This window comes from Rufibacter psychrotolerans (genome assembly GCF_016924645.1).
In the GTDB taxonomy this organism is placed as follows: domain Bacteria; phylum Bacteroidota; class Bacteroidia; order Cytophagales; family Hymenobacteraceae; genus Nibribacter; species Nibribacter psychrotolerans.
Map to the genome: position 1 here is coordinate 288,357 of NZ_JAFFJV010000003.1, position 57,671 is coordinate 346,027.

General features: G+C 53.9%; 48 protein-coding genes (2 of these 48 cut by a window edge). 18 read left to right on the forward strand and 30 right to left on the reverse strand.

Annotated elements, in window-relative coordinates; genetic code table 11:
• Positions 1-694: the end of an HTTM domain-containing protein gene (locus tag JT718_RS04050; protein ID WP_205500587.1), read on the forward strand. It extends 806 nt beyond the left edge of the window; only the last 694 of its 1,500 coding nucleotides appear in the window; the start codon falls outside the window, past its left edge; it ends in the stop codon at positions 692-694.
• Between the two features lie 98 nt (positions 695-792).
• On the opposite strand, the gene JT718_RS04055 is transcribed toward JT718_RS04050, so the two are convergent.
• Positions 793-1,296, reverse strand: a complete 504-nt coding sequence (locus JT718_RS04055) for a hypothetical protein (RefSeq protein ID WP_240336904.1) — start codon at positions 1,294-1,296, stop codon at positions 793-795.
• A 259-nt stretch (positions 1,297-1,555) separates the two neighbouring features.
• Between JT718_RS04055 and JT718_RS04060 the strand changes: the two genes are divergently transcribed.
• Positions 1,556-2,914, forward strand: coding sequence for a DEAD/DEAH box helicase (locus JT718_RS04060; RefSeq protein ID WP_205500588.1), 1,359 nt, complete (start codon positions 1,556-1,558; stop codon positions 2,912-2,914).
• A gap of 203 nt (positions 2,915-3,117) precedes the next feature.
• Here the strand turns inward: JT718_RS04060 and JT718_RS04065 are convergent, their stop codons facing one another.
• Positions 3,118-3,438, reverse strand: a complete 321-nt coding sequence (locus tag JT718_RS04065) for a hypothetical protein (RefSeq protein ID WP_205500589.1) — start codon at positions 3,436-3,438, stop codon at positions 3,118-3,120.
• A gap of 727 nt (positions 3,439-4,165) precedes the next feature.
• Between JT718_RS04065 and JT718_RS04070 the strand changes: the two genes are divergently transcribed.
• Entirely contained in the window at positions 4,166-5,458 is a 1,293-nt protein-coding gene (locus JT718_RS04070; protein WP_205500590.1) for a M20/M25/M40 family metallo-hydrolase, read from the forward strand.
• A gap of 808 nt (positions 5,459-6,266) precedes the next feature.
• Here JT718_RS04070 and JT718_RS04075 read toward each other — a convergent pair.
• Together JT718_RS04075 and JT718_RS04080 are read right to left on the reverse strand one after the other, a co-directional pair.
• Entirely contained in the window at positions 6,267-8,672 is a 2,406-nt protein-coding gene (locus JT718_RS04075; RefSeq protein ID WP_205500591.1) for a TonB-dependent receptor, read from the reverse strand.
• A 31-nt stretch (positions 8,673-8,703) separates the two neighbouring features.
• On the reverse strand, positions 8,704-9,183 hold the full coding sequence (locus JT718_RS04080; RefSeq protein ID WP_205500592.1) for a GNAT family N-acetyltransferase: 480 nt from the start codon (positions 9,181-9,183) through the stop codon (positions 8,704-8,706).
• 264 nt (positions 9,184-9,447) lie between these two features.
• Between JT718_RS04080 and JT718_RS04085 the strand changes: the two genes are divergently transcribed.
• Positions 9,448-10,653: a C40 family peptidase gene (locus JT718_RS04085; RefSeq protein WP_205500593.1), complete on the forward strand. Its 1,206-nt coding sequence runs from the start codon at positions 9,448-9,450 to the stop codon at positions 10,651-10,653.
• 429 nt (positions 10,654-11,082) lie between these two features.
• Here the strand turns inward: JT718_RS04085 and JT718_RS04090 are convergent, their stop codons facing one another.
• Positions 11,083-12,459, reverse strand: coding sequence for a D-alanyl-D-alanine carboxypeptidase/D-alanyl-D-alanine-endopeptidase (locus tag JT718_RS04090; RefSeq protein WP_205500594.1), 1,377 nt, complete (start codon positions 12,457-12,459; stop codon positions 11,083-11,085).
• A gap of 216 nt (positions 12,460-12,675) precedes the next feature.
• On the opposite strand from JT718_RS04090, the gene JT718_RS04095 reads away from it, so the two are divergent.
• Positions 12,676-13,728: a S66 peptidase family protein gene (locus tag JT718_RS04095; RefSeq protein ID WP_205500595.1), complete on the forward strand. Its 1,053-nt coding sequence runs from the start codon at positions 12,676-12,678 to the stop codon at positions 13,726-13,728.
• Between the two features lie 96 nt (positions 13,729-13,824).
• Positions 13,825-16,911: a serine hydrolase domain-containing protein gene (locus JT718_RS04100; protein ID WP_317195473.1), complete on the forward strand. Its 3,087-nt coding sequence runs from the start codon at positions 13,825-13,827 to the stop codon at positions 16,909-16,911.
• 461 nt (positions 16,912-17,372) lie between these two features.
• Here the strand turns inward: JT718_RS04100 and JT718_RS04105 are convergent, their stop codons facing one another.
• The 8 genes from JT718_RS04105 to JT718_RS04140 all read right to left on the reverse strand — a co-directional run bounded on the left by JT718_RS04105 (position 17,373) and on the right by JT718_RS04140 (position 26,322).
• Complete coding sequence (locus JT718_RS04105; protein ID WP_205500596.1) at positions 17,373-18,263, reverse strand: carboxypeptidase-like regulatory domain-containing protein; 891 nt, start codon at positions 18,261-18,263, stop codon at positions 17,373-17,375.
• Between the two features lie 141 nt (positions 18,264-18,404).
• Positions 18,405-19,505, reverse strand: a complete 1,101-nt coding sequence (locus JT718_RS04110; RefSeq protein ID WP_205500597.1) for a DUF3616 domain-containing protein — start codon at positions 19,503-19,505, stop codon at positions 18,405-18,407.
• A 135-nt stretch (positions 19,506-19,640) separates the two neighbouring features.
• Positions 19,641-20,120 carry a hypothetical protein gene (locus tag JT718_RS04115; protein WP_205500598.1) on the reverse strand — a complete coding sequence of 160 codons (480 nt, stop codon included), beginning with the start codon at positions 20,118-20,120 and terminating at the stop codon, positions 19,641-19,643.
• Between the two features lie 93 nt (positions 20,121-20,213).
• Positions 20,214-21,329, reverse strand: a complete 1,116-nt coding sequence (locus JT718_RS04120) for an efflux RND transporter periplasmic adaptor subunit (protein ID WP_205500599.1) — start codon at positions 21,327-21,329, stop codon at positions 20,214-20,216.
• Between the two features lie 360 nt (positions 21,330-21,689).
• Complete coding sequence (locus tag JT718_RS04125; RefSeq protein WP_205500600.1) at positions 21,690-22,940, reverse strand: ABC transporter permease; 1,251 nt, start codon at positions 22,938-22,940, stop codon at positions 21,690-21,692.
• Positions 22,941-23,100: 160 nt separating this feature from the next.
• Positions 23,101-24,345 (reverse strand): ABC transporter permease, encoded by a 1,245-nt coding sequence (locus tag JT718_RS04130; RefSeq protein ID WP_205500601.1) that lies wholly within the window; start codon positions 24,343-24,345, stop codon positions 23,101-23,103.
• Between the two features lie 12 nt (positions 24,346-24,357).
• Positions 24,358-25,077, reverse strand: coding sequence for an ABC transporter ATP-binding protein (locus JT718_RS04135; protein WP_205500602.1), 720 nt, complete (start codon positions 25,075-25,077; stop codon positions 24,358-24,360).
• Positions 25,078-25,452: 375 nt separating this feature from the next.
• Positions 25,453-26,322, reverse strand: coding sequence for a hypothetical protein (locus JT718_RS04140; RefSeq protein ID WP_205500603.1), 870 nt, complete (start codon positions 26,320-26,322; stop codon positions 25,453-25,455).
• Positions 26,323-26,427: 105 nt separating this feature from the next.
• On the opposite strand from JT718_RS04140, the gene JT718_RS04145 reads away from it, so the two are divergent.
• Complete coding sequence (locus JT718_RS04145; RefSeq protein ID WP_205500604.1) at positions 26,428-27,399, forward strand: isopenicillin N synthase family dioxygenase; 972 nt, start codon at positions 26,428-26,430, stop codon at positions 27,397-27,399.
• A gap of 97 nt (positions 27,400-27,496) precedes the next feature.
• Positions 27,497-28,672, forward strand: coding sequence for a chromate efflux transporter (gene chrA / locus JT718_RS04150; RefSeq protein WP_205500605.1), 1,176 nt, complete (start codon positions 27,497-27,499; stop codon positions 28,670-28,672).
• 107 nt (positions 28,673-28,779) lie between these two features.
• Here the strand turns inward: chrA and rfbA are convergent, their stop codons facing one another.
• From rfbA to prmC, 7 genes are all read right to left on the reverse strand, one after another.
• Entirely contained in the window at positions 28,780-29,664 is an 885-nt protein-coding gene (rfbA, locus tag JT718_RS04155) for a glucose-1-phosphate thymidylyltransferase RfbA (protein ID WP_205500606.1), read from the reverse strand.
• Positions 29,665-29,668: 4 nt separating this feature from the next.
• A complete protein-coding gene (locus JT718_RS04160; RefSeq protein ID WP_205500607.1) occupies positions 29,669-30,676 on the reverse strand; it encodes an SDR family oxidoreductase in 1,008 nt (335 codons plus the stop codon).
• Positions 30,677-30,865: 189 nt separating this feature from the next.
• Positions 30,866-31,912, reverse strand: coding sequence for a dTDP-glucose 4,6-dehydratase (gene rfbB, locus JT718_RS04165; RefSeq protein ID WP_205500608.1), 1,047 nt, complete (start codon positions 31,910-31,912; stop codon positions 30,866-30,868).
• Between the two features lies 1 nt (position 31,913).
• Positions 31,914-32,945 carry a UDP-glucose 4-epimerase GalE gene (galE, locus tag JT718_RS04170; RefSeq protein ID WP_205500609.1) on the reverse strand — a complete coding sequence of 344 codons (1,032 nt, stop codon included), beginning with the start codon at positions 32,943-32,945 and terminating at the stop codon, positions 31,914-31,916.
• A gap of 9 nt (positions 32,946-32,954) precedes the next feature.
• Positions 32,955-34,244, reverse strand: coding sequence for a nucleotide sugar dehydrogenase (locus tag JT718_RS04175; RefSeq protein ID WP_205500610.1), 1,290 nt, complete (start codon positions 34,242-34,244; stop codon positions 32,955-32,957).
• A gap of 2 nt (positions 34,245-34,246) precedes the next feature.
• The gene (locus JT718_RS04180; RefSeq protein ID WP_205500611.1) at positions 34,247-34,846 is read right to left on the reverse strand and encodes an acyltransferase; all 600 of its coding nucleotides are present in this window, start codon (positions 34,844-34,846) and stop codon (positions 34,247-34,249) included.
• A 139-nt stretch (positions 34,847-34,985) separates the two neighbouring features.
• Entirely contained in the window at positions 34,986-35,843 is an 858-nt protein-coding gene (prmC, locus tag JT718_RS04185) for a peptide chain release factor N(5)-glutamine methyltransferase (protein WP_205500612.1), read from the reverse strand.
• A 77-nt stretch (positions 35,844-35,920) separates the two neighbouring features.
• Between prmC and ribD the strand changes: the two genes are divergently transcribed.
• Positions 35,921-36,958: a bifunctional diaminohydroxyphosphoribosylaminopyrimidine deaminase/5-amino-6-(5-phosphoribosylamino)uracil reductase RibD gene (gene ribD, locus JT718_RS04190; protein ID WP_205500613.1), complete on the forward strand. Its 1,038-nt coding sequence runs from the start codon at positions 35,921-35,923 to the stop codon at positions 36,956-36,958.
• Positions 36,959-37,146: 188 nt separating this feature from the next.
• Positions 37,147-37,629, forward strand: a complete 483-nt coding sequence (gene msrC / locus JT718_RS04195; RefSeq protein ID WP_205500614.1) for a free L-methionine (R)-S-oxide reductase MsrC — start codon at positions 37,147-37,149, stop codon at positions 37,627-37,629.
• 176 nt (positions 37,630-37,805) lie between these two features.
• Here msrC and JT718_RS04200 read toward each other — a convergent pair whose 3' ends face one another.
• The 4 genes from JT718_RS04200 to JT718_RS04215 form a co-directional block, all read right to left on the reverse strand.
• On the reverse strand, positions 37,806-38,492 hold the full coding sequence (locus tag JT718_RS04200; protein ID WP_205500615.1) for a phosphatidylserine decarboxylase family protein: 687 nt from the start codon (positions 38,490-38,492) through the stop codon (positions 37,806-37,808).
• Between the two features lie 113 nt (positions 38,493-38,605).
• Positions 38,606-39,880: a Glu/Leu/Phe/Val family dehydrogenase gene (locus tag JT718_RS04205; protein WP_205500674.1), complete on the reverse strand. Its 1,275-nt coding sequence runs from the start codon at positions 39,878-39,880 to the stop codon at positions 38,606-38,608.
• A gap of 128 nt (positions 39,881-40,008) precedes the next feature.
• Positions 40,009-40,839 carry a phosphatidate cytidylyltransferase gene (locus JT718_RS04210; protein WP_205500616.1) on the reverse strand — a complete coding sequence of 277 codons (831 nt, stop codon included), beginning with the start codon at positions 40,837-40,839 and terminating at the stop codon, positions 40,009-40,011.
• Positions 40,840-40,913: 74 nt separating this feature from the next.
• Positions 40,914-41,855, reverse strand: coding sequence for a CPBP family intramembrane glutamic endopeptidase (locus JT718_RS04215; RefSeq protein WP_205500617.1), 942 nt, complete (start codon positions 41,853-41,855; stop codon positions 40,914-40,916).
• A gap of 56 nt (positions 41,856-41,911) precedes the next feature.
• Here JT718_RS04215 and dusB point away from each other — a divergent pair, with 56 nt between their 5' ends.
• Together dusB and JT718_RS04225 are read left to right on the forward strand one after the other, a co-directional pair.
• The gene (gene dusB / locus JT718_RS04220; protein WP_205500618.1) at positions 41,912-42,913 is read left to right on the forward strand and encodes a tRNA dihydrouridine synthase DusB; all 1,002 of its coding nucleotides are present in this window, start codon (positions 41,912-41,914) and stop codon (positions 42,911-42,913) included.
• Positions 42,914-43,912: 999 nt separating this feature from the next.
• Positions 43,913-44,824: a DMT family transporter gene (locus JT718_RS04225; protein ID WP_317195474.1), complete on the forward strand. Its 912-nt coding sequence runs from the start codon at positions 43,913-43,915 to the stop codon at positions 44,822-44,824.
• 9 nt (positions 44,825-44,833) lie between these two features.
• Here the strand turns inward: JT718_RS04225 and JT718_RS04230 are convergent, their stop codons facing one another.
• Together JT718_RS04230 and JT718_RS04235 are read right to left on the reverse strand one after the other, a co-directional pair.
• Positions 44,834-45,226, reverse strand: coding sequence for a hypothetical protein (locus tag JT718_RS04230; protein ID WP_205500619.1), 393 nt, complete (start codon positions 45,224-45,226; stop codon positions 44,834-44,836).
• Positions 45,227-45,412: 186 nt separating this feature from the next.
• Positions 45,413-47,158, reverse strand: a complete 1,746-nt coding sequence (locus JT718_RS04235) for an amino acid permease (RefSeq protein ID WP_205500620.1) — start codon at positions 47,156-47,158, stop codon at positions 45,413-45,415.
• Positions 47,159-47,251: 93 nt separating this feature from the next.
• Here JT718_RS04235 and JT718_RS04240 point away from each other — a divergent pair, with 93 nt between their 5' ends.
• Positions 47,252-48,007, forward strand: coding sequence for a carboxypeptidase-like regulatory domain-containing protein (locus tag JT718_RS04240; RefSeq protein WP_205500621.1), 756 nt, complete (start codon positions 47,252-47,254; stop codon positions 48,005-48,007).
• 42 nt (positions 48,008-48,049) lie between these two features.
• Here JT718_RS04240 and JT718_RS04245 read toward each other — a convergent pair whose 3' ends face one another.
• Positions 48,050-49,237: a sensor histidine kinase gene (locus JT718_RS04245; protein WP_205500622.1), complete on the reverse strand. Its 1,188-nt coding sequence runs from the start codon at positions 49,235-49,237 to the stop codon at positions 48,050-48,052.
• Between the two features lie 181 nt (positions 49,238-49,418).
• Between JT718_RS04245 and hemA the strand changes: the two genes are divergently transcribed.
• Positions 49,419-50,693 carry a glutamyl-tRNA reductase gene (gene hemA, locus JT718_RS04250; protein ID WP_205500623.1) on the forward strand — a complete coding sequence of 425 codons (1,275 nt, stop codon included), beginning with the start codon at positions 49,419-49,421 and terminating at the stop codon, positions 50,691-50,693.
• Between the two features lie 76 nt (positions 50,694-50,769).
• A complete protein-coding gene (locus tag JT718_RS04255) occupies positions 50,770-51,723 on the forward strand; it encodes a phosphodiester glycosidase family protein (RefSeq protein ID WP_205500624.1) in 954 nt (317 codons plus the stop codon).
• Between the two features lie 124 nt (positions 51,724-51,847).
• Here the strand turns inward: JT718_RS04255 and JT718_RS04260 are convergent, their stop codons facing one another.
• Positions 51,848-52,156 carry an ArsR/SmtB family transcription factor gene (locus tag JT718_RS04260; protein WP_066830613.1) on the reverse strand — a complete coding sequence of 103 codons (309 nt, stop codon included), beginning with the start codon at positions 52,154-52,156 and terminating at the stop codon, positions 51,848-51,850.
• A 134-nt stretch (positions 52,157-52,290) separates the two neighbouring features.
• On the opposite strand from JT718_RS04260, the gene JT718_RS04265 reads away from it, so the two are divergent.
• Both JT718_RS04265 and JT718_RS04270 read left to right on the forward strand, forming a co-directional pair.
• Positions 52,291-53,337, forward strand: coding sequence for an anhydro-N-acetylmuramic acid kinase (locus JT718_RS04265; protein ID WP_240336926.1), 1,047 nt, complete (start codon positions 52,291-52,293; stop codon positions 53,335-53,337).
• Between the two features lie 682 nt (positions 53,338-54,019).
• A complete protein-coding gene (locus JT718_RS04270) occupies positions 54,020-55,246 on the forward strand; it encodes a Glu/Leu/Phe/Val dehydrogenase dimerization domain-containing protein (RefSeq protein WP_205500626.1) in 1,227 nt (408 codons plus the stop codon).
• 115 nt (positions 55,247-55,361) lie between these two features.
• Here the strand turns inward: JT718_RS04270 and JT718_RS04275 are convergent, their stop codons facing one another.
• On the reverse strand, positions 55,362-55,730 hold the full coding sequence (locus JT718_RS04275; RefSeq protein WP_205500627.1) for a hypothetical protein: 369 nt from the start codon (positions 55,728-55,730) through the stop codon (positions 55,362-55,364).
• A 72-nt stretch (positions 55,731-55,802) separates the two neighbouring features.
• Between JT718_RS04275 and JT718_RS04280 the strand changes: the two genes are divergently transcribed.
• A complete protein-coding gene (locus JT718_RS04280; protein ID WP_205500628.1) occupies positions 55,803-56,942 on the forward strand; it encodes a mechanosensitive ion channel family protein in 1,140 nt (379 codons plus the stop codon).
• A gap of 76 nt (positions 56,943-57,018) precedes the next feature.
• Here the strand turns inward: JT718_RS04280 and JT718_RS04285 are convergent, their stop codons facing one another.
• A protein-coding gene (locus tag JT718_RS04285; protein WP_205500629.1) for a TerB family tellurite resistance protein crosses the window boundary here: on the reverse strand, positions 57,019-57,671 show its 3' portion. Its footprint extends 172 nt past the window's final position; the window shows 653 of its 825 coding nt (coding positions 173-825); its start codon lies beyond the right edge, outside the window; it ends in the stop codon at positions 57,019-57,021.

A 57,671-nucleotide genomic window follows, 5' to 3' on the forward strand; every position in this document is an offset into this window, starting at 1 on the left:
CTACCTCATCAGCATCTCGGCGGTGATGGGGTTGTTGCCTACTCCGGTCATGGATGTAATAGACCGCTACCTGCGCCACGGCTACATAAAAGTACAGCGGCGGTGGGCGCAGTGGGGCCAGGGATGGCGCTCGCCGGTGAACCTGCGGGTACAATTCAGCTGGAGCTCGCCGCAATGGGCCGAGTCGTTCCGGTACCTGCGGGAAGGGGTGGTCTTGGCCTCCTTTGCGCTGGCGCTGTGGTGGAACCTGAGCACCCTGAACAAACCTTACTTCCAGATGCCTTCGGAGTTCCACTGGGCCACGCTGGTTCCCCGTCTGGACCAGAACTGGAGCATGTTCGCGCCTAACGTGTTCAAGGAAGACGGCTGGTACATTCTGGAAGGCACCACCAACAGCAACCGCAAGGTAGACCTGAACCAGCAAGGCAAAGAGCCCGACACCGCCAAACCCGCCTCGGTGATGAGCCTCTTCAAGAACGACCGCTGGCGCAAATACTCAGAGAATTACCTGTTTGTGCCCAACGAGTACATGCGGCCTTACTACTGTTTCTACCTCTTGCGCCGCTGGAACGAGGAGCATCCGCAGCCTGAGCAGATCAAGGAACTCAACGTGATCTACATGAAGGAAGTGTCCCTGCCCGACTACAAAACCGAACCCATTAAGCGGGAGGTGCTGTGCCATTGCAGGCCATAGGGCATCGTATAAGCGTTAAACAAGTAAAGCCGTTTCGGGCCTGATTTTGGTAAATCAGGCCCGAAACGGCTTTGGCCATGTGAAGCATTTCCGCGGGTTTACACTTTCACCTTCCGCAGCCACCTGGCTACTCCGCCGGCTACCACGCCGGCCAGAAAGTAATATCCAATGGTGAGGGCCTGGGTCTGCCTGGTCCGGTTGCTGGGCGCTGCTCCCAACCCCATGGGGCCGGGCAAGACTACCCCGCCCACGCCGGCGGCCGCGCCCAGAATGGCTCCCCGCCACAGGGCTTTCTTGCTTGCCCCCGTTAAGCTGTAGTAGATGCTGTTAGAGACAAGATCTCCCACCAAGGACCAGGTGTGCAGTGTATCGCGCTCGGGCGGAGTTTGCCCGGCAGACCGCAGTCCTTTGGCGATGGCCCGCATGCCCAGGATGTCCATGCGGGGGGCTTGGGGGTAAAAGCGGCGCACGGTCTCGTGCACCAGGGTCACGGCCACGGCGCCGGCCAGCCCGCTCAGGCCCGACCTGAGCCACTTGTTCAATCGCTTCTTAGATGCCTTTTTGGTGGTTTTATCCCGTTTTGCTTTTTTGGTTGGTTCCATAGTCTGGTGGTTTAAAGCCTAAGCTGCCTTTATGGGCTTGGGTAGTCACTAAGGGTTTTAACCGTTTTTAAGGCCGAAGGTTGCCTTTCCCGCGCGCCCCTGGGGTTTGGCCCGCCCATTCTGGCCTGGTTTTGCCAGAAACGGGCCAAAAACACAGACTGAATCTTTTTACCTATCTTTGTGTCTTCTAGGGGGGCGGATACCACTGCCCCTATTTTTTTGTGCTTGGCCAACCACGGTATGGCCTTTATACTTTCTAATGACTTTCTCAGAACTAAACTTAATAGAACCTCTTTTACAGGCACTGCAGGAAGAGGGCTACACCTCCCCCACTCCCATCCAGGAACAAGCCATTCCGCCGGTTTTGAACGGCGATGATTTACTGGGTTGCGCCCAGACGGGTACCGGTAAAACGGCGGCCTTCAGCTTGCCGCTGCTGCACCGCCTGCACGAGGCAGGTCCGGCCCATCCGGCCAAAGCCATCAGGGCCCTTATCCTCACCCCTACCCGTGAGCTGGCCCTGCAGATTGGCGACAGCATCCAGGCCTACGGTCGCCATACCAAGATCAGGCACACCGTGATCTTCGGGGGGGTGGGCCAGGTGCCGCAGGTAGAGCAGATCAAGCGCGGGGTAGACATTCTGGTGGCCACGCCCGGCCGCCTGCTGGACCTGATGAACCAAGGCCTGGTGTCGCTCAAGCACATTGAGACCTTCATCCTGGACGAGGCCGACCGCATGCTGGACATGGGCTTTATCCATGATGTGCGCAAGGTCATCGCGCAGATTCCGGCGCACCGCCAGACGCTCCTGTTCTCGGCCACCATGCCGCAGGAAATCCAGAAGCTGGCCAACAGCATTCTCAGAGACCCGGTGTACGTAGAAGTGACGCCGGTTTCCAGCACCGCCGAGAAGATTGGCCAGAAGGTGTTCTTTGTGGAGAAAACGTACAAGCGGGCCCTGTTGAAGCACCTTTTGAAGGAAACGGGCATTAAACGCGCGCTGGTTTTCTCCCGCACCAAACACGGCGCCGACCGCATTGCCAAAGAGCTTTCCAAAGCGGGCATCGCGGCGCAGTCTATCCACGGCGACAAGGCCCAGAGTACCCGCGTGAAGGCCCTGAGCCAGTTCAAGAACTATGAACTGCAGGCCCTGGTAGCCACCGATATTGCGGCCCGCGGCATTGACGTAGACGACCTTACCCACGTGATCAACGTGGATCTGCCCAACGAGCCCGAAACCTACGTGCACCGCATTGGCCGCACCGGCCGGGCCGGGGCCGATGGTCTGGCGCTCTCTTTCTGCGATGACACCGAGTTGCCCTACCTGCGCGACATTGAGAAGCTCACCAAGCAAACCATTCCGGTAGAGGAAGAACAGCCTTTCCATGCCGAGTACCAGAAGCTTCCGCTGGGCGGCGGCAAAGCCACCGATAAACTGGCCCGCTCAGGCGGCGGTAACCAGCCCCGCGGCCCCAGAGGCGGCGGACAAGGCGGCAGACCCGAACAACGGGGTGCCGGCCAGGGCCACAACCGCCGCCCCGACCAACGCCAGGGCAGTAGCCAGGGCGGCGGCGGAAACAGACGCTCTTCGGGCGGGAACCGCGGCCCTAAACGGTAATCTCCCTGCTCCGCAATAAAACAAAAGGCCGAACACGTATGCGTGTTCGGCCTTTTGTTTTGTCCGGGACTTGTTTACTGGCCAGTGCCGGCTTTTATCTCCTGAACAGACGCAACCCACATTTTAGATGGGGCAAGCGCCAATAAACAGAAGAAAGCCCAAGCCGCCCGCCAATAAGCAGTCGCTGCGTAGCCCGTTCTCGGTTAAGAGTTCTTGGAGCCAGTAGCTTTATTCTTTTTCATGGCAGATTTTGCCTGCCCTAACCAGCCCTGGTTGTTGGCTACCCAGTAAGAAGCGCCCAGCAACGCCGCACCGCCCAACACTTTTTGGGTGGTGCTCATGCTGTTGTAAGAACGGCCAATGGTAGAACCCAGGTCTTTCACGGCTTGTGGCATCTGCACGTTGCCCAGGCCCATGATTCCGCCTTTTCCCTGGCGTGAAGCAGATCCGGTGTTCAGGTCTTGTGAGTATGAGGTGGCGTCTTGTGATGCGGCAGATGGCTGCTGATTGTTTTGATTTTCCATAGTAGTAAGATGTTTATGGTGTTCCGTCGTTTTTTTTGGTGCCGGGCAAAGGTTCCTGCGTGCAAAATACCTGTCCCGGCGAATCCATTTTATCGCAAAAGCGCCTGAATGGTTGCACTCCGTTCTGAAATTTCTACAATTAATTTACAAATAGACTGCCACCCAATCAACAGAACCTGCTCCTGAATATATTATTGTTAGTATATAGGAACTTCCCTTTGAAACTTACAAAAGACCTCATACCCAGCGCCCTCCGGCTTTTCTGCGCATTTGGCTCTTTGCAGGCCTGTTCCTCTAAACACTCCCGAAGCCTCCGCACCCGTTTCCCCGTAAAGTATTACTTGCAGCGAGGGTTACCCACGGTGTTGCTGCAGAAAATGTGGCCCATTAGAGACGCACCAGAGGACTACGGCGTAGAGGTAAACAGCGAGTTCTAAGCCATTGCCCGGGAAGCAAGCCGTCTCCGCCTGGCAGGCGGGCTCCTCCTGCAGTAAACCCCAGTTCAGGGCACGCTTTTCTATTTTGGGGCTGTTTACGTAAAATAGCTCCAAAACTCATCTTACCTGCCGCCACCGGGTGCCTTCCCTCCAGAGGCACGGTCCCTTTCCGAAGGGTTTTACGCCCCAGGTGTAAGAATCTGCAGAAAAACGGAACTAATAGGTTGCTTTCTACAGAAGCCGTTATCTTTACCTTCATCCGTTATCGCCAACCCACCTATGTTATACCTATGATCCGTAAAAAGTCCCTTACCCTTTGCCTCGCGCTGCTTCCGTTTACCGCGGTCTTCGCGCAGAAAGACATTCAGCAGAAAGACGTGGAGCGCATCATCCGCACCCTGGCCGCCGATGACATGATGGGCCGCAAGACCTTCACGCCGGGCGTGGAGAAAGCCGCCGATTTCATCGCCAACGAGTTCAAAAGCATCGGCCTCCAGCCCCTGACCGGCGATACCGACTTCAAGCAGGAGTTTAAGATGTTCTCCCTGAAGCCCAGCAAAGCCGATATTGAGATCAACGGCAACCGCCTGAAGCCCGAGGAGTTCTTCTTCAGCACGGCGCACCGCAAAGTGGAATGGGAGGAGAAAGCGCCTCAGCCCATCTTCATTGGCGAGAACGATGATTTCAGACAGGGCCTGACCAAAGCCCGCCGCCTGGAGAAAGACGCCCTGGTAATGGTGCACCCCAAGCACCAGGAAATGTTCAACCGTTACGCCCAGTACTTTAAACAGGCAAGCCCGGTGACGGAGTTGGGCAAGGGCACCACCAAAATCTTTGTGCTGTCGCCGCTGAATGAGGTGGCTGCTTTTGACATAGAAATCAAGAACGAGGTGGAGGAACTTTCGCTGGCCAACGTGGCGGGCATGATTCCCGGCAAGCGCGCCAACGAGTACGTGGTGTTCTCGGGCCATTATGACCACATTGGCATCATGCCAGCCGTAGCCGGTGACTCTATTGCCAACGGCGCCGATGACGATGCCTCTGGTATCACCGCAGTAATCACCCTAGCCAAGCACTTTAAGAAACAAGCCAAGCCCGAGCGCACGCTCCTCTTTGTAGCCTTCACGGCCGAGGAAATTGGTGGCTACGGCTCCCAGCACTTCTCTCAGCAACTGAACCCCGATGAGATTGTGGCCATGTTCAACATTGAGATGATTGGCAAAGGCTCCAAGTTCGGGCCTAACAGCGCCTACATCACCGGTTTTGAGAAATCTGATTTTGGCACGCTGCTGCAACAGGCCGTGAAAGGCACACCGTACAGCTTCCACCCAGACCCATACCCGTCGCAGAACCTATTCTACCGCTCAGACAACGCCACCCTGGCCCGTTTAGGCGTTCCGGCCCATACCATTTCCTCGGTGCAGATTGACAAAGACAAACTCTACCACTCCGTGGATGATGAGGTAGAAAGCCTTGACATGGCCCACATGACCAACATGATCAAAGCCATTGCCCTAGGTGCCAAAGACTTCGTGCAAGGCAAGAAAACCCCTAAGCGCGTGGATAAGACGCAGGTGCAGTAATCTATACCACGTTGGACCTTTTCACCTTTATCCCTCTAGTAGTCAGCCTTAGTTTTTTAGGAGTAGGCTTATTTTTCATCTATCTTGACCATAGATGTGCCAAGTACGGGTTTCACACTGTAGGCACTATCATTAAGTTGGAAGGCGGGTGGAGGTTTAACACAGGTAGTATCAGTTACATGTATTCCCCAATTGTTCAATTCCACTCAGATAACCACCAGTTAATAGAGCAAGAGCTGGAAGTAAGGGCCAGTATTCCTCTTTACCGAAAAGGGCAATCTATACAAGTGGCCTACTACCAAGGGAAAGTGTACCCAACAGGAACGGGATGGAAGTTGTTTTACTGGAGTGTCTTCCTGCTGGGCTTAGCAGCAACGCTTTACCAGATTTATAAGTGGTAAATTTTCCACTAAATAGCCTCCCCTTATAGATAAGCGAATCCCCTGTTTTTGATCTGTTTCTCAGAAAGCAGACAAAAAACAGGGGATTCGCTTTTACCATATTTATAGGGCCCCTCTCTTTTTTTGTCATCCTGAAAGGATCTTGTGGGCTAACTAGAGAAGCATTGCTCAAGCGCTATTACCGTCCGTCCACAAGATCTTTCCAAGATGACAATGGGTAGGTATTGACCTCGTAGTGTGCGAAGCTCCTACGAGTGTCTCCTCCAAAAACAAAAGACCTCACAGGTTTTCAAAACCTGTGAGGTCTAAATCACCGCCTCACATTTAGGGCCTGCTTTTCTGAAAAGGAGCTTAAAACGGGAGCTAGTTCCATTTCAAAATCAACACTTTATCTAGGCACAAATTCCCTAGAAATTCCCCCTTAACGTCAGCATAAAATTGCGGCCGGAAGCGCTTACGCCCGAGGCATAGACGCGGTAAAACTTGTCCAGAATGTTCTCCAAGGCAGCCTGCACCTGCACTCTGGGGTGCAATTGATAAGCCGTTCTCAGGTTGAGGGTGTACCAGGCGGGCACGCCCTGCGGCGTGGCATACTGCAGGTTGTCCTCGCCCACGGGGTTGTAGTCTTCCAGGTGTTTCCAGCCGTTGTACTGCACAAAGAACTCTGAGCGGAACTTAGGCAAAGTCAAAAACAGGCTGGTTTTCCCGAAAACCGGCGGAATGTGGTCTAGCGGCGTCTCGCCGGTTTCTGCTTTGATGCGGCCGTAGGTGTAGGTGAGCGTAGAGGCCAATCGGAAGGCCTGGGTCACATCGGCGGAAAGCGTGCCGCTGAAGCCGTAGACGTAGGCTTTGTTCGCGTTCACGTTCGCCACCACGCGGCTTAGTTGGCCGTTGTACTCTACTTCGCTCTGGCCAAGGTACGTGAACGGCTGCGTGGTGATGGCATCGCGGTACCAGGTGTAGAACCCAACGCCTTCCACCCGCACGGCTTGCGCAATGGTCTTCCCGATTGATAGCTCCGCGTTGTAGGTGTATTCCGGCTTCAGATTTGGATTGGGCACCACCAACTGCCCGGCCACCGATTCAAACACCTTGGCCAGGTCATCTACGTTAGGCGCCCGGAACCCCGAGGAGGCCACAGCGGCAAAACGCCAGTCACGGCCGGGTTGGTACACCAGACCCAGGTTGCCGTTCAGAGCGGTATTCTTCTGCGTTACGTCATCAAACGGGAACGGGAAAAAGGTTTTGTCCTGGGAGAAATCGGCGTTCAGTTCTACCCGGCTCAGGCGGAACCCATCAGAGAAAATCCATTGCGGCGTAATCTCCCAGGTGTGCGTGAAATAAGCGGCGGCGGTGCGCATGTCTGAGCCGCCACCCGGGTAGCGGGTATCCAGGGGCGTGCGCTCGCCGGTAGTCAGGTTAGTGCCATAGGCGCGGGAAGAGACCTCATTGTAGGTTCCTTCCAGGCCGTAGCGGAGTTCGTGTTCGCCTATGATCCGGCTGACATCGGCGTTGAGGGTGTAGACATCCACGTGCTCCAGGCGGCTCTGCAGCGGACTGCGGTTGAAGCGCCGGTTATGGCGACTTTCCTCCACGCTCTGGTAAGCGGCCGTTACGCGCAGGTTCTCCAGCCAACCCCGACCTTTGGTGGTGAACGTGTAAGCGGCCAGCCAGCGCTCCTGCGGACCGTAGTACCACTCGCCGTGGTTCAGGCGGCCCTGGGCATCTACCTCGGTGAGGCGGTCATAGCGCGGAATGTCTGAAGAGGTGGAAAACTGTAGGTTGAGCAGGTGCGAGGTCTTAACCGAGGGCTGGAACAGGACTTTCTGCAGCACATCGTACTGTTTGTAGCCGGTGAATTTCTGCACGTTAGGGTTCTCATTGGGCACCATCACGTCCTCGCCGTTGATGCGCTGGGCATAATACGGCCGCAGTCCCCAGGAGCCGTAGAACGGATTGCGGTTCTTGCCCTGGCGTAGATCCCCGAAGTCTGAGTAAGTGAAGCTGGTGAAACTGCCCCACTTGCGTCCGCCCACGGAGAAATCCACATGGCCGGTCTTTTCTTTGTTGGCGGTGGCATAGCGGGTGAAGGCGCCACCGGTCACGCGCACGCCGGCACTATCGGCTAAGACAGGGTTTTTGGTGTAGAAATGGATGACGCCGCCCAGCGCATCGGAGCCGTACACCACCGAACCGGGGCCAAACACCACCTCCACTTTTTCCAAAGAAGCATTGTCTACCGTGATCACGTTCTGCAGGTGGCCGCCGCGGTAAATGGCATTGTTGAGGCGCACGCCGTCTATCACCATTAAGACCTTATTGGCTTCAAAGCCGCGCAGGATGGGACTGCCGCCGCCCGCCTGGCTTTTCTGCACCAGCACCTGACCCGTTTGCTGCAAGACATCGGCGGAGGTCTGGTTGTTCTGGAAGGCCAGCTCCCGCGCTTTCAGCACCTGGATTTGCTGCGGTACATCGGCGCGCTTCTCTTCAAACTTGCTGGCCGAGACCACCACTTCCTCCAGCGAGTAACTACGCTCAGTGAGCAATACCCGGTAGTGGAGGCGTTCCAATTGGTTCACGGCCACGGTGCGAGGCTGGTAATCGGCGCGTTCAAAGCGGAGGCTGTCGGTGGGTCTGAACTCCTGCACATTGAACCGACCTTTGGCATCTGTGAGCACGGTGCCGCCGCCCTGTACGGGCACAACCCGCACCCCAACCAAGGGCTGAAGATTGGCCCGGTCCTGTACGGAAACCCTCTGCGCCGATGCCGCCCAAGGCAACGCTATCAGCAGCAGAGCAAGATAAGATTTCATGAAAAATGAGATAAAAAGTAGGGGATCTTAATTACAGCGCCATCTCCATTTTGATGTCGGCGCGTTTGTACTCCTTAAGTTCGTCTGGCACTTCCACAAATCCTAATTTGTGGTACAGGTGCAGCGCCGTTTCCAGTTTGCGGTTAGACAGCAGCATGAGCGTGGAAGCGCCCAATTCGCGGGCTTTCTGGATGGCAGCCTCGCCCAGGCGCTTGCCAATTTTGAGGCCTTGCGCCTTATCGGTCACGGCCATCTTGGCCAGTTCATAGGTCTGGCCGTCTACTTTGATCAGGGCGCAGGTGCCCACAATCTCGCCGTTGTACTCGGCCATGAAAATGTGCCCGCCTTTGGCAATGATGTAGCCGTCTGGGTCGCCCAAAGATTTGAAATCCAGTTCCTCCATCTCAAAGTAGCGCTCAATCCAGGCCTGGTTCAGCTCACGGAATTTAGCGGCATGAACGGGAGTATAGTCAATGATGGAAACGGTTGCGGGTGTAGAAGCGGTAGTCATAATTTTGAAAGTACTAGCGGGCAAAGATACTGAAAGGCGTTTCCCGTTTGGGTACCTTTTGCAGAAAAGAGGCTAGAAACAGGACTTTGAGGCGCGCGGAGAAGCAGACCCGCCGCGTTTTGCCCCCTTTTGCTGAAAACCGCCTTAAAACAAGCTGCCCTAAAAAGTTAGCGGGCGAAAAGCCAGCCGCTGGAACGAGTTCTGCGTTCTGCCTGTTCCCATTTAAAGGAAAAAAACTATATTTCGCCCTCAGACCAATCTCCCATGAAACAGAACTTTTCTTTCCTCCTCCTGTTGGGTTTTCTGGCGGCCTGCTCCAGCAGCAAACCATCGCCCGAGGTGGTGGCTGTCGCGAAGGCCGTGGCGGCACAGGCTCCCTCAGAATACACGCCGCACATTGAGGAAGTACGCAAACAGTTTGCCCCCGACAAGCGGGTGGCCTTGTTTGACGTAAAGGCCTACAGCAACGTACTCACCGGCGAAACCAACCTCCCGGCCGCCAAAGCCGCCTTGCTGGAACGTCTGCGCGCCGCCGGCATTGCCTACCAAGACAGCATTCAGGTGCTGCCGCAGGCGGAGCTGAACGGGAATCATTATGCGGTGGTGACGTTGTCTGTCGCGAACCTTCGGTCTGAGCCCAAGCACCCCGCCGAACTGGCTACCCAGGCGACCATGGGCACGCCCCTGCGCGTCTGGAAACAGCAAAGAGGCTGGTACCTGGTGCAAACCCCAGACCAGTACCTGGCGTGGGTAGACGGCAGCGGTATTAAACTGATGGACCAAACTGCGTTCACTGCCTGGCAGAAGGGCGAAAAACTGCTCTACACCAACCCCTACGGCTTCGCCTACGCCACCCCCGACACCAAAGGCGCTACTGTGTCTGACCTAGTGTACGGCGATGTGCTGGTCCTGAAAAACCAGACCAAAAACTTCTACGAAGTGGCCTTCCCCGATGGCCGCACCGGTTTTGTTTCTGCCCCCGAGGTGGAAAAATACAGCCAATGGGCCGCTACCCGCCAACCCACCGAGCAGAACCTGGTGGAAACCTCCAAGCGCCTGCTGGGCCTGCCTTACCTCTGGGGCGGCACGTCCTTCAAAGGCGTTGATTGCAGCGGCTTCACCAAGACCGTATACTTCATGAACGGCCTGGTTCTGCCCCGCGATGCCTCCCAGCAAGTACACATCGGCGAACTGATTGACACCCAAAGCGGCTTCCAGAACCTGAAACCCGGTGATTTGCTATTCTTCGGGTCACCGGCCAAAGACGGCAAGCCCGAGCGCGTGGTGCACGTGGGCATGTGGATAGGCAACAACGAGTTCATCCACTCCGCCGGCCGTGTGCGCATCAACAGCATGGACCCCGCCGCCCCCAACCACGATGCCTCCGAACTGAAGCGTTTCCTAAGAGCCAAACGCATCTCCCCGCAGGCCACCCTTATAGACCTGAGAACAGCCTCGCTTTTCCAGTAAGCAATTACTAAATATTGTAAGTGCCCCGTTTTTGACCTGATTTCCACAGAACAGGTCAAAAACGGGGCACTTTTTTGTTCAAAGGAGAAAGATTTCCCAAGCTGTGTATTTGCTAAACGAAAGTCTCTGCAGTAGTCTGGCCCGCTCCCGCATTCCTTCGCTCGCCTCTGGCGAGTGTAAGTTATTCTGTGGCCTCCGGCCACCGGAAACCACTACTTGACATTTAATCAACAGCCCGCAGGGCGACGAGACGCCACCCGATGACGCACACTCGCCAGAGGCGAGCGAGGGTTTGAGAACCTGGTCCAAAGCTCTCTGCATACCGACTTTCAGAACACATGAATACACATAAGCCGTTTCAAGACTGTTTTACAGAAAACAGCCCCGAAACGGCTTCATTTCAACTCCACTCTAAGCGAAAGCTATTTCTCAATACTTCTCATGAACCTCCGTCATAATCCGGACCATCTCGTTGCGGATGTCGCCGGAGGAGACTTTGAAGTTGTTGTTCATAAAGCTGTACAGCAGCAGTTTTCCGCTTTTGGTCAGGATGTAGCCGCTCTGGTTGTGCACGTGCGCCAGGGTACCGGACTTGCCAAACACAAAGGGCGGCTCCGCTTTGTAGATGTTCCGGAAGGTACCGGGGCGGCCGCCGATGGCCATAAAGGGCAGGAGGCGCTCATTGGGGCGTTCCTGCTGGAGTTTCTGCAACAGGGCGATGATGCTGCGCGGGGTGAACAGGTTCATGCTGGAAAGGCCCGAACCATCTACCCATACGGGGGCATCGGGCAGGTCGCTTAGGTAGTTTTTCACCACGTGTTTGATGGCGCGCTCCACCGAGAGGGTGTCTGACAAGGTGCCGGAGCACAGGGCCATGAGTTGCTCGGCCATCAGGTTGTCGCTTACCTGCATCATGCGTTTGTACACCGTGTCAGAGGGTAGGCCGTAGAAAGTCTGGGCACCCTGGGGCAGCGCGCGGTTCTTGAGCAGGGTTACTTTCCGTTTCAGGGTATCGGTGAGCAGGCGCACGGTCATGTCCGGTGAGGGAATGAACGGCACTTCCACCGAGAAATCGGCGGAGGCGTGTTTGGGGTAATAGGTCAGGTCATTGGTGCGCCAGGCCCGTACGAAGGCGTCGCCGTGGGAGTAGCGGGCGGTATCGGTTTTGACGGTGCGCTTGAAGAGGGCCGGCGTGGTGGTGTACGGCTGGGTTGGTCCGCCTTTGCGGGCGAACTTCACCACGTTGCCGTGGATGGGGAACACGCTGCGCTCGGGCTGGTAGTAATAGTTATAATCGTCCCAACCCCAATTGGTGGCGAAGGGCGTGCTGGTGTAAGGCGCTTCCAGGTAATACAGCTTTTCCTTGCGGTTCTTCAGGAAATCATAGGCCAGCGTGTTCTTCAGGTCCATGTGGGTGAAGGTAGGGTCGCCGGTGCCCCAGAAAATGAGCGAGTCGCCGCGCGTCACGTACTTGAGCGCCGGAATGGAATCGCCCAGCATTTTGAGGCAGGCGTAGAACGTGAACAGCTTGGTGTTGGAGGCCGGCACAAAGTACTTATCGGCGTTGTGCTCCACCACCATTTGGCCCAGTGCCGGGTCATACAGCGCGAACCCTACAAACCGGCTTTTCAGGGTCTCAGATTCCAGCACCTGCCTTTTGATCTCCGTCGGGCCGTACGGCGGCGGCGTGGGAGCTAAGGGTGCGGTGGCTACTGGGGCTTGTTTAGCCGTGCTACAGCCCAGCAGGAAGAATAGAAAAAGGCACGGAAGCGAGAGCCAGCGTTGGCCGGAGAGAAAGGTGCGCATATACAGGATTGGTTTCAGGACCCTTAACTTAGAGGAAGATTCAGCTATCGTCAAACATTTGCCCCGAAAAAATCAGCTGGTTTGGATTTTACTGATCAAGCCCAAGCCATTTTGAGCCTCCATTTGAAAAACCAGCAGAAAAACAGGCAAAACAGGCCTAAACTCATTATTTTAACGCGTTCTTTCATCCGCACTCCTGCTAAACCTGTTTTTCCTATGACGCTTAGAACCCGCCGTGAGGTGCTGGCTTCGCTTTCCGTGGCCACCGCGGCCCTCCCCCTGCTGGGCTTCACCTCTGTCCCCGCTGTTGAGAAAGCCCCCAAAGCGATCTTTCCGCCCCGCCTCAAACCCGGCGATACCGTGGGTCTGATCTGCCCGGCCGGAGCGGCGTTCAGCAAAGAGGTGGTGCAGATTACCAAGGAATCTATTGAAGCACTGGGGCTGAAGGTGAAAATGGGGAAACACGTGTTTGACCGGTTCGGGTACCTGGCGGGCACGGACCAGGCCCGGGCCGAGGACGTGAACAGCATGTTCGCCGATAAAAACGTGCAGGGAATCTTAGCCATTCACGGCGGTTGGGGTTGTGCCCGCTTGCTGCCGCTGCTGGACTACAAGACCATTCAGAAAAACCCGAAACCGCTCATAGGGTACTCAGACATTACGGCGCTGCTTTTGGCCATAAACGCCAAAACCGGGCTGATAACGTTCCATGGTCCCGTGGGCTCGGCTACCTGGAACAAGTTCTCGGTAGACTCCTTCCGGCAGGTGTTGTTTGACGGTAACCCGGTGCTGTTTGAGAACCCCAAAGAACTGGGCGACAATCTTACCCTCACCAAAGACCGCATCACTACTATTACACCCGGCACCGCCCGCGGCAAACTGGTGGGCGGCAATTTAACGGTGCTCACGGGCATCATCGGTTCAGACTACCTGCCCAACTGGAAAGACGCCATCCTGTTCCTGGAAGACACCAACGAAGCCGTGTACCGGGTAGACCGCATGCTCACCCAACTGAAACTAGCCGGCGTGCTGGACCAGGTGAAAGGCGTGGTGTTTGGCAAGTGCTCTGACTGTGAACCCGGCAAGGGCTACGGCTCCCTTACCTTGGAGGAAGTGCTGGAGCAACATCTGCAGCCGCTTAAAGTACCCGTGTACTCCGGGGCCATGATTGGGCACATCACGCATAAGTTCACCGTTCCGGTAGGTGCTGAGGCCGAAATAGACGCTACTGCCGGCACCATTAAGTTATTGGGCAGTGCCGTGGCCTGATGCTGAACTTTGCGGGTACATGGTCCTGTTTTTGATATAATTACATTAGTTTTGCACTCTTTCCCGCTAACCACATCCTAATTTTTACCTATTGCCTTGAAAAAACATCGTTTTCTCCCCCTAGTGCTCCTGTTCCTCTTCTTAGTAGGAGCTATGAACCTGCAGGGGCAGAACCGTGGTTCCAAGTCCACCAAATCTGCCCAGAAAAAGACGGCTGCTGCCAAGAAGCCCAAAACCAAGAAAGCTGCCGCTGCGGCGTTCAATCCTAAAACAGATCCTCCTTTTCTGGGCGCCAACCAGAAATGGGTAGACTCTGTCTTTAAAACCCTTACGCCCGAAGAGCGCATTGCGCAGCTCATCATGATTCCGGTGTACTCTAACAAGAACCAGGCGCACATTGACTCTATCAGTCGGTTGGTGACTACCTACAAAGTAGGCGGTCTGATCTTCTTCCAGGGCGGACCGGTACGGCAGGCGCACATGACCAACCGCTACCAGCGCGAAAGCAAAGTGCCTTTGATGATTTCTATTGACGGTGAGTGGGGTCTGGCCATGCGCCTGGACAGCACCGTGCGGTTTCCGTACCAGATGGCGCTGGGCGGTATTGAAGACGAACGCCTGATCTATGACATGGGTGCCGAAATTGCCCGCCAGTGCCGCCGCCTGGGCATTCACGTGAACTTTGCGCCGGTGATTGACGTGAACAACAACGCCAACAACCCGGTCATCGGCTTCCGCTCCTTCGGCGAAGACAAATACAACGTGGCCCGCAAAGCTATGGCCTACGTGAAAGGTATGCAGGACAACAAAGTGCTGGCCAATGCCAAACACTTCCCCGGCCACGGTGATACCAACGTAGACTCGCACTATGGTTTGCCAGTCATCCACTTCTCTAAACTGCGCCTGGATTCCGTGGAGCTGTACCCTTTCCGGGAACTGATGGCAAACGGCCTGGGTAGCTTGATGGTGGCGCACATGAACATTCCGGTGCTGGACAACACCAAAGACTTGGCCTCTACCCTTTCCAAACCCATTGTAACCGATCTACTCAAGAAAGAAATGGGCTACAAAGGTCTGGTGTTCACCGATGCCCTGAACATGCAGGGCGTGGCGAAGTTCTACGCCCCCGGGGTGGTAGACGTGAAAGCCCTGCTGGCCGGTAATGACGTGCTTTTGAACACCATGGATGTGAAAACCACCATTGAGGAAGTAAAGAAAGCCATCGCCAACAAAGAAATCACGCAGGCCGAGATTGACACGCGCGTACGCAAAGTGCTGGCCGCCAAACAGTGGATGGGCCTTGACAACTGGAAACCCATTGAGACCGAAAACCTCATTGCCGACCTGAACAACCCTACCGCCGACTACATCAACCGCCAGCTGACCGAGGCCTCCTTGACGCTTCTGCGCAACAAGAACCAGATTCTGCCCATCAAGACGCTGGATACGCTGAAGGTTGCCGCCCTGGCCATCGGGACCAACACCGAGACAGATTTCCAGCGGAACCTGGCCAAATACACCCAGGTAGACAATTTCTTCCTGCCCCCTACCAACTCCATCGCTGATCTGCAGGCCTTGAAAGAGAAGCTGAAAGGCTACAACATGATTCTGGTGGGGGTGCACAAACTGCAACTGAAAGCCTCCGGCACCGGGACCTTCGGGATTACCGCCGAGATGAACTTGTTCCTGAAAGACCTCATCCGCACCAAGCCAACGGTGGTGAGCGTGTTTGGGAACGTGTATAGCCTCACCCGCTTTGAGGACATTGAGAAAGCCCACGGCGTCCTGGCGGCTTACCAGGAAAACGAACTCACCCAGGACGTAGCCGCTCAGATCATCTTTGGAGGCGTGGGCGCGAAAGGCAAACTGCCGGTGAACGTGTCCAACTCCTTCAGGATTGGCGATGGTCTGAGAACCGAAGGCGGTCTTAGACTGGCGTACACGCAGCCAGAGGCCGTTGGCCTGAGATCAGAGGATTTTGCCGGTATTGATACCCTGGTAAACGAAGCCATCAGAGCCAAAGGCACGCCGGGTGCGCAAGTACTGGTAGCCAAGAACGGTAAAGTGATTTACTACAAATCGTTTGGATACCACACGTATGAGAACCAGACCCCGGTACAGAACACTGATTTGTACGACCTGGCTTCCGTTACCAAAATCACCACGGCGCTGGCCGCTTACATGAAACTGAACGGCGAAGGCCGCTTTGACGTGGACAAAACCCTGGGCGAGTACCTGCCCCTGATGAAGGAGTCTAACAAAGCGAACCTGAAGTACCGCGACATCCTTACCCACCAGGCCCGCCTGAAATCCTGGATTCCGTTCTGGAGAGAGGAACTGAAAAAGAACGGCGAACTGAAGAGCAGCGTGTTCAGCCCAGATTCATCGGCTAAGTTCCCCATCAGAGTCGCCAAGAACCTGTTCATCCACAAAGACCACGCGCAGGAGATTTACAAGCAGATCAAAGAATCTCCGCTCAACGAGAAACCAGGCTACGTGTACTCAGACCTGTCGTTCATTCTGGCCCCGCTGGTAGTGAAAAACATCACCGGCGAGGATTTTGAGTCTTACCTGAAGAAGAACATCTACAAGCCGCTGGGCGCTACTACGCTCACGTTCAACCCGTACAAGAGCTATCCATTGTCTCGCATTGTGCCTACCGAGGTAGACACTCTGTTCCGCAAGCAACTGCTGCACGGCACCGTGCATGACGAAGGCGCTGCCATGCTGGGCGGCATCAGCGGGCACGCTGGTTTGTTCGGGAACGCGAATGACCTGGCCAAGGTAATGCAACTGTACCTGAACGACGGTATCTATGCCGGCAAGCGCATCATCGCTGATAACGTGGTGAGCACCTTCAGCAAATGCCAGTTCTGCCCAGACAACTACCGCGCCCTCGGGTTTGACCGTCCGTCTAAGCCAGGCACGGTGAACGGAAACGCTGCGCAGAGTGCCCCGGCCGAGAGCTTCGGGCACACCGGCTTCACCGGCATCTATAGCTGGGTTGATCCGGTAAACGACCTTGTGTACATCTTCCTGTCTAACCGCGTGCACCCCACCCGCGAAAGCTCCGTGCTAAGCAAGCTGAATACCCGCACCAAAGTGATGCAGGTGGTATATGACGCCATGGCCAAAGCCAAATCTGCTCCTAAAGCCGAAAGCACTCTGGAAAGCAAGCGTTAGTCAAGCATTCTAGCTGATATCAAAAAGGCCGCTCTGGATAACCGGAGCGGCCTTTCTGTTTGGTGGTGTTTTCAAGCTAATTTCCTGAAAGCAGGTCTAAAACGAAGAATCGGTCTTTGCCAATCTTTAATCCATTTGACCATCCCTTCTACAATTCTTTCAGCCATCCCCTTTGTCATCCTGAAAGGCAACTATCTCCTTTGTCATCCTGAAAGGATCTTGCGGGCGAACGGTAAAGGCGTTTCTTTAAAGCTTTCCTAGCTTGTTCACAAGATCCTTCCAAGATGACAACACAGGAAGGGCACGATGACTATGGGAATTAGAAAGGACAGAATGACAACGGGAAAGACAAGGACAGGAAAGTGACAGAATAGAGCAGATAGTAGAAAAGGATAGTCATGCCCCGAGTTTGCATCGGGGGACTTCCTGAGCCAGGTTCCTCCGGGAACTGGTTTGGTGGGTCAATTACTCAGCGTCAACTGGAAGTGCGGCGTGGCCGAGGTGATGGCGTCACCTTCGCGTTGGTTGGTGCTCACCCATTTGCCCTGGTGGTAGATCCAGCTGTTGGGGCTTTTGTTCTCGGGACCGTAGCAGCGGAGGCTGGGTTCATAGGAGATGCGGGCCGAGCCTTGTTTCTCACCGGTCTCAGGGTCTACCGGCTCGTAGCGGTTCTGTTTGATGATGAGCCACTCAAAGGCAATGAAAAACCCTTTGGTTGGCATCTGCAGGTCATACTGGCTTACATTCAGACTCACGGTTCTGATGCCTTTAGGCGCGGTACCCATGAGCGGTACCGAGAGCAGATGCTTGCCTGGTTCGCCGTTCTCCCCTACCTGCAGCAGATGCACCCGGAATGAGGCATTCTTGATATTGCTCAAGGCCACCAACGAGATTTCATCCAGGAAAGGAGTAGCGGCGTAGGAAGATTTGTAAGGAATGTACTGGGCCACAATCCAGGGCGTGCCGTTGCTCCCGAAGGAGTACTCCGTGCGATCGTCCAGTTTGTTGATGATGAATTTGCTGCGCTTGGTGCTTTTCTTCACCGTTACGGTGCTCAACGCCACCGCAGACGGCACCAAGGCTACCTTCATGTTCCCGGCCGGAATGGTAAGACGGGTTCTTTCGTAGCCTAGGCAGGAAATGACCAGCGTTTTGCCCTGCAGGTTGGTTTGCCCCAGGCTGAACTCACCTTTCTCTGTGGAGGTGGTGCCCAGGTTCTCGTCCTCCACCCAGATGTTGGCGTAGGCCACAGGTTTACCGCTGGCTTTGTCTGTGATAATTCCTTTTACCTGACCAAACCCCGCGCCCGCAGACCACAGGAAAACGAAAAGCAGAAGAATCGCTGGTTTCATGCCGCGTGCGTTGGATGAAGAAGCTGTTTTCAGGCTGTCTTGAAGAAAACAACCCGAAAACAGGATCTTGAAGAGAGAGATCAATTCCTTCAACGCTGATCTCGGGTTCTTATTTGGTGCGCCGTTAAATTTTCCGTGAGGTTACACCTTGTACACATCGGCTAAGACCACGTGCTCATCTGGCTTCCGATTGTCGGCGGGGCTGTCAAATACCACCAGCAGGTGCTCGTCATCAAATACGGCCAATCCTTCGGCTTTGTCCTGGCCCGAGGTGGAGCCGCTGCCGTGGGGTACGTCAAAAAGGTGTTCCACTTCTTTGCGATGCACCATCTGCTCGCCTTTTTTGGTCTTGTTCATGGCATCGGGCCAGCGGAACACGGCAATGGTACCGTCCAAATCCATGGAGGGGCCCGCCAGAATGTACAGGTCATCTCCTTTGATCCTGAGTTCCCTTATTCCCTGCCCGCCCAGGTGCAGAAAGTGCTTTTTGTACAGCGTGCCGTCTTCATTGGCCTTCAACTGCAGGTATCCTTTTTCCTCGGCGTCTTCCAGTTGCAGCTCCAGGATCATGGCCCAACCTCGCAATACGGGACCACGCAAACCTACAAAAACGCGTCCCTGATGGATGGATAGTCCTTCAATGTCAAATCCGTTGTCTTTTCCGGGAATAGGCAAGAAATGGGCCAGGTGCGGGTCTTTCTCAATGGCGTCCATGAGCTGATTGGTTTTGCCCGAGCTCATGAGTTGTGCCGCCCGCAGGGTCTTGTCTGGATCCTCGGGATCAGAGCATTTTTTGCACAGGGTGTACTCGCCGGTGGTGGCGTCCTGCACCAGCGGAATACGGGCCAGCAGGTAGCGGTTGGCCTCGCCTTTCACCTGCGCCAGGCGCTTAATCTGCTTCTCCACCGAGTCTTCTTTGCGCGGTTTCTTGCGCTTGAGGCTGTGCGAGCCCACCAACCAAAGGTACCCGTCACTTTCAGACAGGCCTTCTATGTCTATCTCAGAGTTGGTGCCGTCGGGTAGGTCCAGGTACTGGGTGAGGTCAAAGTGCACGTGCTCGCCAAAGGAGTGATCCCCGGTTTTCTTCAGGCGCTCCAGGGTGGTTTGCTCATCGCAGCTCAGCCATAGGTAGTCGCCGGTGCGCAGGACCGTAGAAAGGCCGTCTCGCACGTGTTTGCCGGTGGCGGTGATGCTGTGGGTGGAGTTAAACTGAAGTTCAAGATGAAAGGCAAGGTTCTTCATAGGTTTGGCTTTGCGAACGGGATACTTCTTTAAAGTAACGCGTTTTACGGCTATTTTAAGAAAAGTACGCCAAAAACAGAACGCGACAACCCGGGGTGGAGTTGTCGCGTTCTGGGCCTTCGGTTTGGGAAAGGTCTACTCTCCGTCTTCGTCGGTGGGCTCTTCTATGATGTTGCTGTTTCTTTCAGATTTGAAGTTGGGGAAAGCGTCGTTGCCTTCTTCCAAGGCTTGGGCCAAGGCCGGATTGGCCTGCAGGCGCTTGTTCACCGCAGGGTCAAACATGAGCTCAAAGATGGACTTGAAATACGGCTTGGCCTGAAAACGCTTCTGAAAGGCCTCTTTCTCGGCTTCGCCCAGGGCTTTCACTTCCTGCGCCCACTTCTCCAATTCGGGCTTCAGCTTACGCATTTCGGCAGCAGCTTCAGTAGAGGCGCTTTTGAGCAGGGCCATGGTTTTCTGGTCATCCTTCTCCTGGAACGCCAATTTCATTTTACTGGCGTAGGTGTTCATGATCTTGTCCATCTTCGCTTCGGTGGGGTTGATGCCCGCCTGCGCCGACACCATCAGCAGGGAGAACACCAAACTCAGCAACCCCGTGGCAATCCGTTTCATCATCTTTTTACCTGATTGAATTAAACAATTTATTTAAAGCATAGACCACCAAGGTAGCGGCCGTCCTTCTGTGATTTTTAATCCTAGCCTACTCTTTTACGACTCCTTTTTGGGTTCATCTGGTTTGGCGGCTTCTATGACTTTCACCTTGTCATTGGGTTTGAGGCCTTCCACCACCTGGATGTTGATGCCGTCAGACAGGCCAGTTTTCACCAGTTTTTTCTGGAACTGCTGCGGCGCGGTCTCCACCTCTACAAACACGCTGTCTTTGCCTTTCTTCCCGAACTGCAGCAAGCCTTCTTTAATAGCCAGCACGTTGTCTTTCTGGTCCAGCACAATATCAGCGTTGGCGCTGTAACCGGCCCGCAGGAAATCGCCGGGCTGCAGCAGCACCTGGGCTTTCACCTGGAACTTCACGGCGCCTTCTTCCAGCACACCCTTCGGCGCGATGTACTCCAGTTTGGCTTTGAATACCTTGTCCTCGATGGCCCCAATGGTGAGGTTCAGGTCCATGCCCTCGCGCAGTTTGCCCACCTCAGACTCATCAATCTTGCCCTCAAAGATGAGGCTCTTCATATCTGCCACGGCCGCAATGGTGGTGCCCTCGTTGAAGTTGTTGCGCTCAATCACCGATGCGCCCACTTTCACGGGCACGTCCAGCACCATGCCGTCCACGGTGGAGATGATGATGTTGGAACCGCCGGTCCGCCGCGAGGTACCCGATTTCACCAGCTGGCGGTTGTTCTCCGCTGAGGTCAGGTCTTCTCTCCGCAGCCGGTACTCCATCACAAACTTGTTGTATTCCTGCTCGGCAATCACTTTCTGGTCAAACAACTGCTTCTGGCGCTCCATCTCGCGCTTGGCCTGCTCAAACGCAATTTTGGCGGTCTGTACGCTGGTCTCGGCGTTGTTCACGTTCACCATGTTGGGTACAATCCGGATCTTGGCAATCCGCTGCCCGGCGCGCACGCTCTGGCCCGCCTCTACGTACAGTTCCTCCACAATGCCCGATACCTGCGGCTTGATCTGGATTTCCTTTCTGGGCACAATAGAACCGGTGGCCACGGTTTTCTTCACGATATCGGTGTAGAACGGCTTCTCGGTCTGGTACACCACGGGGTCGGCGTTCGCTTTCTTGTAGAAATAGTAGCTGATCCAGACGGTGCCGGCCAAGAACAAGAGAATGAAAAAACCTAATACTACCTTTTTCATGATATTACACTGCTTATGATGTTTGAATGCGCGGTTACCCCTATGCCGGGGCTGAATCTTCCTTCGTTTAATGCTCGTTTTCTATAAATCAGGCGAAAAACAGAGGTTCCTGTTGTTTCTCGTCTTATCGGGTTCTACTGGCGCGAGTCTCCGAACTCGTGCCTATGGATAACGGGAAGTCTCCAGACTTCCCTCGCTGCCCCGCAGCGAAAGCGGGACAGTTGATTTTCTTTGGCGCGGATTTACTCATGGCTCCCGGCGAGTCTGGCGACTCGCATCATCCCAAAGTCACGAGTCCGGGGACTCGCGCCAGCCACTACAGCATTAGCACATCAGCACATTAAAAAGTCAACCCATTGATTACTCATCTTTGAGCGCCTCCACGGGGTTCACTCTTGCTGCTTTGGTAGCCGGAATAAGCCCCGCCAGGGCTCCCATGACCACCAGCAGCACTACCGCCATGAGCGCCACCCTGGGATCCACCTCCGGGCTTGCGAAGAAGCCGGCGTCCACTTTGAACTTGTTCATCAGGTACTCAATCAGGGCCACCAGCCCGGTGCCAGCAATGAGCCCGGTTAAACCCGCAATGCTGGTAATCACCACCGATTCCTGTAAAATCAAGCTGATCACCGACCACGGCGTAGCCCCTAGCGCCTTCCGGATGCCGATTTCCTTCGTGCGTTCCTTCACCACGATGAGCATAATGTTGCCCACCCCAATGATGCCCGCAATGATGGTCCCGATGCTCACAATCCAGCTGAAGCCCGAGATTCCGGCAAACAGCCCCTGCACGTCTTTGAATTCTTTCTCCACGTTGGCAGAGCCGAAGGCTTTCAGATCGGTAGGCGCTACCTGGTGGCGCTGGGCCAACAGCGTTTTCACTTTTTCCTCCACTACCTCAGCGGGTACGCCCGGGGCCGGAATGATCTTGAAATGTCCGATGCGGTTAGGTTGGTTGAAGGTCTGCTGCAGCGTGGTATTGGGGATGTAAATGGTCTGGGAAGCGTACACAATGTCCTCGCCTTTGCCCACCGGCGTGAACATTCCCACCACTTGGAAATGACTGCCCTTGATGTTGATGTATTTGCCGATGGGATCTTCGCCGGTTTTGAACAGCACTTCCTGCACCCGTGGTCCGATCACCGCCACTTTGCGCTTCTCCTCAATGTCAATGCGGTTCACGAAGCGACCAGTGGAAATGGTGAGCGGGTCCACGTACAGCATCTCGGGGTAATCGCCGCTCACGTTGAAGGAGGAGTTCTTGTCGCCGTAGCTCACCGTAAAGGTTCCGTCCAGGCCGTTGCTGGGTGAGAGAACGCCCACCTCCGGAACCTGCTCCTGAATGGCCTTGACATCGTCATTGGTGAGGTGCACAAACCGGCCTGCTTTCAGGCCCATGTAGGGCACGCTGGTGCGCTGGGTCCAGACAAACACTGCGTTCTTGGCAATGTTGAAGTCATTGGTAATGCCGTGCTCCAGGCCTTTGCCCGCGCCCAACAAGAGCACCAGCATGAAGATGCCCCAGAACACGCCAAACGCCGTGAGCCCCGTCCTGAGCTTGTGCTTCTTGACAGTGGCGTAAATCTCAGCCCATTTGTCTACATCAATCATTTCTGGAGTTCTGAGTTATGAGTTCTGAGTCAACAGTTATTTTGTGCCTGTTTTCCGAAAATCGGGTTGAAAACAGCTTATGGAGTTCATGGAGAAGAAGGTGTGGGGGCACCTGTCTGCAACACTTCCTAATTCTTAATTCCTAATTCTCAATTCTGAATTACTCCGCCCTGAGGGCTTCAATGGGTTTAATGCTGGCGGCTTTGAGGGCGGGCATGAGTCCGGCCAGGGCTCCGGCCAGCACCAGCAGCACCGTGGCCGAGACGGCCACACCCAGGTTCACCCCCGGACTAGCGAAGAAAGGCAGCTCCGCACCGGATTTCTCCAGCGCATAGCGCATCAGATCCAGCAATCCCACGCCCGCCAGCAGCCCCAGATAGCCCGAGAAAGCCGTGATTACCACCGATTCCTGCAAAATCATGCTCACAATGGATACCGGAGTAGCGCCCAGCGCCTTCCGGACCCCGATCTCGCGGGTGCGTTCCTTCACAATGATGAGCATGATGTTACTCACGCCCACAATCCCGGCGATGAGCGTGCCTACGCCCACCACCCACACAAACATATTGATGCCGTTGAACAGACCCATGATCTGCTCGTATTCCTTCTCGCCGTTGTTGATATCCAGCGCCTGGGCATCTTCGGGCGAGAATTTGTGCCGTTGGGCCAGCAGGCTTTTCACTTTGTCTTCAATCACCTGCGCTTTCACGCCGGGTTGCGCCACCATAGCCACCAGTTGCACCTGGTTAGGCTGGTTGTAAGTGGTCTGCAGCGTGGAGAAAGGGATATAGGCCCGTTCCTCCCTCCGGCCGCCGTTGTTGCCGCGTACGGTAAAAATGCCCACCACCTTGAAGTGGATGCCCTGGATGTTCACGTACTCTTCCAGACCAGTCTTGTCTTTGAACAGTACTTCGCGCACCTTCTCGCCCAGCACAATCACCTTGCGTTTCTCTTTGATGTCGTTTTCGTTGAGGAGGCGGCCCACTTTCAGGCGTTCGCCGTTCACCTCCAGGAACTCCGGCGTGGACCCGAAGACCTGGTAAGAGCCGTTCTCGGTCTTGTAGTTGATGGTGTACTCGCCCCAGAGGCGGTTACGTGGCGAGATGATCTGTACCTGAGGTACTTCGCGGGAGATGGTGGCCAGATCCTCGTTGGTGAGTTTTATCTCGCGGCCCGGCCCCAGCCCTTTGTGGGGCATGGAAGATTTTCCGCCGGAAAAGAAGATCCCGTTTTTGGCTCCGTCCCCAAATCGGTTGAACACCCCGTTCTGCAAGCCTTGCCCGAAACCCAGCAGCATGACCAGCATGAAGATGCCCCAGAACACGCCAAAGGCCGTGAGGAAGGTGCGGAGTTTGTTCTTCCGGATGGTGCCCAGAATCTCCTGCCATTTGTCAATGTCAATCATGTTCTGCGGGTGTCAGGCTTGGGAATAAGCAACTGGCGTCAGAAATTCCTCGGTTTTGTTTCCCAGACCATCGTCCAGGATTAGACCGTCTTTGAGCCGGATCACGCGTTGGGTTTGGTCGGCAATGTCGTTTTCGTGGGTGACAATTACCACGGTCATGCCTTCGCGGTTTACTTCCTTGAAAATCTCCATCACCTCGTTGGTAGTGGCGGTGTCCAGGGCACCAGTGGGTTCATCGGCTAAGATCAGTTTGGGCTTGCTGATGAGGGCCCGCGCGATGGCCACCCGCTGCCGCTGCCCGCCAGACATCTCGTTGGGCGAGTGCTCAGCCCATTCCTTCAGGCCCACACGGTCAAGGTACTCCAGGGCCAGTTTGTTGCGCTCTTTTCGGCCTACTTTCTGGTAATAGAGCGGTAACGCCACGTTTTCCATGGCGTTTTTGAAGGTAAGCAGGTTAAAGCTCTGGAAAACGAAGCCCAGGAACTTGTTGCGGTAATAAGCAGCTTTGGCTTGGGAGAGATTCTTGATGGGGGTTCCGGCCAGCGTGTAGTCTCCGGAGTCAAAATCGTCCAGAATGCCCAGGATGTTGAGCAAGGTGGATTTGCCGGAGCCGGAAGAACCCATGATAGACACCAGTTCTCCTTCGCGTATGTGCAGGTCAATGCCTTTCAGCACATGCAGTTTGTGCTGCGCCATGGCGTAATACTTATGGATGTTCTGGAGCTGTATCATGGTCAATCAGGGTTGAAATGCTCTTCTACAAACTCTTCGGCTAGAATGCTTTCCTTTACAGATGCTATTCTATTGGCTTGGGTTGCTTCTCCCACAAAAAAAGATGTGCTGTTTTAAGCCAGCTTTTTCCAAAACCGGCCTAAAACAGCGGTGTGAAAGCAACTACCTTATTTGTAGCATTCACCCTTTACTTCTTACAACAATTTCAAGACAAATATTTGGCAGTTATCCCCTATGCCGTATCTGCGAATGCTTTCCTTACACAAGTTAATCAATTATGAATCAGACTACTACATTCTTAAATCATTTCCTGGGCGCAATAAAAAAGCCGCTCCCGGTAAAGGAAGCGGCTTTCTGCTTTAAGAGAAGTTTATTTTATTGTTTCAGGGTTATTTTACGCTCAACAGTGTTAAACGGACCCGGAATCACTTTCCCTTGGTTGTCAATTAACTCCAGTTTAAAGGTGTTCTCGCCCATCGGCAGGCCTTCTACCAGGTACGGCAGCCACTGATCCAGAATAAACTCATTGCCGTTGATGGTGGCGCGCACCTTGTTTCCATCTTTGGCCAGTTCAGTATTCACCAGGTAGAAATCCAGCATGATTTTGCGGGTATCGGCACCGGTGTACTCGCCTTTAGGGCGGCTGTAGAACAGGTGCTGGCCGTTCTCGTCAAACTTGGCGGTGTTGCCGGTGGTATTGCCCACGTTGATCACGCGCAGGTCATACGCTTCTTTGTGCTTGATGCTCTCGTGGTAAGAACGAGACAGGAACGACAGTACCACGTGCTGGCCCGGCTTGATGGCTTTCTTGAACGTAGGCTTGTAATGGGCGGTATAAGGCTCATTGTCTACGATGTTGTGGATGTGCTGGCCTTCTTTGGAGTTGGCGTGCTCATGGGTGCCCGCGTCTGGCGTCTGCTGGCTCAGCTGGAAGTTGTTTACCGCATACTCAAACTGCACCGAGTCGCCGGTTACTTTCCCGTTTTTCTCGGGTCTGTTCAGTTCCAGATCGGCATCAGGGAAATCAACGGAGTTGCTGTAAGAGTAAACTTTCAGGCCGCCTTTCTCCATAGGCGTACCCATGGTGCCCTGGTGCTGCACACCGGCGGTATCATGGTCCATGCCCGCGTGATCCGCGGCAGCGGTGGTATCAGTATCAGTGGTAGAGGCAGCGCGCTTTCCGTCACAGGCAGAGGCAAGTAGCAGGGCGGCTACTGCCAAAAAAGACAAATGTTTCTTTTTCATAGTAGTTAGGTTTTCGTATAAATACGCAGAATGTTTCAAAGATAGAAATTTTGTAACTTGCAGCCCTTTTCAGCACCAATTAAGAAGACGTCAAAGGAAGACATCATGAGCGATAAATTATTAGAGGAAATTCCATCGTTAGACTTAGCCGATTTCGTTTCCGGCGACCCGGCCCGCAAGGCGGCTTTCGTGCAGGCGTTGGGCGAGGCTTACCAGAACATCGGTTTTGTGGCGGTTAAAAACCACGGCTTAAGCGATGAATTGACCAAGCGTCTGTATACTGCTACGCAGTCGTTCTTTGCGTTACCGGATGACGTAAAAAGCAAATACGAGATTCCGGGGCTGGCTGGTCAGCGCGGCTACGTGGGCAAAGGAAAAGAACACGCCAAAGGCCGCAATACCGGTGACTTGAAAGAGTTTTACCACGTAGGTCAGATCGTGACGGATAATGACCCGGTGAAGGAAGAGTACCCAGACAACGTGTGGCCCGCCGAGGTTCCTGATTTTGAATCAGCTACTTCTACGGCTTACAAACTGCTGGAGAACGCCGGCAAGAACATGCTGCGTGCCATTGCCCTGTACCTGGAACTTCCGGAGGATTACTTCGATGCCAAAGTACACAACGGGAACAGCATCCTGCGCGCTATCCACTACTTCCCCATCGAGGACCCAGACAGCGTACCCGCCGATGCCGTACGCGCCGCTGAGCACGGTGATATCAACCTGATTACCTTGCTGATGGGTGCCTCTGCCGATGGTCTGCAAGTACTGCGCCGCGATGGCAAATGGATTCCGATCACGGCCTTGCCAGAGCAGATTGTGGTAAATGTAGGCGATATGCTGTCTCGCCACACCAACAACAGGCTGAAGTCTACCATTCACCGCGTAGTGAACCCGCCGCGCGAGCTGATGCACACTTCCCGCTACTCTATCCCGTTCTTCATGCACCCACGCTCTGAAATGGACCTGACCTGTTTGGAGAGCTGCATTGATGAGCAGAACCCAAAACAATTCCCAGACATCACCGCCGGTGAGTTCCTGAACGAGCGTTTGATTGAGCTGGGACTTAAGAAATAACCCATTGCAAAATTTAGAAAGGGGCCTTTAGGGCTCCTTTCGTTTTTATGCCTATTTTTAAATAAAGGCTTAAAAACGCGTCACAAGCCCACACCATTTGCGCCCTCGTAACTACATTTTCCTGAAAGATGTTGCGTATCTCTCGCTCACCGCGTTTGGTGGGCCGCAGGCGCATATTGCCATGATGCTGCGCCTGATGGTGGAAAAGAGACGGTACATCACAGAGAAGGAACTGCTGGAACTCAACGCGCTCTGCCAGATCTTGCCCGGCCCTTCTTCCACCCAAACTATTACGGCCATCGGTTTCAAGGTTGGGGGCCCTAACCTAGCCTATCTTACCCTGTTGGTCTGGATTGCCCCCGCGGCCTTGATCATGATTGGCGCGGCTCTGCTCATCTCCTTTCTGCAAGGCAAAGGTGCTCCGCTGGGCTTTACCCGGTTTATTCAGCCCATGGCAGTAGGCTTTGTGGCCTTTGCAGCCTGGCGCATCAGTTCTAAGGTAGTGCATACCAAAGGTGGTATTATAATCATGGTAATCTCTGCCATCCTCTCGTTCTTCTTCCGATCGCCTTGGGTGTTCCCGGCACTGCTGCTGGCCGGAGGAAGCCTGACGGCACTCCGGTTCCAGGACCAGCCGGTGCTGGAAAAGAAACCCATGCGGGTAGAATGGGCCAACTTCTTCCTGTTTCTGGGGGTTCTGATCGCCGCCGCCTTGCTTGGACGGTACACGCAACTGAGGGCGGTACTGTTGTTTGAGAACTTCTACCGGAACGGCAGTCTCATCTTTGGGGGTGGCCAGGTCCTGATCCCGGTGATGTACACTGAGTTTGTGGAATTCAAAGGCTATCTTAGTTCCAAGGAGTTTCTGTCTGGTTTTGCCATGGTGCAGGCGCTACCGGGCCCCGTTTTCTCTTTCTGCTCCTACATTGGTACCTTATCCATGCGACCCTACGGCTGGGGAGGGCAGATTATTGGAGGCGTAGTTTCCACTATTGGCATCTTTCTGCCCGGCACGTTCCTGATTTTCTTTGTGATCCGCTTCTGGGAAGAACTCCGCAAGTACCGGGTCATCCAAGCCTCTATGGAAGGAATCAATGCCGTAGGTTGTGGAATGGTTTGCGCTGCGGCTATTATGCTCTACCACCCCATTGAGAACACCCCTTACAATTTTGGTCTGGTGGTAGCCACCTTCGTGTTGCTGCAATGGACCAGAATTCCGGCTCCGGTACTTATTTTGGCTGGTTTGGTGGTTGGGTTGCTCTTCCCTAATTGAAGGGGTTTTAGCCCTATTTACCAGAAAACAGCTTAAAAGCAGAAAGCCCCGTGAAGATGTACTCCTCACAGGGCTTTACTGATATGACTTGAAAGCCTTCTCCGTTTTTATAGATTGGCAGCTACTTTCTGTTCTCTCAGAACGCTCAGCAGGTAATCGCCGTAACCGCTCTTGCGTAACGGTTCAGCAATCCGTTGTAATTGCTCGGCATCAATAAAGCCCATCCGGTAGGCAACTTCCTCAATGGCTCCAATTTTCAGGCCTTGGCGCTCTTCAATGACCTGCACAAAGGTGGCAGCCTGCATCAGTGACTGGATGGTACCGGTATCCAACCAAGCGGTACCGCGGTCTAAAATCCCGACCTTCAGTTTGCCCTGGCGCAGATACTCTTTGTTCACATCGGTGATTTCGTACTCGCCTCTGGGGCTGGGCTCCAGATTTTTGGCAATTTCCACTACTTGGTTGTCATAGAAGTAAAGACCAGGTACCGCGTAGCTAGATTTTGGCTGCTGGGGCTTTTCTTCGATAGAAATGGCCTTCATGTTATCGTCAAACTCCACCACACCGTAACGCTCTGGGTCATGCACATGGTAGGCGTATACCACTCCTCCGTCTGGATCATTGTTCGCCTGCAACAATTTGCTCATGCCCGATCCGTAGAAGATATTGTCTCCCAGAATAAGTGCGGCCTTGTCATTACCTATAAAGTCTGCCCCTAACACAAAGGCTTGGGCCAGTCCGTTAGGCACTTCCTGCACCTGATAGCTGAAATTACACCCAATCTGGCTACCATCTCCCAACAGACGCTCAAACATAGGCAGGTCATGCGGGGTAGAAATAATCAGGATATCCTTGATCCCCGCTAACATCAACGTTGACAACGGGTAGTAGATCATGGGCTTATCGTACACAGGCATCAGCTGTTTACTTACCGCTAAGGTGAGCGGGTGCAGTCTTGTTCCTGAGCCTCCGGCTAAAACAATTCCTTTCATGTTCTTATTTCTGGTTGTAAATAAAGTCTTGATTCTCCCGGAACCAGGCCAGCGTTCTTTGCAGACCTTCTCTGATTTTGATTTGCGGATCATACCCCAGCAGGTTTCTTGCTTTGGAGATGTCGGCTAAGCTATCTCTGATGTCACCGGCACGTTCTGGGCCATATTCTGCCTCTACGTCTACCCCGGCCTCTTCTTTCAGGATGTTGAACAAGTCGTTCAAAGAAGTTCTGTCACCCACCGCAATGTTGTACACTTGGTTGATGGCTTCGGGGTTGGTAACTAGGGCGGCTTTAATGTTGGCCTGTACGCAGTTCTCCACGAAAGTGAAGTCACGGGTGTGCTCGCCGTCACCGTTCATTCTAGGGCCACGGTTATTGAGCACCGCATCAATGAACAAGGGAATTACGGCCGCATACGCCCCGTTTGGATCCTGGCGCGGTCCGAAAATATTGAAGTAACGCAGCCCGATGATCTCCATGCCATAAGTTTTGCCAAAGACATCGGCATACAGCTCATTCGCGTATTTGGTAACGGCATACGGTGAGAGTGGCTTGCCTATCTTATCCTCCACTTTAGGCAGGGATTTGCTGTCGCCGTAGGTAGAAGAAGAGGCCGCATACACGAACCGCTTCACCTTTTGCTCTTTGGTAGCGACCAGCATGTTCACAAAGCCGCCCACATTTACATCATTGGAAGTGATGGGGTCTTTCACGCTTCTGGGCACTGACCCTAGAGCAGCCTGATGGAGCACTACATCCATGCCTTCGCAGGCTTTCATGCAGTCTTCCAGATTACGGATATCACCTTCCTGCACTTCTAACCGTTCATTTCCTTGGAAGGCTTTGAGGTTCTTGTGGAATCCGTTGGAGTAGTTATCTAAGACCCGTACTTTCTTGGCATTGTACTTTAAAAGGTATTCTACCAGGTTTGAACCAATAAATCCGGCACCACCGGTTATCAAGAATGACGTCTGCTCCAGAGAGCCGTCATGAAAAGGATGCTCGTACACTTTACTTAATTAGGAATTAAGAATTAGGAATTAAGAATCTTTGCTTGTTTGACAAAAGGGCAGAGATCTTTTTTATTTGAGAGGAAAATACTGGTAAATGACTGCTGTCAAACCATGGAATTGCCTCTAACAAGAAGTGCGTTTTAGGTTTCTTTCTGTTGAAACAGACCTAAAACGCACTCTTGATTATTAGCGGGCGTATTGCTCGTTGTAGTACTCCTGGTAGCTGCCCGAAGTCACGTTCGCCAGCCACTCCTCATTTTGCAGGTACCAGTCTACCGTTTTCTCTAAGCCTTCTTCAAACGTTACAGAAGGCTTCCAGCCTAACTCCCGCATGATTTTGGAGGAATCAATGGCGTAGCGCAGATCGTGTCCGGCTCTATCGGTTACAAACGTGATCAGCTTCTGGGAAGTACCTTCTTCGCGGCCCAACTTGCGGTCCATGATATCACATAATAAGTGAATCAGGTCAATGTTGCGCCACTCGTTCACCCCACCTATGTTGTAGGTTTCGCCCACCACACCTTTGTGGAACACATCATCAATAGCCCGGGCGTGGTCAATGACATATAACCAGTCTCTGATGTTTTCGCCTTTCCCGTATACCGGCACCGGTTTCATGTTCTTGATATTGTTCAGCGCCAACGGAATAAGCTTCTCCGGAAAGTGGTTAGGGCCGTAGTTATTGGAGCAGTTAGACACTTTTACCGGCATGCCATACGTATGGTAGTAGGCCCGCACGAAGTGGTCTGAACTGGCTTTAGAGGCTGAATAAGGTGAACGAGGATCATACTTGGTTTCCTCGGTGAATAAACCTTCCTCACCTAATGAACCATACACTTCATCAGTGGAGATATGGTAGAACAGTTTTCCTGAGAAGTCTGATTTCCACAGTTCTTTGGCAGCGTGCAACAGGTTGCAAGTTCCGTTCACATTAGTGCGTACGAACGCCATAGGATCTGTGATGGAACGGTCTACGTGCGACTCAGCTGCCAGGTGCACCACAGCATCAAACTGCAACTCCTGGAACAAGCCGTTGATATACTCCTGATCTGTGATATCACCTTTAATGAAGGTGTAGTTTGGAGCATTCTCAATGTCGGTCAGGTTCTGCAGGTTGCCCGCATACGTTAATTTATCTAGATTGAATATCTGATAATTTGGATATTTGGTAACGAATAACCTTACCACATGGGAGCCAATGAACCCGGCTCCGCCCGTAATTAATATTTTCATCTTACTTTGAAGTATTCGTCATCATTTGCTGTTGCCAGGCCCAAGAACTTCCCAGACTATCTTCCAGCGACAAAGACGTTTTAAATCCTAATTCCTCCGTGGCCTTGGTCACATCGGCGTAGATGGCAGGTACATCTCCCACGCGACGCGGCCCTATTTTGTAGTTAAATTTCTGACCAGTTGCGTTTTCAAAAGCTTTGATTACCTCCAGTACGCTGCTGCCTTTGCCCGTTCCAATGTTGAACACCTCATAAGGAAGAGCATCTGGTTTCTCCAGACGTTTGATAGCTGCCACGTGGGCTTTGGCCAGATCCACTACGTGCACATAATCACGGATATTGCTCCCGTCAGGCGTATCGTAGTCGGTACCGAACACGGTTAAACTCTCCCGGATACCAGCGGCAGTCTGGGTGATAAAGGGCACCAGATTGCTTGGAATACCAAGTGGCAACTCTCCAATCAGCGCTGACTCATGGGCACCCACGGGATTGAAGTAGCGCAGAGCAATTGACTTAACAGCATAACTGCCACTATTGGCTACATCCTGTAGAATCTCCTCGTCAATCTTCTTGGTATTACCGTAAGGCGAGTTGGCTTTCTGGGTTGGGGTTTGCTCCGTTACTGGAAGCTTCTCTGGAATACCATACACCGTACAGGAAGATGAGAATACCAGTTGCGTTACCTTGTTCGCCTCCATTACCTGCAGCAACGTGATCAATCCGGTCACGTTGTTGTGGTAATACTTCAGAGGCTCTTTCACAGATTCACCTACTGCCTTGTAGGCAGCAAAGTGAATCACTCCCGCGATATCTCCTTCTTTTGAGAAGACTTCCTGCAACGCTACGGCATCAGTACAATCTACTCGGTAGCAGGGCACTTCTTTGCCTAGTATCTGCGCCAACCCTTCCAACACCCGCTCTTCAGAGTTGCTGAAATTATCAACAATGATGGGTGTATAGCCGGCCTGGGCCAGTTCTACAACGGTGTGGGAGCCGATATAGCCCGCTCCACCGGTTACAAGAATCTTACTCATAATGATAGGTTATAAGCTCCAGTAAGGTAATGTATTCACTTTACCCCGATAAATCCCTTTTAAATCTATGACAATCGGGTTATCGGTGGAAATACTTTTGAAATAATTTTCGTCAAAGCCCAGGTAATCCTTGTGGTTGACGGCCACCACTACGGCGTCATAGTCGTTGCTGGGGGTTTCAGTGAGGGCAAATCCGTACTCATGCTCCAGTTCCTCGGAAGAGGCGTAGGGGTCCACCACGTCTACCTGCACCCCAAAGCTTTTCAGCTCGTTGATCACATCGGCCACCTTTGAGTTACGGATATCTTCCACGTTTTCCTTGAAGGTAGCGCCCATCACCAACACCTTGGCTTTGGAAATGGCCTTGCCTTCTTTGATCATCATCTTGATGGCTTTGCTGGCTACGTAAGCGCCCATGCCGTCGTTGATGGTCCGGCCGCTTAAAATAACTTTGGAATCGTAGCCCAGAGACTTGGCTTTGTAGGTCAGGTAATAAGGATCTACGCCAATGCAGTGACCACCCACTAGACCAGGGAAGAATTTCAGGAAGTTCCACTTGGTACCGGCAGCCTCCAACACCTCGTACGTGTTGATGTTCATGCGATCAAAGATGATGGACAACTCGTTCATCAAGGCGATGTTCACATCACGCTGGGTGTTCTCAATGATTTTAGCGGCCTCGGCCACTTTGATGGAAGAAGCCCGGTGCACACCGGCCTCTACTACCAGCTCGTACACCTTGGCAATGATGTCCAGAGACTCCTCGTCACAGCCAGACACCACTTTCACAATCTTAGTAAGGGTATGCTCTTTGTCGCCTGGGTTGATGCGCTCCGGAGAGTAACCCACTTTGAAATCCGTTGGGAACTTAAGGCCTGACTCGCGCTCCAAAATTGGAATGCAATCTTCCTCGGTACAGCCTGGGTAAACCGTAGATTCAAATACCACATAATCCCCTTCTTTCAACACTTTCCCTACCGTGGTGGAAGCTCCGATCAAAGGTTTCAAATCTGGCAAGGCATGGTTATCAATAGGAGTAGGTACGGCTACAATGAAAAAGCGCGCCTCTCTGAGCTCATCCAGCTCATGGGTAAATGTGATATCACAACCTTCAAAAGCCGATGACTCCAATTCACCACTTGGGTCAATATTGTTTTTCATCAACTCCACGCGCTTGGCGTTGATGTCAAATCCTATTACGCTTATTTTCTTGGCGAACTCCAGGGCGATGGGAAGTCCTACATATCCTAATCCGATGACCGCCAGTTTGGCTTCTTTGTTGAGGAGTTGCTGGTACACAGTTAATCTATTTGAATGGATAATTTGGTTACTTGATTATTAGCTAAAATATATTTCTCGCCCGTTTCGGGGCAGACAGCCTCATTCTGCTCATTGAAATCCAGTTTATAGCCTGCTTCGCTTACCCAGCCGTGCTGCCTGGAAGGATTGCCGTAGACCAGCGCGTAGGGAGGCACATCTTTGGTCACTACTGCTCCCGCTCCAATTAAGGCATAGGCCCCTATGGTATGACCGCACACGATGGTGGCGTTGGCCCCAATGCTGGCTCCTTTTTGCACTAAGGTCTTCAGGTATTGGTCGCGCCGGTTGATGGCGCTTCTGGGGTTGAGCACGTTGGTGAACACCATGGAGGGACCGAGGAAAACATCATCCTCGCACACCACACCACTGTACACCGACACGTTGTTCTGGATTTTGACATTCTCCCCTAAGATCACACCGGGAGAAATAACCACGTTCTGGCCGATGTTGCATCGTTTGCCGATCACGCACCCGGGCATGATGTGCGAAAAGTGCCATATTTTGGTTCCCTCTCCAATCTGACAGCCTTCATCTATAACGGCGGTCTCATGGGCAGTGTAAGGGGGAGCAGAATGCGTCATGAACAAATTCCTTTCAAAAGAGTCGGGCTCTTTACGGATGAGCGCGCCCTTTGGATATCATTTTTTTGCAAGCGCAAAGGTAAGCGTTTTTATAATATTTATTAGATCAGGCGTTTAAATCCCCCGCCTCAATTTGCATTTAGCCCCAGGCGGCCTCCAGCATGCGGTCTTTGCCGCGCAGGTCCTGGAATACCCGCACGTTCTGGTAGCCCATCTGCTGCAGCATGTCTTTCGTTTCCTGCGCGAATTTCTCATTTATCTCAAAAAACAGCTTTCCGCCTTTCTTCAATAATTGCTGCGCGACCACCGCAATACGCCGATAGAATAGCAGCGGGTCTTCGTTGGGCACAAATAGCGCCAGTGAAGGTTCAAAGTTCAGCACGTTTTGCCGCATCAGGGCTTTTTCTTCTTCCAATACATAAGGCGGATTGCTGATCACGGCGTCCAGGCTTCGAGGCTCGATGGATGGAATCTCCTGAAGAATGTCTTGCAGTAGCCACTCTACCTTCTGACCCAGCTTTTCGGCGTTTGATTTTGCCACTGCTAACGCTTCGGGCGAAACATCCAGCCCCCAGACCTGCGCCTGAGGCAGTTCTGCCGCCAAAGTGATGGGAATGCAGCCGCTGCCGGTTCCAATGTCCAGGAGTCGTACCTGGGATTGGCGCTGATAAGTTTTGATGACTTTTTGCACTAACTCCTCCGTCTCGGGACGAGGAATCAGTACGGCGGGCGTTACGTTGAAATCTCGGCCGTAGAAGGAAGCCTCGCCCAGCACGTACTGCAGGGGCTCGTGCTGCAACAGACGTTCCTGGTACTGCTGCACCTGGGCTTGCAATCCATCCGGGGCAGGGTCTTTCCGGCGTTGCAGGAGTTCGAACCGACCTGCTTTCAACGCGTGCTGTAACACCCACTCGGCCATGGTGCGGGCCTCAGGCTCTTCGTAAAGCGTTTGCAATTGGCGGGTCAGGTTCTCTAAAATCTCTCCAATGGTGAGCATACTGTCAGTTTTAGGCAATTTCTGAAAAAACACCCGATATTCGGGCAAAGAAACCACCGGAACGCGTAAATACATACATGAGCAGCGACGAGAAATACATGCAACGGGCTTTGGATCTGGCAGCATTGGGCACCGGACAAGCCAGACCTAACCCCATTGTAGGTTGTGTGGTGGTACACAATGACCAGATCATAGGCGAAGGCTGGCACCAGAAATACGGTGGTCCGCACGCCGAGGTCAATGCCATCAACAACGTTGAGAACAAAAGCCTGCTGCCCAAAAGCCGTGTGTACGTGACGCTGGAACCCTGCTCACATTATGGGAAAACCCCGCCGTGTGCTGATTTCCTGATCCAACACGGCGTAAAAGACGTGGTCATCTGTAATACTGATCCTAACCCGCTGGTAGCCGGACGTGGAATCCAGAAACTCGTGAATGCCGGTTGCAAGGTTCATATTGGGGTGTTGGAGCAGGAAGGCCTGGAGCTCAACCGGCGCTTTTTCACGTTCCAGACACAGAAACGCCCGTACCTGGTGCTGAAATGGGCGCAATCCGCCGATGGTTTCATTGCCCTGCCCAACTATCAACCTTGCCAGATCTCGGGGCTTCTAGCGAAACAGTTGGTGCACAAATGGCGCACCGAGGAGCAGGCCATTCTGGTAGGCACCCGAACCGCGCTCCATGACAATCCGCAGTTGAACACCAGGCACTACCCGGGGCCATCACCGCTCAGGATAGCCATTGACAAACAACTGCAGATTCCGGCCACTCACCACCTGTTGGATGACAGCCAGCCCACGCTCATCTATACCTTGCAGCAGAAGGAACCCACCAACCAAACCGAGTTTATCTCCTTGTCTCCCGAGGGCAACTTTCTGGAGCAACTGCTCGCAGATCTCTACCAGCGCAACGTGCAGTCTGTACTGGTGGAAGGCGGCACTGTGCTGCTGGAAGCCTTGCTGCAGCACAACCTCTGGGACGAGGTTCGGGTTTTCAAGAGTCCGGTTAAGTTAGGAGATGGCATCAAAGCACCTCATTTTCCTCCTCTTCCGTTTTCTTCCCGCAACCTGGTGGGCGATGATGAGCTAACCATTTACCGGAACATCAACTCGTAAACACCTGTTTTGAGGCTCTTTCAAGCAAAACAGCACCAAAACAAACAAACCAAAGCTTTACCAATTTGCTGGTTTCCTCCAGGACAGTTGCTCCAGGAAACTAGCAGGGCTACCTTTGCCGTTGAAGAAAATATTGTGCTTCATAGTGCATTGGCACATCGGCACATAAACAAATTAGCACATTACCCATGGCCGAAGATTTATTTATTGACACCACGCTCTCCAAAGAAGAGAAATACAAAGCCCTGCTTCCGCAGATTGAAGCACTGGTTGCCCCCGAGACTGACCTGATCGCCAACCTTTCCAACGTAATGGCGGCCCTGAAACAAGGATTTGACTTTTTCTGGGTGGGCGCTTACCTGGTAAAAGAAAACCAATTGGTGCTGGGGCCTTTCCAAGGACCGGTGGCTTGCACCCGCATCCCATTCCATAAAGGCGTGTGCGGCGCCTGCTACACCCGCCGCGAGACCATTGTGGTACCAGACGTAGAGGCTTTCCCGGGCCACATCGCTTGCAGCAGCGCCTCCAAATCTGAGATTGTGGTACCCGTGATCAAAGACGGTGAAGTGAAAATGGTGCTGGACGTGGACAGCGACCGCCTGGATGATTTTGACGAAGTAGACCAGAAATACCTGGAGCAACTGATGAAACTGGCCGAGAACTGGTTCTAAGTTTAGTATCACGAGCACGTATCAAGTAGCACGACTTTAGACTTGCCGTTTCAGGCCCGATTCTGAAAAACACTCTTAAAACGAAGAAGCCTCATCTGGATTAGATGAGGCTTCTTCGTTTTATAATAAATCAGAAAAAGTCTAGCTACTTGATACGTGCTGCGTGATACCAACTACTAGCTAAAGAAAGAACCGGAGTTGCTGGTCTTCAGCTGAGCGATTACCGTTTGGCCGCCTTTGGTTTTTTGACCCAATTCCACTTTAACCTCCGTGTCTACGGGCACGAAGATATCTACGCGGGACCCGAACTTGATGAACCCGAACTCCTCGCCCTGGTTTACTTCATCACCTTCGGTCACATACCACACAATGCGGCGGGCCATGGCGCCGGCTATCTGCCGAAACAACACCTGCGGACCAGCCAGAGACTCCACTACCACCGTAGTGCGCTCGTTCTTGGTGCTGGACTTTGGGTGCCACGCTACCAAGTAATGCCCTGGATGGTACTTGAAGTATTTCACAATGCCAGACACCGGGTTACGCGTGATGTGCACGTTAATGGGCGACATGAAAATGGAGATCTGCTTGCGCACATCCTTGAAATATTCGGGTTCTTCCACGTTCTCAATCACCACCACTTTGCCGTCGGCGGGAGCCACTACCAGGTCTTCGTGCAGGAGCAGGTTACGGTAGGGGCTGCGGAAAAACTGCAGGATCAGCAGGAAGACAATGAGGGAAATACCAGAAAAGATACGGTTGAAGGTGAGGTGTTCACTGTTGAAGTAATACAGGACCAGGTTCACGACCAACAGGCCTAACAAGGTAAAAAACAGAATCTTTCGTCCTTCCTTATGAATTTTCATTAGATGCTTCCTTGGCTGAATAAGCAAAATTATAAAAAAAACCGCCGCCAGTCTAAAAAAAAGACTGGCGGCGGCAAGTTTATGCGTTTCTTAACGTTACCGAAATCTCTGCGTTAGAACCCTCCGCGGAACTTATACGTCTGCGCCACCTTGTCAATGGCCACAATGTAGGCGGCAATACGCATGGGCACGTTGTATTTCTGAGAGGTAGCGTACACCTTTTTAAAGGCTTCGGTCATGATCCGGTCAGAGCGCTCGGTGACCATGTCCAGGCTCCATTTGTAGCCCAGGCGGTTCTGCACCCACTCAAAGTAAGACACCGTTACCCCGCCCGAGTTGGCCAGGATGTCTGGCACCACCATAATGCCTTTCTCATTGATGATCTTGTCGGCGTTGGCCGAGGTAGGGCCGTTGGCACCCTCCACAATCAACCTGGCCTGGATCTGATCTGCGTTGCGGGCGGTGATCACGTCTTCCACGGCGGCCGGTACCAGCACGTCTATCTTAGAAGTGAGCAACTCCTCATTGCTGATGGGCTCAGCGCCCAAGAAACCTTCCAGACGGCCGTTGTGGGCGTTTTTGTAGGCAATGGCTTCCTCTATGTTAATGCCGTTGTCGTTCCAGTAGGCGCCGCTCACGTCGCTCACGCCCAGGATCTTCACACCCCGCTCCGCCAGCAGTTTGGCGGCCCAGGAACCTACGTTCCCGAAGCCCTGCACCGCCGCCGTAGATTGGGTGGGGTCCATGCCCAGCACCTCCATGGCGGCCATGGCCGAAACCATCACCCCGCGGCCGGTAGCCTCCACGCGGCCCAGAGAACCGCCCAGCACCAGCGGCTTGCCGGTTACCACCGAGTTCACGGTCATGCCCTTGGTTTTGGAGTATTCGTCCATGAGCCAGGCCATCTCGCGTGGGCCGGTACCCATGTCGGGGGCCGGAATGTCCTGGTCTGGCCCGAAGGTATCAATCAAGGCCACGGTATAGGCGCGGGTGAGGCGCTCAATCTCGCCGGCAGACATGGTAGAAGGGTCGCAGACAATACCGCCTTTGGCTCCACCGTACGGAATGTCCACCACGGCGCATTTCCAGGTCATCCAGGCGGCCAGGGCTTTCACCTCGTCCAGGAACACGCCTTTGTCATAGCGAATACCGCCCTTGGAAGGGCCTAATATATTGGAGTGCACTACCCTGAAGCCTTCAAACACCTTCACGCTGCCATCGTCCATGGTGACGGGCAAGTTCACAATTACCTGCCGGGCCGGCGATTTCAGAACCTCATATGTTTCGTCATCCAGACCCAGCACTTCCGCCGCAATGTTGAAACGGGACATCATAGACTCAAAAGGGTTCTCTTTGTCTTTGATGGGGGCGGGCTCCTTGTAGGCCATTTTACTTTGTATCACTGCCTTATACGCTGCCATAATTTAAAATTTGGAAATATTTGCTTCATAAGCGGGAGCAAAATTACCAAATTCTTAAAACAAAGCTAACTTTTGCGTGCTTCTGTGCGGGAAATTTATCGCACCAATTCCAGAAAGGCTACCAGAAACGGGATTACCAGGATAAGGCTGTCAAAGCGGTCCAGGATGCCGCCGTGCCCTGGAATCAGCGTGCCGGAGTCTTTTACCTGCAGGCTCCGCTTGAGCATAGATTCTACCAGATCGCCCCACACCCCGAAGATGGACACCAACACAGCCACGCCCAGCCAGTGCTCCAGCGACAGATCCTCAAACGAACGGGAAAGCAACCAGGCCACGCCCAAGGACAGCAGCACGCCGCCTACCAGGCCCTCCCAGGTTTTGCCGGGCGAAATTCGGGGAAATAATTTATTTTTCCCAAGGGTTCGGCCGGCTGCGTAGGCCCCGGTATCTGAGGACCAGATCAGGAACATCACCCCTAGTATAATTTGCCAGCTGTATCTGTCGGGCAAAAACGCCAGTACGTGCAGCAGGGAAAAGGGCAAGGCAATGTACAGCACGCCCAGCAAGGTGAGGGCAATGTTCACAAAGGGGTGTTCGGTCTTGCGGTAAAGCTCTGCCACCAGGGTAATGAACAGGAGCGGCAGGAGCAGAAAGAGCCATTCGGGGCTTAGGTCGTTCGCCTTTACCCAGAACCCCAGGCCAAACATGGCCCCGCCCAGCAGCACCCCCAGCACCTTGTTGGGCCGGTAGCCTTTTTCAGCCAGTAAACGGTAAAACTCCAGTAGCCCCAGCACCGTGAGCAGCAGGAACAGCAGAAAAAACGTCCACTGGTTCCAGTAGATGGCCCCAATGAAAACGGCGCCTCCAATTACTCCGGCCAAGACCCGCTGCTGCAGGTTGCTTAATTCTTTCTTTTGATTCTCCATGAATAAGGAACATATACGGGCCCAGGCCGAAGAAGTAACCCGCCTGTTTTGGAGCCGATTTTTAAGATTTGAGGTTAAAACCGGTGCGGCTGCGCCGGCGCGGGTGCGCAACGGAAGCCTTTGTACAAGCTGTACAGCAGCACCACCGTCAGCCCCAGAGACACCAAGGACAAGGGCAGGCTGGCGGCCTCGGTAGACTCCACGTTCATGGTAATGGACTGCCGCTGGGCCAGGTACATCATCAGCACCATGAACCCGTTGTTGATAAAGTGCCCTATGATGGGCACCCAGATATTGCCCGACCACCAGTACAGGTAGCCAAACAGTACTCCCAGCATGATACGGGGCACCACGCCATAGAACTGCATATGAATCAACCCGAAGATGATCGCCGACACCCAGATAGCCAGGTGCGGATTACGCCACCAGCGCTGCAACTCCTGCTGAATCACGCCCCTGAAGACCAATTCCTCGCCCACGGCGGGCAATATGGCAAACACCAGCAAACCTAAGACCAGCTGCGGAATGGTGGTGATTTTGGTCAGTTCCAGGGTCAGTTCGCGCAGGGTGTCTTCTTTTTCGCGGGCCCAGCGTTCAAACCCCTCCATAAACGCCGGGAAATCCACGTTGGCGTTCCAATGCACCAGCCAGGAGGCCGCGGGCATAATCACCAACAAGAGCACGGCACTGCCCAAAAGCAAATGGAACGGCACGCTGCTGCGCGGCGAAAGGTAATCGGCCGGCCGGTGGGCATACACCCGCAGAAACATCAAAGACGAAATGGTAAACCCCGCCAGGTGCACCACGCCCTGGAACAGCACCAGAGCACTGCGGCTCTCGGGGTAATCTTTGGGCCGGGCCAGCATGTTGGCCGTCTCGGTTATGCCATAGCCCCAAATGGCCTTTACCAGCAGCATCGCCAGGAAATTCCCAATGAACATACCCGCCATCACAAACAAAGTAAACAGTAAAAGTGACTTAAAAGGGTGCAGCGAAGGCGAGATGAAACCTTTCATATAGGCGGTGTGGTTTTAATGAGGTAAATTTACGCGAAATATTTAAACTCAATCACGTGGTAAAAATCGGCAAGATAGAGCTTCCGGAGTTCCCGCTGCTGCTGGCCCCCATGGAAGACGTCAGCGATCCGCCTTTCCGGGCGGTCTGCAAGGCCAACGGCGCCGACTTAATGTATACGGAGTTCATCTCCTCTGAGGGGCTTATCCGCGATGCGGCCAAGAGCCGCCAGAAACTGGACATCTTTGATTACGAGCAACCCATCGGGATCCAGATTTTCGGGTCCGATATTGATTCCATGCGCGAATCGGCGGTGATCTCGGCGCAGGTAGGTCCAGATCTCATTGACATCAACTACGGCTGTCCGGTGAAGAACGTGGCCTGTAAAGGTGCCGGGGCGGCCCTGCTGCGCGATGTGCCCAAAATGGTGGCCATGACTTCGGCTATTGTGAAAGCGGTAGAGCCTTTTGGCTTGCCAGTGACGGTGAAAACCCGCCTGGGCTGGGACGATGCTACTAAAAACGTGGAGGAAGTAGCCGAGCGTTTGCAGGACATCGGGATTCAGGCTTTGACCATCCACGGCCGCACCCGCGTGCAGATGTACAAAGGCGAGGCAGATTGGACCCTGATCCAGAAAGTGAAAGAAAATCCGCGCATCCAGATCCCTGTCTTCGGGAACGGCGACATTGACACGCCCCAGAAAGCCGTGGAGTACAAAAACAAATATGGCGTTGACGGGGTCATGATTGGCCGCGCTTCCATTGGCTATCCGTGGATTTTCCGGGAGGTGAAGCACTACATGCAAACCGGCGAGTTGCTGGCGCCGCCTACCATCCAGGAGCGTATTGACATGTGCAAGATGCACTTTGACAAGAGCCTGGAGTGGAAAGGCCCGCGCCTGGGCATTTTTGAGATGCGCCGCCATTATGCCAATTACTTTAGGGGTTTGCCTAACGTAAAAACTTACCGCACGCGCCTGGTACAGACCGAGGACCCGGCCGAGATCTACTCCATTCTGGACGAGATCGCTAATACCATGGAGTACGCCGAGGTAGAATAGCACGTACCTTTGGTAGACAAAAGCGTTTCGGGGCTGTTTTCTGGAAAAACAGCCCCGAAACGCTTTTGTATTTGTATAACCTGCTTTTATGGTGGTGAGTGCAGTTGCCGCTTGCCTAAATTCTGCTGCGTATGGGCTCTATTTGTAGTTGATGCTTTGGCTTTTTGCTGGCGTAGCGGCGGTTTGTCTATGAACTTATGGGCTTAGTTGTTTTATCTTTTCTGATAAGCGCTCACGGCCGCGGGGCCCCGTCTTTTCCCCTCGCACTGCCCTTGCGGCCCACGCTTGCAGTCTGCTCTTAGCTTCTGTTCTTCAGGGGCCACAAGCGAGGCGCTCGAGCCAAAGACTGGAATCGGGATCTTCCAACTGTGGACTTGCATAGCAGCTATCTCGCATAGAAGCAATGCTGCTTCTATCGCAAGACCTCACAAAATTTCAAAACCGGTGAGGTTTCTCCGCTTTTCCACGCTGGCTTGACCTTAGACCTTGTCTCTCTATGGCGCGGATTTACTTCCGTGCCTAACCTGCTCCTATAGAAAGTAGAGGGCAAGGAAGTAAATCTGCGCCAGTTGGCATCTGATTTTCAATCAAATCTTTATCCTAATTCAGGCACCATTCTCATGGTTCAAGTCTGTGACTTGGACCTACCATGCCGGCAGTTTGCAACTCCCGTGTGGCGAAAACTTGAACAGAAACACCACCATTACTCCAGAACCGCTGGCGCGAGCCTCCGGCTCGTGTCCGCACGCATGCCCGGGGCGCTGCCGGCAAACAGGCTGCTGTCTCAAGAAAGCATTACTTCGTTTAGGGGTCTTACTAAGAAAACAGCTCCGAAACGCTAGTTCCAGTTGAGGCCTCTGCAGCAACCAAAAAAAGCGAAAAGGTGGGCTCCCTTGATGTGGGCTTGCGTTTTTAACCTGTTTCCTGAAAAACTCCTCTTAAACGCTGAGCAAATGTTATCTTTGTGCCTCATTTTAAAGCAGCTTACGCGCACGCTCCGTGTCTACTCAAACTACCACTCCGGCTTCTGCAACTACTTCTTCCACCCCTGCCCTGGCCTGGGCAATTCTGGCGGGCCTGTCCCTGATCTGGGGCACCTCGTTTATTCTGATCAAAAAAGGGCTGGAGGTCTTCTCGTCCGATGAGTTAGGGGCTATCAGGATCACCATTGCGGCGCTTTCGCTGCTGCCGTTTGCCTTGCGCGGCCTAAAGGTCCCTACACCGGGGCAGTGGAAATTCCTGCTGATCAGCGGTTTGATCGGCAACCTGATTCCGGCGTTTCTGTTTGCCTATGCTGAGACCAGACTGGCGAGTGGATTGGCCGGAGTATTAAACTCACTCACCGCCTTGTTCACGCTCATCATAGGGGCGCTTTTCTTTCAGCAGAAGATCACGGTGCTGCGGGTGCTGGGCATTTTGATTGGGATTGGCGGCACGGCCGTGTTGATTTTCTCGGGCAGCGCCCAGGAAACTTCCTCCAATTCCTTCTACGGCTTGTATGTGGTGCTGGCCACCCTGTTGTACGGCGGCAGCCTGAACATCATCAAACACTGCCTGGCGGGCATCAAACCCTTAACCATGGCCAGCCTGGCCCTGTTAACCGTGGGCCCTGTTGCGTTTGTGTACCTGTGCACCACGCCGGCATTTGAGAAACTGGCCACCCAGCCCCAGGCCTGGGAAGCCTTGGGGTACATTGCCCTGCTGGCGGTTTTCAGCACAGCCATTGGGTTGGTGTTCTACAACAAGCTTATTCACATGACCAACACGCTGTTCGCCAGCACGTCTACGTACCTCATGCCCATTGTGGCCTTGGTCTGGGGCGTGGCCGACGGGGAAACCATCCACCTGGCGCACTACGTGGGCATGGCCATCATCCTGGCAGGCGTACTGCTGGTGAACCGGGCGAAATAAAAAAGGGAATTAGCGGTCGGCGCGGCTCTTCAGGAGCCAGGCCACGGCTTCCTGCTCAGAGATGAAAACCCCCAACTTCACCAGTTTGCCGTAGGCACCTATAGCATCTAACTTATAATGGGCGTTGAGGTGGGCATAATGGGTGGGGGTCATGAGGTTGGCCAGGTAACTGGGGTAGCCCAGTTCATCTTCCAGGGCCGGGAAGAACGTCTCCTGCATCCAGGCCTCGTCTTCTGGGGAGAGCTTGCCCCGGCTCCGGAGGTCAAACATCCAGTAGGCGGCCTTTACCTCCTTGGCCATTTCCAGGGCCTGCATGTACGCTTCCCTTAACTGCTCAGAATCCGGGCTACGAAACCACCGCAGGAACAAGATGTCCAGGTCCCGGCGGTAGGTTAGGTGCAAAGCGCTTTCTTGTATCTCTCTCTCAATCACGGCCTCTAGCTTTTTGGTTTCTGTAAAAGCAGATATGCCCTTGCCTGCCTGCTCTAAACCCAAGCAAGATAGAAAAATTTGAGAAAAAAGACGCTTTTCTGCAACCTTATTGATTACATCACGTAGTTGCCCAGCAAAAACAGTAGTAATACGGACCTACAACCTTGCTTGTTTTGGGGCTAACTTGCTGTGCTTAAAGCTATAACCAAAGTAAATTGCCAACCCAATCAGCAGCCAGACGGTAAAGAGCAGCCAGTTGTTCACGCCCAACTGTGTCATGAGATATAGGTTGGTCAGGAGCCCCAGGACCGGTAGCAACGACAGGCTTTTCCTGAAGGAAACATACGCCAGCAGCACGCAGGAAATCAGGAACACCAACATGGGAATCTGGTGGCGGAACTCCTCGTACCCGCCCCTGCCGGCCACCGCAGACCAAAATTCATTCACGGCTTCGCGGTTATAGAGGAGCACCAACCCGCCGCCCAGGACCAGCAAAAGCGGCACCCACAATTTTCCGTTCAGGTAAGGCACCTTGAAGCGGGCATCAGAAGTACCCAGGGGGTCGATGATGAGAATACCGCCGCACACCAGGGCAAACGCGAACAGGGTGCCAATGCTGGTAAGGTCAATCACCAGGTCCATGTTGAGCAGGAGCGCGGGCACGCCCACGAAGAAACCTGTGACCAGGGTGGAGAAGGAAGGCGTTCTGAAGCGCGGGTGCACCTTGGAGAACACCGGGGGCAACAAGCCGTCGCGCGACATGGTCATCCAGATGCGGGGCTGCCCGATCTGAAACACCAGCAGCACCGAGGCCATGGCGAAGATGGCGCTCACCGCCACCACACCGGCCAGCCAGTCCACGCCCACTTTGGTGAACACGTACGCCAGCGGGTCGCCCACGGCCAGCTCTGTGTACGGCACCATGCCGGTGAGCACCAGCGTAATGATCACGTACAGGACGGTACAGATAATGAGCGCGTAGATCATGGCGCGGGGCAAATCGCGCTGCGGGTTCTTGCACTCCTCGGCCGTAGTACTAATGGCATCAAACCCAATGTAGGCGAAGAATACCGCACTCACGCCTTTCAGCACGCCGCCTATGCCGTTAGGGGCAAACGGGCTCCAGTTGGCAGGCTGCACATAAAAAATTCCTACGGCTATCACCACCAACACCACCGCCATTTTCAGGATCACCAGCAGGTTAGAGGCGTTTTTAGACTCTTTTATCCCGATGTACACCAGCGTGGTGATCACCAGGTTGATCATGAACGCGGGCAGGTCTACCACCAGCTTGCCGCCCAGGAAATCTGGGGCCGCCAGCCAGGCATTGTATGCTTCCCGCTGCACCGGATCGGCGGCCGAAAGCGGCTGCCCGGCCTGCAACAGCGCCAGCACCTCATGGTACCCCCGGTAGGCGCTCTGCGTGCCCATGGTGAGCCACACCGGTATATCCAGCCCTACCCCGCTCATGAGCCCCGTGAAATAGTCGCTCCAGGAGATGGCCACCACTATGTTGCCCACCGTGTACTCCATGATGAGCGCCCAGCCGATGATCCAGGCGGCCAGCTCCCCGAAAGAAGTGTAGGCGTACGTGTAGGCCGAGCCGCTCACCGGAATGGTGGCCGCAAACTGGGCATAGCACAGCGCCGAGAACGCACACGCAATGGCCGTGAACACGAACAGCAAGGAAACCGCCGGGCCACCGTCATAACTCGCGTTGCCGATGGTACTGAAAATACCGGCTCCAATGATGGCGGCAATGCCCAAAGAAGTTAAATCTCTGACGGTTAGGTTACGCTCCAGCCCCTCGTGCACCGTGCCCACGTGGGACTCTACATCGGCGGGCGGGGTATGTAAAACAGTACTTAGGCTCTTGCGGCGGAAAAGACTTTTTAGGCTCACTGGTTCTGATGGGTGTAAAAATTCAGGGTAAAAGTTAAGGAAAATATTCTGAACGCAGTGGTCTATACGTATATTTAGGGAAACCGCTCCCCTATGCCTGCCCGTCGTCTCACCGTTTCCGTGCCCCAACCCTGCCAGGAAGACTGGCACTCCATGGTGCCTCAGTTTCAGGGCCGTTTCTGCCAAAACTGCCAGAAAACGGTGGTGGATTTCACCAGCATGACCGATGCGGAGGTGGTGCGTTGGCTATCAGAACAAACCGGGCAAGCTTGTGGCAGGTTTAGGCCTGATCAACTGGGGAAAGAATTGGCTACTGCTTCCGGCCGCAGGAAACGTTGGAGGTGGAGGGCTGCTCTGCTTGGCCTCACGGCCTGGCTGGGCACCAAAACAGGGGAAGCGCAGCAGCTTAATCCCAAGTACATCCATGAACTTCCCGCTCAGGGTGCAACCTCCCAACCGCAAGAAGAAAAGTCTTTAGACGCAGCGCCATCCCTGCCTGACCCTGCCAGATTGGTGAAAGGAGTAGTGATGGAGGCAGGCAGCAAGCAAAACATACCCGGCGTTACCATTTTCATTAAAGGAACCACCATTGGTACCGCCACAGACAAAGACGGCAAATTTGAGATCACCATTCCAGAGCATTTGCCGCTTCAGGAGCAGACACTCGTCTTCTCGTTCATAGGAATGGAGTACCAGGAGAAGAAACTCCCTGACCTATTAAAAATGGAACATGCAATTATCTCGCTTACTCCTGACAAAAACGCCTTGATGGGGGAAGTAGTGGTTGTTGACAGCAGGCGCCACTCGCCCAGAAATTTCCTCTATAAGTTGCGCACGCTCTTCCGCTAATTTGTTTAGCGCCTTCTTTCCAGAAAACAGCCTCAAAACACCTTACCGGTTCAGCACCACCCTAAACGTGGTGCCTTTCCCCACCTCAGAAGACTTCACGTACAGGCGACCTTGGTGGTAATTTTCAATAATGCGGCGGGCAAGCGCCAGGCCAAGACCCCAACCGCGCTTCTTGGTGGTGTAGCCGGGCAAGAAAACTTCCTCCTGCTTGGTTTTGGGGATGCCCTTACCAGTGTCCTGGATATCCAGGGCAATGGCGCCCTTGGTGTTGGACTTGACCAGGCGCAGCGTGATACTACCCTTGCCCTCCATGGCATCTACGGCGTTCTTGCAGATGTTCTCAATCACCCACTCAAACAAGGGCACGTTTACTTTGGCCGTGGTCTCGGGCGGGAAGTCAGACTCTACGTAGATGGAAACCTTGTTGGAAACCCGGTTGCGCAGGTAGGCAATGGCATTCTCCACCACTTTCAACAAAGGCTCGTCTTTGAGCACCGGCACTGAGCCTATGTTAGAGAACCGCTCGGTGATAATCTCCAGGCGTCGCACGTCTTTACCCAACTCTTCTACAATGGGTTCGTTCTCAAATTTGGGGCTGCTTTTGAGGTACTCAAACCAGGCCATGAGCGAAGACAACGGCGTGCCCAGTTGGTGCGCGGTTTCCTTGGCCAGACCTACCCACACGCGGTTCTGCTCGGCTTTGCGCGAGTAACTGAAGGCGTAATAAGCGATCACCGAGAGGCAGGCAATGACCGTGAGCTGCACGTACGGGTAGTAGCGCAACTGGGTGAGTAACTCAGAATCTTTATAAAAGATGTAGTTCTTGAACTCCTGCTGGTAAGACACCACAATGGGTTTGTGCTGCGCCTTCATCTTGGCTATTTCGCGCTGCAGAAGCCTTTTTTTGCGGTTTTCGGAAATCTTTTCGGGAATATCAAGGTTCTTATAGGCGATGACATTCTCTTTTTCATCGGTCTGAATGACCGGCACGGTGCGGTTGGCGTCAATGATCTCCTCCTGGATAAATACCAGGTTGTCTGAGTCAATCTCGGCGTTGATCATGTAGCGCAGGCCCTTGGCGTAGAGATCAATCAGCTGTTGCTCGCGCTCAGAGAGCTTGGCCACCAGCAAGTTAGAGTAGATCACAGTGGCGGCGCCTATAGCCAGGGCAAACCCAATGATCAGGAGCTTGAGCCGCGATCTTTTAGAATAGATGGAGGTTGGAATCATGTACAAGGCAACGCTAGAGAGAGTACGTCCGTCTTGGGGTTGGGTTCTTTGTTAACGAAGATAGCACATGAAGCGTCTGTCTACCGTAATTTGGAATGAGTACAAATAACAGAAAGATAAAAAAGTAATTCATTTTTAATAGTAAGCGCAGTAATTTTGCATGCTATTTCAAAACTGCCGTATGCTTCACAATTTTAGAGCCGTCAGTCTTTCACATAAAAAAGCTCCCTTAGACATAAGAGAGCTTATCGCCTTGGATGAGGGGTCGTGCCGACAGTTCCTGCAAACGCTCAAAAATTTCATTCAGGCAACTGACATATTAGTTCTTTCCACGTGCAATCGCACTGAAGTTTATTACACTTCTGACGCTGACTACAGCCACGAGATCGTGAAGCTGTTGGGCATCAGCAAGGGTATTCAGAATATTTCCCAGTACCTGGACTACTTCACCATTGTCAACGAGCACAAAGATGCCGTGCAGCACCTGTTCAACGTGGCCATGGGCCTTGACGCGCAGGTGGTAGGTGACATGCAGATCTCTAACCAGGTAAAACAAGCTTACCAGTGGAGCGTGGACAGCGAGGCCGCCGGACCGTTCCTGCACCGCCTGCTGCACACCATTTTCTTCACCAACAAGCGCGTAGTACAGGAGACCTCGTTCCGTGACGGAGCCGCTTCTACTTCCTACGCCGCCCTGGAACTGGTGGAGAGTTTGACCGCCGACATCGCCAACCCTAAGATCTTGGTAGTTGGTTTAGGTGAGATTGGCGCCGATGTGTGCCGCCACCTGCAAGACTCAGACTTCACCAACGTAAAAATCTCTAACCGCACCAAAGCCAAGGCCCAGCTCCTGGCCGATGAATGCGGTCTGCAGGTATTGCCGTTTGAGGACCTGGTAGAGGGCATGAAAGAGGCCGATGTGATTATCTCCTCCATTGCCCGCGATGAGCCGTTCTTCACCAAAGAAATGGTAAGCCGCCTGAACGTTCTTTCTTACAAGTTCTTCATTGACCTGAGCGTACCGCGCAGCGTGGAGCCTGAGGTTGAGCAGATTCCGGGCGTATTGGTGTACAACATTGACACCATCCAGAGCAAAGCTTCTGAGGCCCTGCAACGCCGCCTGGATGCTGTGCCGCACGTAAAGCAGATCATCAGCGAGTCTATTGCCGGGTTTGAAGACTGGAGCAAGGAGATGAACGTGTCTCCTACCATCCAGAAACTGAAGAACGCGCTGGAGTCAATCCGTCAGGAGGAGATGGCCCGTTACATGAAGAAGCTTTCCGCTGAGGAAGCCAAGCACATGGACGAGATCACCAAATCCATGATGCAGAAGATCATCAAATTGCCGGTACTGCAACTCAAAGCCGCCTGCAAACGCGGCGAGGCCGAAACCCTCATTGACGTGCTTACCGACCTGTTTGACCTGGAGAAACAACCAGCAGAGAACCACGGCTAATTAAGCCATTGCTATTCCTAACCTTTTGAGCGGGACATTCCTTCCAGAGTGTCCCGCTTTCGTTTATATTGGCGGCATGAAAAAGCTGCTCCTCTCCCTCACGGCCGCGCTGGTTAGCGTCTCCGGTTTCGCCCAGGTGAAATGGTCTCCCTCGCCCCAGCACCAGCAAGGCCTGCCCGCCTCCGTGAAAGTGTTTACCACTTCAGACTCGCTGGACGGGAAACCCTTCAAAGCCTATTACCTGGAAGCCGATCTGAAAGACCCCAAACTGGAGGTCCTCACCCGCGTAGGCAACGGCAAGCGCTACACGCCGCAACAGTATTACACGCAGGAGCCCGGCAACGTGCTGGCCGTAGTGAACACCACCTTCTTCTCCTTCGCCGATAACCGCAACCTGAACCTGGTCATCAACAACGGAAAAGTGCTGGCACCGCAAGCCTCAGTTAGGCGCAAGAACCCCAAAGGCACCGATACCCTCACCTATTATCCCACTACCGGCGCCATCGGGTTCTTCCGCAACCGCACCGCCGATGTGGCCTGGGCCTATAACGTGGGCAAAAAGAAAAAGACCGTGGAACTGGCCGCCCCCTATGACACTGATGTGAACGGGCAACCAGCCCCGGAACCCTCTAAGCGTACTGTGAAAGAGATCAAGCGCTGGAAACCGCAGACAGCCGTGGGCGGCGGCCCGGTATTGGTGCAGAACGGCAAAGTCCGCATCACCGCTGAGGAAGAGATGCGCGGCGGCGCTGGTTTCAGAGGGCCGCACCCGCGCACGGTCATGGGCTACACGCCAGACCAGAAGCTCATTATTTTAATGGTGGAAGGCCGCAACAAAGGCGTGGCCGAAGGCGCCAGTTTAGATCAATTGGCCAAACTGATGGTAGACCTGGGTTGCCAAGAAGCTTTGAACTTAGATGGCGGCGGCTCCAGCGCCCTGTACGTGAAAGGCAAAGACACCATTAAACCCTCAGACAAGGAAGGCCAGCGCCCTGTGCCCGCCGTGCTGGTGTTGAAGTATAAAGAATAGCCCCGTTAGGGGCAGGGGTCCTTCAGGAAAAAATAAAACCGTTTCTGGCCTACTTTCTGAAAAACAGGCTGGAAACGGTTCCGGGGGCTACTTACTTGACGGGGGAAACTAAGCTGGCAGGTGGTTACAGGTCGCCGCAACACTCCTCCAGGCAGTCAATCACATCAATCAGCTTGGGGATAGAAAGAGAATAATAGATCTTGGTGCCTACTTTGAAAGACGAGAGCACGCCCTTGTCTTTCAACGTGATCAGATGCTGTGAGGCAATCGCCTGCGGCAGATCCAGGTACTGGTAAATCTCCGTCACAGTCATCTTGTCTTCCTTACCCAGGAGATCCACGATGGCCAGCCGTTTTGGGTGCGCCAATACCTTCAGCATAGACGCCGCCTTATCTATCTTCTTTGATTCCACTCTGGATAATAAACTTTTCATAAGGAACACTAAAACCTGTACTACATTTGACGCTCCGACCGCGCCGTATTTAAACCCGCCCGGCAGTCCGTTTTGCTTGCTACCTGAACATTCCGTTACTTTAACGCATGGCGACTTACCATGTTATAGGTATTATGTCCGGCACTTCGTTAGACGGAGTTGACTTGGCTTATTGCAGATTTACGTATAATGATCACAATTGGATATATAAAATACTTAATACTGAAACAGTTCCATATTCAAATATTTGGGAGCAGCGTTTAGCCGGTCTCACTGAGGTAAGCGCCGCCGAACTCATTGCTACTGATAGAGCTTACGGACACTATCTGGGCGAGTTGGTAAAAGCTTTTGTAGAACGTCACCAGCTGGTCGTAGATTTTGTGGCGTCGCACGGCCACACGGTTTTTCACCAGCCCCAATTGCACATCACGTTCCAGGTGGGCAGCGGTGCGTACCTGGCCGCCGCCGCCGGGCTGCCCGTGGTCTGCGACTTCCGCACGCTTGACATTGCCCTGGGCGGGCAGGGCGCTCCCCTGGTGCCCATCGGGGATCGGTTGTTGTTTTCTGTGTATGATTTCTGCCTGAATCTGGGCGGTATCTCCAACATCTCGCAGGAAGGCCAAGCCCAGCGCGTGGCGTTTGATATTTCCTGCTGCAACATGCTCCTGAACCCCTTGGCCGAGCAGTTGGGCCAGCCCTACGACAAAGACGGGGCCATTGCCCGCACCGGCCAGTTCAACCAAGCCCTGTTTGACCAACTCAACGAGCCCAGCTATTTTTTAGCTCCTTTTCCCAAATCCATCGGCAAAGAGTGGGCCGACACCCACAGCCTCAAGACCATCCAGGAGTCTACTATCCCGGTGCAGGACAAGCTGCACACCGCCTGCCACCACATTGCCTGGCAAATTGCCCAGTCTATCCGGCAGCAAACCAGTATTACCCAAGGCAAACTGCTGCTTACCGGCGGCGGCGCCTTCAACTCGTTTCTGGTAGAACAGATCAGATACTACCTGGGTCCTCCGTTTGACGTAGTGGTGCCCGAGCCCGAGCTGGTCAACTTCAAGGAAGCCCTCATCTTCGCGTTCCTGGGCGTGCTGCGCTGGCGCCAGGAGCCCAACTGCCTCCGCAGCGTCACCGGCGCCCGCCACGACAACTGCGGCGGCGCCATCTACTGGAACTAGCGTTTGGGGGCTGTTTTAGGGAAAGTGGCCCCTAAATAGGAATTGGCGAAGAGACGCCCGCAGGTCCTTCGGACACTAAGAGGTCTTTGGAGCAGGCGGTATTGTGATGGCAGGCGGAGTAGACCCACCCCCTGCCCCTTCCGGGAGGAGTCACTGCACGAGTAAAGGAATTGCTTTATCAGCCCATAGCCCACTACTTATGCACCTCATCGGCCAAACCCACCCTAAAGGTAAATGGTTGGCTATGCAACAGAACTCCCCTCCAGGGAGGGGTAGGGGTGGGTCTACGTTTGCAGAACTTCCGTTATTACCAACAAAGCTTCCGCCACCCAGCAGCAGCCTCCACTAAACGCACCTATTCCAGTCTTTGGCTCGAGCGCCTCGCTTGTGGCCCTTGAAGAACGGAAGCTAAGAGCAGACTGCAAGCGTGGGCCGCAAGGGCAGTGCGAGGGGCAAAGACGGGGCCCCGCGGCCGTGAGCGCACCAAGAAGCGACCTATGCAACAACACAGCCCAAAAGTCCATAGACAAACGGCACCGCGCCAGCAAAAACCAAAAAAACACAGCTTTCAAAGCCATAGACAAGCCGCTACGCCAGCAACAAAAGCTCCTTCCCAAAACCCCTTTAACAAACAACCGTTATCCTGTACCTTTACGGCACAACAAGCAAAACACGTCCCGCTATGAAAGACCTATTGGCCAAATTTGAGAACAAACGCCCTGAGATTGTTTTTGAGTGGAAAGATTCTGAAACCGAGGCCGAAGGCTGGGTAGTCATCAATTCCCTGCGCGGCGGGGCGGCTGGCGGTGGAACCCGCATGCGCAAGGGCCTGGACAAGCGCGAGGTAGAATCGCTGGCCAAGACCATGGAGGTAAAGTTCACCGTGTCAGGTCCGGCCATTGGCGGGGCCAAGTCTGGCATCAACTTTGACCCGGCAGACCCGCGCAAGCAGGGCGTGCTGGAACGTTGGTATCGCGTGGTGTACCCTTTGCTCAAGAACTACTACGGCACGGGCGGCGACCTCAACGTAGACGAAATCCATGAAGTGATCCCCATCACCGAGGAGTACGGCCTCTGGCACCCGCAGGAAGGCATTGTGAACGGGCACTACAAAGCCACTGAACCCCAGAAAATAAACAAACTGGGCCAATTGCGCCAGGGCGTGAGCAAGGTGCTGGAAGACGCGCACTACTCCCCCTCGTTAGCCCGCAAATACACCGTGGCCGACATGATCACGGGCTACGGGGTGGCCAAAGCGGTAAGCCACTACTATGAACTGTGGGGCGGAGAACTCACCGGCAAGCGGGCCATCATCCAGGGTTGGGGCAACGTGGGGGCGGCGGCGGCCTTTTACCTGGCCGCCGAGGGCGTGAAAGTGGTGGGCATCATTGACCGAGCGGGTGGCCTGATCAAGGAAGAAGGCTTCTCCTTTGACGAGATCTCTGCCCTGTTCCTCAACCGCCACGGCAATACGTTGATGGCCGATGACCTGCTCTCCTTTGAGGAAGTGAACCACCATATCTGGGATGTGGGCGCGGAGATCTTCATCCCGGCGGCGGCTTCCCGCCTGGTTTCCCGTGACCAGGTGGAGCGCATGTGCCGGAAAGGCCTGGAAGTGATTTCCTGCGGGGCCAACGTGCCGTTCCAGGACCCCGAGATCTTCTTCGGCTCTACCGGCGAGTTCGCCGACCAGCAGGTGTCGGTGATTCCGGATTTTGTGGCCAACTGCGGCATGGCCCGCGTGTTTGCCTACCTCATGGAGCAGGACGTGGAAATCACCGATGAGGCGATCTTCTCTGATATTTCCCGCACCATCAGGCTGGCGCTGGAGAAATCACATGAGCGGCATCCGCAGAAAACAGAGATCGCCAAGACTTGCTTTGAGATTGCCCTCAGCCAGCTTTTGTAGTTTCGGCAGTTACTAATATCCAACAAAGAAGCCTCCTTGTTTTGGCCCTGTTTCTGAAAAAACGGGGCTAAAACAAGGAGGCTTCGCTTTTCTTCTGGCAGCCCCAGGCCAGCCGCTAGAGTTTCTTGAACCCCACTGCCAGCAGCTTGGCTACGTCTGGCTCGGTTACCCTCACCTTGAACACCCGCCCACTGGGGCACTGGCAGGCCTCACAGGCGGCAAAATCAGGGGGCGCGGGGGTAACGCTGATGTCTGCCACGGTGTAGCCCTGGTTTTCTACGTACTCCCGCACGCACACCCGCGTGTCTGGGTTCTTGTTGCAGTAGCCCCAGGGATCGGCGCACTGGGTCTCATGGTACACGAGCCACTGACTGGTGGCAGGCGGCCCATCGCCCTCCCCTAACTGGTTTTCGGTAACCTGGCAGGCCGTCACTTGCCACAGTAGCCCCAGGGCAAAAAGCTGGAATAAGACCTTTCGTTTCATAGATTTGCCTTTTCATTTACTTAGAGACCCGGGCAATCTGGCATTGGTTGCAGCGGGTCATCCGTTTTCCAGATGCAAGACCAAGTTTCAGATATCCTCAGGATTGTTTTCCTGGGCAATACCGTGCAGCAGTACCTTATTTTTGCGGGCATTATGCTGGGCGGCTTTCTTTTCAAGACCGTCGCCTCCAAGCTGTTCTCAGACATTTTCTTTGGCGTGGTGATCAAGCGCTTCAACCAGGAGGTCACCAAGCAGGAGTTCAAGCGCCTGCTGGTCACGCCACTGGAGTTTCTCACATTTCTAGTGTTTCTCTACGTGGCGTTTGACAGCCTTACGTACCCGCCGGAGCTGGGCCTGCCCGCCAAGAACGAACTAGGCCTGAAACGCATCCTGCAGCGCATTTACAGCATCTTCCTGATTGTGTCCCTCACCTGGGTCATCATGCGCCTGGTAGACTTCTTCGGGCTGATCTTCTCCAAGCGGGCCGCCAAGACCCTCTCTAAACTAGACGACCAACTGGTGCCGTTCTTCGTGGACTTCTCCAAGGTGATCATCGTGATCATTGGGTTCTTTGTCATCTTGGGCACGGTGTTCAAGGTGAACGTGGCGGGCCTGGTAGCTGGTCTGGGGGTGGGCGGTCTGGCCATTGCGTTTGCGGCCAAGGAAAGCCTGGAAAACCTGCTGGCCTCGTTCACCATCTTCCTGGACCATCCGTTTGTGGTGGGCGACCTGGTGCAGGTAGGCGAGATCACGGGTACCATTGAGAAGATTGGCTTCCGGAGCACGCGCATCAGAACGCTGGAGAAAAGCTACGTGACGCTGCCCAACAAAAGCATGATTGACAAACCCCTGGACAACCTCACGCTGCGCACCTTCCGGCGGGTGAAGTTTGATGTTATGCTTACCTACGGCACCACCTCAGAGCAGCTGAAAGCCATTGTGACCGACATTCAGCAGTTTATTGACAATTACCCGCGCACCAACCAAGATGGCCGTGTACGGTTCATGAACTTAAGTCCGCACGCCAAAGAAATCATGGTGCTGTACTTCATAGACACCGTTGACTGGGACGAGTACATTAACATCAAAGAGGAAATCAATTACCAGATTGTAAAGGTTGTAGAGAAGCACGGCGCTGCGTTTGCGTTTCCTACCCAGACCGTTTACGTGAAGCGGGAGGAGATAGAACTCTCCCGCCCCGCCTCTCATTAAGGAACACACTTCCTGAGAAGTACCTTCTGTTTCTGGGCTATTTCTGCAAAAGAAGCCCAGAAACAGGAATTTTCTTTTACCAGCCGGAGCCTCCCCTACGGCCACCGCCCAAAATACCCCCCAATAGCCCACCCAGACCGGCAGACCCGAAGCCGCCGCCGTATCTCCTGCGGCCTCCCAGGCTGCCCAGAATAGAGGCCATGGAGCCCAGGCCGCCCATGCGGCCCCCGCCGTACATGCCCCGGCCCATCATGGCCCCGCCCAGCACGCCGCCTAACAGACTGCCCAGTCCACCGCCCATCATACCGCCACCCATCATACCACCACCATAGCTGTGGCGCCGGCGGTTCATCATGCCACTGATCACAATGGGGGCCAGAATGCCCAACATGCCCGTTACCATGGCCGGCGAGATACCGGCGTTCTTGAACATATCTCCAAAGCCGCTCTTGTTAAGGAAGGAGTTGGAGGTAGGGTCCTCGCCCTGCTGCTGGGCCTGGTTGGCCTTGTCCACGAACTGGTCCAGGATGCTGAACTGCTTCTGGTCAATGCCCAGGTACTGGCTTACTTCGGCAATGCGCTGCTGCTCCTCTCTGGAGTAGTCGCCGTCTGCCTTGGCGAAGCTGATGATGTCGGTCACGAACGAGAACCTGAGCGGGCTGCCCTTCAGCACGTCCAGGCACCGTTGCAGGCTTATCTGCGAGGGGTTCTTGGCAATGGACTCCACTT

Bases quoted from the DNA above. Each gene is read 5' to 3' on its own strand.
- JT718_RS04140 (WP_205500603.1), bottom strand. From the start codon at position 26,322: ATGAAAAAGAAACATTTGTCTTTTTTGGCAGTAGCCGCCCTGCTACTT.
- JT718_RS04245 (WP_205500622.1), bottom strand. From the start codon at position 49,237: ATGATTCCAACCTCCATCTATTCTAAAAGATCGCGGCTCAAGCTCCTG.
- JT718_RS04130 (WP_205500601.1), bottom strand. From the start codon at position 24,345: ATGATTGACATTGACAAATGGCAGGAGATTCTGGGCACCATCCGGAAG.
- JT718_RS04200 (WP_205500615.1), bottom strand. From the start codon at position 38,492: ATGAAAATTCATAAGGAAGGACGAAAGATTCTGTTTTTTACCTTGTTA.
- JT718_RS04205 (WP_205500674.1), bottom strand. From the start codon at position 39,880: ATGGCCTACAAGGAGCCCGCCCCCATCAAAGACAAAGAGAACCCTTTT.
- JT718_RS04255 (WP_205500624.1), top strand. From the start codon at position 50,770: ATGAAAAAGCTGCTCCTCTCCCTCACGGCCGCGCTGGTTAGCGTCTCC.
- JT718_RS04110 (WP_205500597.1), bottom strand. From the start codon at position 19,505: ATGAAGAACCTTGCCTTTCATCTTGAACTTCAGTTTAACTCCACCCAC.
- JT718_RS04055 (WP_240336904.1), bottom strand. From the start codon at position 1,296: ATGGAACCAACCAAAAAAGCAAAACGGGATAAAACCACCAAAAAGGCA.
- JT718_RS04135 (WP_205500602.1), bottom strand. From the start codon at position 25,077: ATGATACAGCTCCAGAACATCCATAAGTATTACGCCATGGCGCAGCAC.
- galE (WP_205500609.1), bottom strand. From the start codon at position 32,945: ATGAGTAAGATTCTTGTAACCGGTGGAGCGGGCTATATCGGCTCCCAC.
- hemA (WP_205500623.1), top strand. From the start codon at position 49,419: ATGCTTCACAATTTTAGAGCCGTCAGTCTTTCACATAAAAAAGCTCCC.
- JT718_RS04275 (WP_205500627.1), bottom strand. From the start codon at position 55,730: ATGAAACGAAAGGTCTTATTCCAGCTTTTTGCCCTGGGGCTACTGTGG.
- JT718_RS04210 (WP_205500616.1), bottom strand. From the start codon at position 40,839: ATGGAGAATCAAAAGAAAGAATTAAGCAACCTGCAGCAGCGGGTCTTG.
- JT718_RS04265 (WP_240336926.1), top strand. From the start codon at position 52,291: ATGTCCGGCACTTCGTTAGACGGAGTTGACTTGGCTTATTGCAGATTT.
- JT718_RS04090 (WP_205500594.1), bottom strand. From the start codon at position 12,459: ATGCGCACCTTTCTCTCCGGCCAACGCTGGCTCTCGCTTCCGTGCCTT.
- prmC (WP_205500612.1), bottom strand. From the start codon at position 35,843: ATGCTCACCATTGGAGAGATTTTAGAGAACCTGACCCGCCAATTGCAA.
- JT718_RS04075 (WP_205500591.1), bottom strand. From the start codon at position 8,672: ATGAAATCTTATCTTGCTCTGCTGCTGATAGCGTTGCCTTGGGCGGCA.
- JT718_RS04095 (WP_205500595.1), top strand. From the start codon at position 12,676: ATGACGCTTAGAACCCGCCGTGAGGTGCTGGCTTCGCTTTCCGTGGCC.
- JT718_RS04145 (WP_205500604.1), top strand. From the start codon at position 26,428: ATGAGCGATAAATTATTAGAGGAAATTCCATCGTTAGACTTAGCCGAT.
- JT718_RS04240 (WP_205500621.1), top strand. From the start codon at position 47,252: ATGCCTGCCCGTCGTCTCACCGTTTCCGTGCCCCAACCCTGCCAGGAA.
- JT718_RS04180 (WP_205500611.1), bottom strand. From the start codon at position 34,846: ATGACGCATTCTGCTCCCCCTTACACTGCCCATGAGACCGCCGTTATA.
- msrC (WP_205500614.1), top strand. From the start codon at position 37,147: ATGGCCGAAGATTTATTTATTGACACCACGCTCTCCAAAGAAGAGAAA.
- JT718_RS04270 (WP_205500626.1), top strand. From the start codon at position 54,020: ATGAAAGACCTATTGGCCAAATTTGAGAACAAACGCCCTGAGATTGTT.
- JT718_RS04085 (WP_205500593.1), top strand. From the start codon at position 9,448: ATGAAACAGAACTTTTCTTTCCTCCTCCTGTTGGGTTTTCTGGCGGCC.
- ribD (WP_205500613.1), top strand. From the start codon at position 35,921: ATGAGCAGCGACGAGAAATACATGCAACGGGCTTTGGATCTGGCAGCA.
- JT718_RS04105 (WP_205500596.1), bottom strand. From the start codon at position 18,263: ATGAAACCAGCGATTCTTCTGCTTTTCGTTTTCCTGTGGTCTGCGGGC.
- JT718_RS04115 (WP_205500598.1), bottom strand. From the start codon at position 20,120: ATGATGAAACGGATTGCCACGGGGTTGCTGAGTTTGGTGTTCTCCCTG.
- JT718_RS04120 (WP_205500599.1), bottom strand. From the start codon at position 21,329: ATGAAAAAGGTAGTATTAGGTTTTTTCATTCTCTTGTTCTTGGCCGGC.
- JT718_RS04280 (WP_205500628.1), top strand. From the start codon at position 55,803: ATGCAAGACCAAGTTTCAGATATCCTCAGGATTGTTTTCCTGGGCAAT.
- rfbB (WP_205500608.1), bottom strand. From the start codon at position 31,912: ATGAAAATATTAATTACGGGCGGAGCCGGGTTCATTGGCTCCCATGTG.
- JT718_RS04080 (WP_205500592.1), bottom strand. From the start codon at position 9,183: ATGACTACCGCTTCTACACCCGCAACCGTTTCCATCATTGACTATACT.
- JT718_RS04060 (WP_205500588.1), top strand. From the start codon at position 1,556: ATGACTTTCTCAGAACTAAACTTAATAGAACCTCTTTTACAGGCACTG.
- JT718_RS04125 (WP_205500600.1), bottom strand. From the start codon at position 22,940: ATGATTGATGTAGACAAATGGGCTGAGATTTACGCCACTGTCAAGAAG.
- JT718_RS04215 (WP_205500617.1), bottom strand. From the start codon at position 41,855: ATGAAAGGTTTCATCTCGCCTTCGCTGCACCCTTTTAAGTCACTTTTA.
- JT718_RS04260 (WP_066830613.1), bottom strand. From the start codon at position 52,156: ATGAAAAGTTTATTATCCAGAGTGGAATCAAAGAAGATAGATAAGGCG.
- JT718_RS04065 (WP_205500589.1), bottom strand. From the start codon at position 3,438: ATGGAAAATCAAAACAATCAGCAGCCATCTGCCGCATCACAAGACGCC.
- rfbA (WP_205500606.1), bottom strand. From the start codon at position 29,664: ATGAAAGGAATTGTTTTAGCCGGAGGCTCAGGAACAAGACTGCACCCG.
- JT718_RS04070 (WP_205500590.1), top strand. From the start codon at position 4,166: ATGATCCGTAAAAAGTCCCTTACCCTTTGCCTCGCGCTGCTTCCGTTT.